Source organism: Geodermatophilus sp. SYSU D00965 (assembly GCF_054050075.1).
In genome coordinates this window covers 1-55372 of record NZ_JBJGYQ010000021.1, presented here as the reverse complement: position 1 = coordinate 55372, position 55372 = coordinate 1, and the positions used below count along the sequence as shown (strand labels likewise).

At 75.5% G+C, this 55372-nt stretch carries 59 protein-coding genes (1 of these 59 cut by a window edge); 25 read left to right on the top strand and 34 right to left on the bottom strand.

The genetic code is table 11. The features are described 5' to 3' along the window. Positions 1 to 732 carry the beginning of a putative bifunctional diguanylate cyclase/phosphodiesterase gene (locus ACI789_RS18890; RefSeq protein WP_457010910.1) on the bottom strand. The gene continues 1017 nt to the left of window position 1, outside the view, so the window shows 732 of its 1749 coding nt (coding positions 1-732); its start codon is at positions 730 to 732; its stop codon lies off the left edge, out of view. Positions 733 to 868: 136 nt separating this feature from the next. Further along, the gene (gene cutA / locus ACI789_RS18885; protein ID WP_456919761.1) at positions 869 to 1198 is read right to left on the bottom strand and encodes a divalent-cation tolerance protein CutA; all 330 of its coding nucleotides are present in this window, start codon (positions 1196 to 1198) and stop codon (positions 869 to 871) included. A gap of 61 nt (positions 1199 to 1259) precedes the next feature. Between cutA and ACI789_RS18880 the strand changes: the two genes are divergently transcribed. Beyond that, positions 1260 to 1496 (top strand): hypothetical protein, encoded by a 237-nt coding sequence (locus tag ACI789_RS18880; RefSeq protein ID WP_457010909.1) that lies wholly within the window; start codon positions 1260 to 1262, stop codon positions 1494 to 1496. 19 nt (positions 1497 to 1515) lie between these two features. On the opposite strand, the gene ACI789_RS18875 is transcribed toward ACI789_RS18880, so the two are convergent. From ACI789_RS18875 to ACI789_RS18865, 3 genes are read right to left on the bottom strand one after another with little or no spacing between them, the layout of a single operon-like run. Next, positions 1516 to 2322, bottom strand: a complete 807-nt coding sequence (locus ACI789_RS18875; RefSeq protein WP_457010908.1) for an MBL fold metallo-hydrolase — start codon at positions 2320 to 2322, stop codon at positions 1516 to 1518. After that, entirely contained in the window at positions 2319 to 3194 is an 876-nt protein-coding gene (locus ACI789_RS18870; RefSeq protein ID WP_457010907.1) for an alpha/beta hydrolase, read from the bottom strand. The genes ACI789_RS18875 and ACI789_RS18870 overlap by 4 nt, the downstream gene beginning before the upstream one ends. A gap of 12 nt (positions 3195 to 3206) precedes the next feature. Beyond that, a complete protein-coding gene (locus tag ACI789_RS18865) occupies positions 3207 to 4028 on the bottom strand; it encodes an alpha/beta fold hydrolase (RefSeq protein ID WP_457010906.1) in 822 nt (273 codons plus the stop codon). Between the two features lie 207 nt (positions 4029 to 4235). Here ACI789_RS18865 and ACI789_RS18860 point away from each other — a divergent pair, with 207 nt between their 5' ends. Beyond that, positions 4236 to 5186, top strand: coding sequence for a helix-turn-helix domain-containing protein (locus ACI789_RS18860; RefSeq protein WP_457010905.1), 951 nt, complete (start codon positions 4236 to 4238; stop codon positions 5184 to 5186). Positions 5187 to 5192: 6 nt separating this feature from the next. Here ACI789_RS18860 and ACI789_RS18855 read toward each other — a convergent pair whose 3' ends face one another. Next, positions 5193 to 7862 carry a putative bifunctional diguanylate cyclase/phosphodiesterase gene (locus tag ACI789_RS18855; RefSeq protein ID WP_457010904.1) on the bottom strand — a complete coding sequence of 890 codons (2670 nt, stop codon included), beginning with the start codon at positions 7860 to 7862 and terminating at the stop codon, positions 5193 to 5195. A gap of 320 nt (positions 7863 to 8182) precedes the next feature. Between ACI789_RS18855 and ACI789_RS18850 the strand changes: the two genes are divergently transcribed. Next, positions 8183 to 9685, top strand: a complete 1503-nt coding sequence (locus ACI789_RS18850) for a flavin-containing monooxygenase (RefSeq protein ID WP_457010903.1) — start codon at positions 8183 to 8185, stop codon at positions 9683 to 9685. A 270-nt stretch (positions 9686 to 9955) separates the two neighbouring features. On the opposite strand, the gene ACI789_RS18845 is transcribed toward ACI789_RS18850, so the two are convergent. The 7 genes from ACI789_RS18845 to ACI789_RS18815 all read right to left on the bottom strand — a co-directional run bounded on the left by ACI789_RS18845 (position 9956) and on the right by ACI789_RS18815 (position 15515). Continuing rightward, on the bottom strand, positions 9956 to 10447 hold the full coding sequence (locus ACI789_RS18845) for a hypothetical protein (protein ID WP_457010902.1): 492 nt from the start codon (positions 10445 to 10447) through the stop codon (positions 9956 to 9958). A gap of 841 nt (positions 10448 to 11288) precedes the next feature. Then, positions 11289 to 11756 carry a hypothetical protein gene (locus ACI789_RS18840; protein ID WP_457010901.1) on the bottom strand — a complete coding sequence of 156 codons (468 nt, stop codon included), beginning with the start codon at positions 11754 to 11756 and terminating at the stop codon, positions 11289 to 11291. After that, positions 11753 to 12208 (bottom strand): TadE/TadG family type IV pilus assembly protein, encoded by a 456-nt coding sequence (locus ACI789_RS18835; RefSeq protein WP_457010900.1) that lies wholly within the window; start codon positions 12206 to 12208, stop codon positions 11753 to 11755. Before ACI789_RS18835 ends, ACI789_RS18840 begins: the two co-directional genes overlap by 4 nt. Positions 12209 to 12233: 25 nt before the next feature. Beyond that, positions 12234 to 12440, bottom strand: a complete 207-nt coding sequence (locus tag ACI789_RS18830; RefSeq protein ID WP_456920615.1) for a hypothetical protein — start codon at positions 12438 to 12440, stop codon at positions 12234 to 12236. 29 nt (positions 12441 to 12469) lie between these two features. Then, the gene (locus ACI789_RS18825) at positions 12470 to 13411 is read right to left on the bottom strand and encodes a type II secretion system F family protein (protein ID WP_457010899.1); all 942 of its coding nucleotides are present in this window, start codon (positions 13409 to 13411) and stop codon (positions 12470 to 12472) included. Continuing rightward, the gene (locus tag ACI789_RS18820) at positions 13408 to 14280 is read right to left on the bottom strand and encodes a type II secretion system F family protein (protein ID WP_457010898.1); all 873 of its coding nucleotides are present in this window, start codon (positions 14278 to 14280) and stop codon (positions 13408 to 13410) included. The genes ACI789_RS18825 and ACI789_RS18820 overlap by 4 nt, the downstream gene beginning before the upstream one ends. Continuing rightward, on the bottom strand, positions 14268 to 15515 hold the full coding sequence (locus ACI789_RS18815; RefSeq protein ID WP_457010897.1) for a CpaF family protein: 1248 nt from the start codon (positions 15513 to 15515) through the stop codon (positions 14268 to 14270). Before ACI789_RS18815 ends, ACI789_RS18820 begins: the two co-directional genes overlap by 13 nt. 478 nt (positions 15516 to 15993) lie before the next feature. On the opposite strand from ACI789_RS18815, the gene ACI789_RS18810 reads away from it, so the two are divergent. Next, a complete protein-coding gene (locus tag ACI789_RS18810; RefSeq protein WP_457010896.1) occupies positions 15994 to 16446 on the top strand; it encodes a peptidase inhibitor family I36 protein in 453 nt (150 codons plus the stop codon). A gap of 378 nt (positions 16447 to 16824) precedes the next feature. Further along, positions 16825 to 17070, top strand: coding sequence for a hypothetical protein (locus ACI789_RS18805; protein ID WP_457010895.1), 246 nt, complete (start codon positions 16825 to 16827; stop codon positions 17068 to 17070). A 182-nt stretch (positions 17071 to 17252) separates the two neighbouring features. Here the strand turns inward: ACI789_RS18805 and ACI789_RS18800 are convergent, their stop codons facing one another. The 3 genes from ACI789_RS18800 to ACI789_RS18790 form a co-directional block, all read right to left on the bottom strand. Then, positions 17253 to 17912, bottom strand: a complete 660-nt coding sequence (locus ACI789_RS18800; protein ID WP_457010894.1) for a class F sortase — start codon at positions 17910 to 17912, stop codon at positions 17253 to 17255. Continuing rightward, positions 17909 to 18571 (bottom strand): DUF4142 domain-containing protein, encoded by a 663-nt coding sequence (locus ACI789_RS18795; RefSeq protein WP_457010893.1) that lies wholly within the window; start codon positions 18569 to 18571, stop codon positions 17909 to 17911. Before ACI789_RS18795 ends, ACI789_RS18800 begins: the two co-directional genes overlap by 4 nt. Positions 18572 to 18723: 152 nt before the next feature. Next, positions 18724 to 19674, bottom strand: coding sequence for a helix-turn-helix domain-containing protein (locus ACI789_RS18790; protein WP_457010892.1), 951 nt, complete (start codon positions 19672 to 19674; stop codon positions 18724 to 18726). A gap of 112 nt (positions 19675 to 19786) precedes the next feature. Between ACI789_RS18790 and ACI789_RS18785 the strand changes: the two genes are divergently transcribed. Then, positions 19787 to 20458, top strand: a complete 672-nt coding sequence (locus ACI789_RS18785; RefSeq protein WP_457010891.1) for a class I SAM-dependent methyltransferase — start codon at positions 19787 to 19789, stop codon at positions 20456 to 20458. A 7-nt stretch (positions 20459 to 20465) separates the two neighbouring features. On the opposite strand, the gene ACI789_RS18780 is transcribed toward ACI789_RS18785, so the two are convergent. The 5 genes from ACI789_RS18780 to ACI789_RS18760 form a co-directional block, all read right to left on the bottom strand. Next, positions 20466 to 21275 carry an alpha/beta hydrolase gene (locus ACI789_RS18780; protein ID WP_457010890.1) on the bottom strand — a complete coding sequence of 270 codons (810 nt, stop codon included), beginning with the start codon at positions 21273 to 21275 and terminating at the stop codon, positions 20466 to 20468. Positions 21276 to 21358: 83 nt separating this feature from the next. Continuing rightward, positions 21359 to 21922 (bottom strand): hypothetical protein, encoded by a 564-nt coding sequence (locus ACI789_RS18775; protein WP_457010889.1) that lies wholly within the window; start codon positions 21920 to 21922, stop codon positions 21359 to 21361. Between the two features lie 148 nt (positions 21923 to 22070). Continuing rightward, positions 22071 to 23621, bottom strand: coding sequence for an acetolactate synthase large subunit (locus tag ACI789_RS18770; RefSeq protein WP_457010888.1), 1551 nt, complete (start codon positions 23619 to 23621; stop codon positions 22071 to 22073). Positions 23622 to 23655: 34 nt separating this feature from the next. Further along, positions 23656 to 23988, bottom strand: coding sequence for an EthD family reductase (locus ACI789_RS18765; protein WP_457010887.1), 333 nt, complete (start codon positions 23986 to 23988; stop codon positions 23656 to 23658). An 83-nt stretch (positions 23989 to 24071) separates the two neighbouring features. Further along, complete coding sequence (locus ACI789_RS18760; RefSeq protein WP_457010886.1) at positions 24072 to 25010, bottom strand: NADP-dependent oxidoreductase; 939 nt, start codon at positions 25008 to 25010, stop codon at positions 24072 to 24074. A 106-nt stretch (positions 25011 to 25116) separates the two neighbouring features. Here ACI789_RS18760 and ACI789_RS18755 point away from each other — a divergent pair, with 106 nt between their 5' ends. The 3 genes from ACI789_RS18755 to ACI789_RS18745 all read left to right on the top strand — a co-directional run bounded on the left by ACI789_RS18755 (position 25117) and on the right by ACI789_RS18745 (position 29307). After that, the gene (locus ACI789_RS18755) at positions 25117 to 26391 is read left to right on the top strand and encodes a glycosyltransferase (protein WP_457010885.1); all 1275 of its coding nucleotides are present in this window, start codon (positions 25117 to 25119) and stop codon (positions 26389 to 26391) included. Further along, positions 26388 to 28472, top strand: a complete 2085-nt coding sequence (locus ACI789_RS18750) for an ArnT family glycosyltransferase (RefSeq protein WP_457010884.1) — start codon at positions 26388 to 26390, stop codon at positions 28470 to 28472. The genes ACI789_RS18755 and ACI789_RS18750 overlap by 4 nt, the downstream gene beginning before the upstream one ends. Positions 28473 to 28596: 124 nt before the next feature. After that, positions 28597 to 29307 (top strand): DUF4230 domain-containing protein, encoded by a 711-nt coding sequence (locus ACI789_RS18745; protein WP_457010883.1) that lies wholly within the window; start codon positions 28597 to 28599, stop codon positions 29305 to 29307. Between the two features lie 109 nt (positions 29308 to 29416). Here the strand turns inward: ACI789_RS18745 and ACI789_RS18740 are convergent, their stop codons facing one another. Continuing rightward, positions 29417 to 30613 carry an acyl-CoA dehydrogenase family protein gene (locus ACI789_RS18740; protein ID WP_457010882.1) on the bottom strand — a complete coding sequence of 399 codons (1197 nt, stop codon included), beginning with the start codon at positions 30611 to 30613 and terminating at the stop codon, positions 29417 to 29419. A 126-nt stretch (positions 30614 to 30739) separates the two neighbouring features. Here ACI789_RS18740 and ACI789_RS18735 point away from each other — a divergent pair, with 126 nt between their 5' ends. Then, on the top strand, positions 30740 to 31399 hold the full coding sequence (locus ACI789_RS18735; RefSeq protein ID WP_457010881.1) for a hypothetical protein: 660 nt from the start codon (positions 30740 to 30742) through the stop codon (positions 31397 to 31399). A 20-nt stretch (positions 31400 to 31419) separates the two neighbouring features. Beyond that, positions 31420 to 31812, top strand: a complete 393-nt coding sequence (locus tag ACI789_RS18730) for a DUF4190 domain-containing protein (protein WP_457010880.1) — start codon at positions 31420 to 31422, stop codon at positions 31810 to 31812. A gap of 50 nt (positions 31813 to 31862) precedes the next feature. On the opposite strand, the gene ACI789_RS18725 is transcribed toward ACI789_RS18730, so the two are convergent. From ACI789_RS18725 to ACI789_RS18715, 3 genes are all read right to left on the bottom strand, one after another. Continuing rightward, a complete protein-coding gene (locus tag ACI789_RS18725; protein WP_457010879.1) occupies positions 31863 to 32816 on the bottom strand; it encodes an HpcH/HpaI aldolase/citrate lyase family protein in 954 nt (317 codons plus the stop codon). A gap of 73 nt (positions 32817 to 32889) precedes the next feature. Then, entirely contained in the window at positions 32890 to 33750 is an 861-nt protein-coding gene (locus ACI789_RS18720; RefSeq protein WP_457010878.1) for a DMT family transporter, read from the bottom strand. Positions 33751 to 33866: 116 nt separating this feature from the next. Continuing rightward, a complete protein-coding gene (locus ACI789_RS18715) occupies positions 33867 to 34742 on the bottom strand; it encodes a PhzF family phenazine biosynthesis protein (RefSeq protein WP_457010877.1) in 876 nt (291 codons plus the stop codon). 100 nt (positions 34743 to 34842) lie between these two features. Here ACI789_RS18715 and ACI789_RS18710 point away from each other — a divergent pair, with 100 nt between their 5' ends. Together ACI789_RS18710 and ACI789_RS18705 are read left to right on the top strand one after the other, a co-directional pair. Continuing rightward, complete coding sequence (locus ACI789_RS18710; RefSeq protein WP_457010876.1) at positions 34843 to 36081, top strand: magnesium transporter MgtE N-terminal domain-containing protein; 1239 nt, start codon at positions 34843 to 34845, stop codon at positions 36079 to 36081. Next, complete coding sequence (locus tag ACI789_RS18705) at positions 36074 to 36604, top strand: DUF1003 domain-containing protein (RefSeq protein WP_457010875.1); 531 nt, start codon at positions 36074 to 36076, stop codon at positions 36602 to 36604. Before ACI789_RS18710 ends, ACI789_RS18705 begins: the two co-directional genes overlap by 8 nt. Here ACI789_RS18705 and ACI789_RS18700 read toward each other — a convergent pair whose 3' ends face one another. Next, the gene (locus tag ACI789_RS18700; RefSeq protein ID WP_457010874.1) at positions 36605 to 37249 is read right to left on the bottom strand and encodes a hypothetical protein; all 645 of its coding nucleotides are present in this window, start codon (positions 37247 to 37249) and stop codon (positions 36605 to 36607) included. A gap of 90 nt (positions 37250 to 37339) precedes the next feature. Between ACI789_RS18700 and ACI789_RS18695 the strand changes: the two genes are divergently transcribed. Continuing rightward, positions 37340 to 37816 carry a methylated-DNA--[protein]-cysteine S-methyltransferase gene (locus ACI789_RS18695; protein WP_457010873.1) on the top strand — a complete coding sequence of 159 codons (477 nt, stop codon included), beginning with the start codon at positions 37340 to 37342 and terminating at the stop codon, positions 37814 to 37816. Positions 37817 to 37824: 8 nt separating this feature from the next. On the opposite strand, the gene ACI789_RS18690 is transcribed toward ACI789_RS18695, so the two are convergent. Both ACI789_RS18690 and ACI789_RS18685 read right to left on the bottom strand, forming a co-directional pair. Further along, positions 37825 to 38142, bottom strand: a complete 318-nt coding sequence (locus ACI789_RS18690) for an AzlD domain-containing protein (protein ID WP_457010872.1) — start codon at positions 38140 to 38142, stop codon at positions 37825 to 37827. Then, positions 38139 to 38834, bottom strand: a complete 696-nt coding sequence (locus ACI789_RS18685; protein ID WP_457010871.1) for an AzlC family ABC transporter permease — start codon at positions 38832 to 38834, stop codon at positions 38139 to 38141. Before ACI789_RS18685 ends, ACI789_RS18690 begins: the two co-directional genes overlap by 4 nt. 183 nt (positions 38835 to 39017) lie before the next feature. Here ACI789_RS18685 and ACI789_RS18680 point away from each other — a divergent pair, with 183 nt between their 5' ends. Beyond that, entirely contained in the window at positions 39018 to 40169 is a 1152-nt protein-coding gene (locus ACI789_RS18680) for an Mrp/NBP35 family ATP-binding protein (RefSeq protein ID WP_457010870.1), read from the top strand. Positions 40170 to 40319: 150 nt separating this feature from the next. On the opposite strand, the gene ACI789_RS18675 is transcribed toward ACI789_RS18680, so the two are convergent. The 4 genes from ACI789_RS18675 to sigE all read right to left on the bottom strand — a co-directional run bounded on the left by ACI789_RS18675 (position 40320) and on the right by sigE (position 43623). Then, the gene (locus tag ACI789_RS18675) at positions 40320 to 40709 is read right to left on the bottom strand and encodes a twin-arginine translocase TatA/TatE family subunit (RefSeq protein WP_457010869.1); all 390 of its coding nucleotides are present in this window, start codon (positions 40707 to 40709) and stop codon (positions 40320 to 40322) included. A gap of 96 nt (positions 40710 to 40805) precedes the next feature. Further along, complete coding sequence (locus ACI789_RS18670) at positions 40806 to 42323, bottom strand: S1C family serine protease (RefSeq protein ID WP_457010868.1); 1518 nt, start codon at positions 42321 to 42323, stop codon at positions 40806 to 40808. Positions 42324 to 42430: 107 nt separating this feature from the next. Beyond that, positions 42431 to 43009 carry an anti-sigma factor family protein gene (locus ACI789_RS18665; protein ID WP_457010867.1) on the bottom strand — a complete coding sequence of 193 codons (579 nt, stop codon included), beginning with the start codon at positions 43007 to 43009 and terminating at the stop codon, positions 42431 to 42433. Next, positions 43006 to 43623 carry an RNA polymerase sigma factor SigE gene (gene sigE, locus ACI789_RS18660; protein WP_457010866.1) on the bottom strand — a complete coding sequence of 206 codons (618 nt, stop codon included), beginning with the start codon at positions 43621 to 43623 and terminating at the stop codon, positions 43006 to 43008. The genes ACI789_RS18665 and sigE overlap by 4 nt, the downstream gene beginning before the upstream one ends. A gap of 276 nt (positions 43624 to 43899) precedes the next feature. On the opposite strand from sigE, the gene ACI789_RS18655 reads away from it, so the two are divergent. Then, positions 43900 to 44550, top strand: a complete 651-nt coding sequence (locus ACI789_RS18655; RefSeq protein WP_457010864.1) for an O-methyltransferase — start codon at positions 43900 to 43902, stop codon at positions 44548 to 44550. Positions 44551 to 44555: 5 nt separating this feature from the next. Here the strand turns inward: ACI789_RS18655 and ACI789_RS18650 are convergent, their stop codons facing one another. Both ACI789_RS18650 and glgC read right to left on the bottom strand, forming a co-directional pair. Beyond that, on the bottom strand, positions 44556 to 45056 hold the full coding sequence (locus ACI789_RS18650) for a 2'-5' RNA ligase family protein (protein WP_457010863.1): 501 nt from the start codon (positions 45054 to 45056) through the stop codon (positions 44556 to 44558). Between the two features lie 75 nt (positions 45057 to 45131). Continuing rightward, positions 45132 to 46352: a glucose-1-phosphate adenylyltransferase gene (gene glgC, locus ACI789_RS18645; RefSeq protein WP_457010862.1), complete on the bottom strand. Its 1221-nt coding sequence runs from the start codon at positions 46350 to 46352 to the stop codon at positions 45132 to 45134. Positions 46353 to 46426: 74 nt separating this feature from the next. On the opposite strand from glgC, the gene glgA reads away from it, so the two are divergent. The 9 genes from glgA (at position 46427) to ACI789_RS18600 (ending at position 55171) form a co-directional block, all read left to right on the top strand. Then, positions 46427 to 47599, top strand: coding sequence for a glycogen synthase (gene glgA / locus ACI789_RS18640; protein ID WP_457010861.1), 1173 nt, complete (start codon positions 46427 to 46429; stop codon positions 47597 to 47599). 218 nt (positions 47600 to 47817) lie between these two features. Continuing rightward, positions 47818 to 48756 (top strand): ABC transporter substrate-binding protein, encoded by a 939-nt coding sequence (locus ACI789_RS18635; RefSeq protein WP_457010860.1) that lies wholly within the window; start codon positions 47818 to 47820, stop codon positions 48754 to 48756. 11 nt (positions 48757 to 48767) lie between these two features. Continuing rightward, the gene (locus ACI789_RS18630) at positions 48768 to 49847 is read left to right on the top strand and encodes a FecCD family ABC transporter permease (RefSeq protein ID WP_457010859.1); all 1080 of its coding nucleotides are present in this window, start codon (positions 48768 to 48770) and stop codon (positions 49845 to 49847) included. Between the two features lie 14 nt (positions 49848 to 49861). Next, positions 49862 to 50644 carry an ABC transporter ATP-binding protein gene (locus ACI789_RS18625; RefSeq protein WP_457010858.1) on the top strand — a complete coding sequence of 261 codons (783 nt, stop codon included), beginning with the start codon at positions 49862 to 49864 and terminating at the stop codon, positions 50642 to 50644. 76 nt (positions 50645 to 50720) lie between these two features. Then, on the top strand, positions 50721 to 51464 hold the full coding sequence (locus ACI789_RS18620; RefSeq protein ID WP_457010857.1) for a GAF domain-containing protein: 744 nt from the start codon (positions 50721 to 50723) through the stop codon (positions 51462 to 51464). A 208-nt stretch (positions 51465 to 51672) separates the two neighbouring features. After that, positions 51673 to 52086 carry a response regulator gene (locus tag ACI789_RS18615; protein ID WP_457010856.1) on the top strand — a complete coding sequence of 138 codons (414 nt, stop codon included), beginning with the start codon at positions 51673 to 51675 and terminating at the stop codon, positions 52084 to 52086. Between the two features lie 197 nt (positions 52087 to 52283). Continuing rightward, positions 52284 to 52970 carry a response regulator gene (locus ACI789_RS18610; RefSeq protein WP_456920658.1) on the top strand — a complete coding sequence of 229 codons (687 nt, stop codon included), beginning with the start codon at positions 52284 to 52286 and terminating at the stop codon, positions 52968 to 52970. Further along, the gene (locus tag ACI789_RS18605) at positions 52960 to 54324 is read left to right on the top strand and encodes a sensor histidine kinase (RefSeq protein ID WP_457010855.1); all 1365 of its coding nucleotides are present in this window, start codon (positions 52960 to 52962) and stop codon (positions 54322 to 54324) included. Before ACI789_RS18610 ends, ACI789_RS18605 begins: the two co-directional genes overlap by 11 nt. Before the next feature lie 193 nt (positions 54325 to 54517). Then, a complete protein-coding gene (locus tag ACI789_RS18600; protein WP_457010854.1) occupies positions 54518 to 55171 on the top strand; it encodes a hypothetical protein in 654 nt (217 codons plus the stop codon). Positions 55172 to 55372 lie beyond the last annotated feature (201 nt).

Below are 55372 nucleotides of genomic sequence, written 5' to 3'. Positions count from 1 at the left end.
CTCGGCGCCCGCGGTGTCGCACTCCCGGCACAGGACGACGAACTCGTCGCCGCCGAGCCGGCCCACGGTGTCGCCGGCGCGGGTGCTGCCGGTCAGCCGCCCGGCGATCTGGCGCAGGAGGTCGTCGCCGGCGTCGTGCCCGAGGGAGTCGTTGACGTCCTTGAACCCGTCGACGTCGAGGAAGAGCACCGACACCGGGCCGCGGTCGATCCGCTGCAGCTCGGCGTCGATCAGCTCGTGCAGGTGCGCGCGGTTGGGCAGCTCGGTGAGGGTGTCGTGGCGGGCCCGCCAGTCCGAGGCCCGCTCGGCCCGGACCCGCGAGGTGACGTCGGTGTGGGTGACGACGACCTGCCCGGCCTGGTCGACCCGGGACGCCTGCAGGTGGTACCAGCGGGTGCCGTCGGCGCGCTCCAGCGCGTAGTCGGCCTGCACCGAGGCGCACTCGCCGCGGGAGAGCGCCCGGAGCCGGTCGATGAGGGACTCCGAGCCCGAGCCGGCGCTCAGCCGCCGGGCCATGGCGTAGTAGTCGTCGTCGAGGCCCAGCCGGACCCGGTCGTCGTCGAGCAGTGGGGCGGCGGTCTGCCAGGCGGTGTTGGCCAGCAGCACCCGGCCCTCGGCGTCGATCAGCAGCGTCGGCGAGGGCAGCGCGTCGAGGACCGCCTCGACCGCGACGGCCGAGCTGCTGGACCCGCCGACGCGGCGACGCACGTCCACCGGCAGCTGGTGTGGCACCGCTGGTCCTGGCACGCGTTCTCCTGCCGTCTGCCGGTCACCGCCACCGGTGACCACTCCGTCGCTTCCCCTCGGCCGGCGCGACCGCCGGGACAGCTCCGTCATACCCAGTCCCCCCGACCGGCTGACGACCGGGTCAGCGCTCCGGTTCCCGCGTCTCGGCGACCACCCACCGCAGGTAGTCCGGCGACCCGTCGACCAGCGGCAGCGCGATGACGCAGGGGACGTCGTACGGGTGCAGCTCGGCGGTGCGGGCCACCACGGCCGGCACCAGCGACCGGCGGGTGTGCAGCGCGACCCGGGCCTCCGGCTCGTCGTGCACCTCGCCCTCCCACCGGTACACCGAGCGGATAGCGGCCAGCTGGTGCCCGCAGGCGGCCAGCCGCTCCTCCACCAGCGTCCGGGTGTAGCCGGCCAGCCAGTCGGCGTCGGCACCGGTGACGACGACCTCGCAGCAGTCCTCCACGCACCCATCCTCGCCCCCGGCGCGCGGGTGGACCGGTCGCCGCGCGGGGTAGTCCCCGGCCATGAGCGACGAGACGACCGTCCGGGTCGACAGCGAGGAGTACGTCCTGCGGTCCGAGGGCAGCAGGCTGCGGGTGGGCCGCCGGGTCGCCGGCGAGGTCAGCTGGCTCGACGACGTCGACCCTGCCGTCCTGCCCCAGGACGCGCGGGCGGCACTGGAGCGCGGCGAGACGGGGGACGAGGCGCTGCGCACGGCGCTGCGCGGGATCGTGCAGGCCGAGGTGCAGCGCGGCGGCTGACCGGCGCGGCCACCCCGGCTCAGGCCGGCAGGTCCACCGGCCGCCCGCGGGGCAGCCAGCGGAAGCGCTCGCGCAGCTCCGGCGGCGCCGCGGCGAGCTGCCGCTCGACCGCCGCCCGCCCCTGCCGGAAGTGCGTCCAGCCCTCGTAGTGCACCGGGACGGCGGCGCGCGGGCGCAGCAGCCGGCACAGCTCCACCGCGTCGCGGGCGGTCATCGACCAGCGGACCGGCCCGGTCACCGGGAAGCGGACGCCGCCGAGGTGCAGCAGGGCGATCCCGACCGGGAGGCGCTCGCCCACGCGGCGGACGCCGTCGAACAGGACCGTGTCCCCCGAGATCCACAGCACGCCGTCGGCCTGCCCCTCCCACCGCAGGGCGAAGCCGGTCACCTCCCCGCTGATCGGCCGGCTGCCCGGCGGGCCGTGGCGGGCGGGGGTCGCGGTGACCTCGATCGGCGGGCGGCCGGGCGCCGCCAGAGTCGTCGTCCCCCACGGGGCCAGCCCGCGCGCCGAGCCGCCCAGCCGCCGGGCGCCGGAGGGCGTGGTCACGACGACGCCGGCCGACGGCAGGAGCGCGCGGCCGGCGTCGTCGAGGTTGTCGCCGTGGGTGTCGTGGCTGAGCAGGACGGCGTCCACCGGCCCCAGGTCCACGGCGTCGATCGCCGGCCCGCCGACCTTCCGGGAGGAACTGCCCCAGCCGAAGGCGTACCGGCGGCCCGGCGGGTCGAACGTCGGGTCGGTGAGCAGCCGCCAGCCGCCCACCTCGACCAGCACCGTCGGGCCACCGACGTGGGTGAGCCGGACGGTCCCCGCCGGGCGGGTGCTCACGGGGTGCCGGCGACCTCGGGGCGACCCGGCCGCGCGTGCTCCACGGCCCACTCGAGCACGGAGTCGGCGATCTCCTCCCAGCCGGGCTGGGAAGGCAGCAGGTGCGCGTAGCCGGCGTACTCCCGGATCTCGGTGACGGTGTGCGGGGACCGGTAGTGCTTGGCGTTCGACCGCTGCACGCTCGGCGGCATGATGTGGTCCTCGCCGCCGGAGACGAACAGCAGCGGCGCCCGGGCGTCGTTGGCGTAGTCGACCGCGGCGTCCTGGGGGCCCGGCATGAAGTTGGCCAGCACCGAGCTCCACAGGATCCGGCCGGACGCCGGGATCGCGTACCGCTCGTAGAGCCGGCGCGACTCCTCCTCGCTGAACGTGTTGGTGAACGCGTAGTGCCACTGCTCGTGGGTCAGCGGCACCGCGCGGTGCCGGTTGGCCGGGTTCTTGAACGCGACGAACGTCGAGCGCAGCTGCGACAGCGGCAGCACCCGCACCCCCTCGGTCGGGGCGGAGTTGAGCACGACGCCGACCGCACCGTGGCCGCGGTCGAGCAGCAGCTGCACCAGCGTGCCCCCGGCGGAGTGGCCGATGAGGATCGGCGGCCGGTCCAGCTCGCCGATCACCGACTCCAGGTGGGCGACGATCTCCGGGAGGGTCAGCTCGGCGATCGGCGTGGGGTCGGCGTTGAGCGCCTCCACCTCGACCTCGAAGCCCGGGTAGGCCGGGGTGAGCACCCGGTACCCGCGGGCCTCGTAGCGCGCCTTCCACTCCTCCCAGCTGCGCGGGGTCACCCAGAACCCGTGCACCAGGACGATGGTGTCGGGGGCGCCCTCGGCCGGGCGGCGCTCGGGGCGCGGGGTGGGGATCGCGTCGGTCACGTCGTCCTCCTGTCAGGCCCGCGCGAAGGCGAGCAGATCCGCGGTGAACTCCTGCTCGTGGGCGCCGGTCAGGCCGTGCGGCTGGCCCGGGTAGACCTTGAGCTCGGCGCTCTTGAGCAGCTCCGCCGTCTTCGGCGCGGAGTCGTGGAACGGCACGATCTGGTCGTCGTCGCCGTGCGCGACCAGCACCGGGACGTCGATGCGGGCCAGGTCCTGGGTGAAGTCGGTCTCGCTGAACTCGTGGATGCAGTCGTGGGCGCCCTTGAGGCCGGCCATCATGCTCATCCGCCAGAAGTCGTCGAGCTGGCCCTGGCTGACCTGGCTGCCGGGGCGGTTGGCGCCGTAGAACGGGATGGCCAGCTGCCGGTAGTACTCCGAGCGCCCGCCGAGGACGCCGGCGCGGATCTCGTCGAAGGCCTCCAGCGGCGTGCCCTCGGGGTTGGCGTCGGTCTGGAGCATCAGCGGGGGGATCGCCCCGAGCAGCACGGCCTTCGCGACCCGGCCGGTGCCGTGGCGGCCCAGGTACCGGGTCACCTCGCCGCCACCGGTGGAGTGCCCGACCAGGATCACGTCGCGCAGGTCGAGCAGCTCGAGGAGCGCGGCGAGGTCGTCGGCGTAGGTGTCCATGTCGTTGCCGGTCCACGGCTGGCCCGACCGGCCGTGCCCGCGGCGGTCGTGCGCCACGGCGCGGAAGCCGTGGGAGGCCATCGCGAACAGCTGGCCGTCCCAGGCGTCGGCGCACAGGGGCCAGCCGTGGCTGAACACCACCGGCTGCCCCGATCCCCAGTCCTTGAAGAAGATGTCCGTGCCGTCGGAGGTCGTGAAGGTGCTCATCGCGCAGCTCCCGTCGGATGGTCTCGGGCTCCTCCGCGCGGAGCCTGGCAGGACGCCGTCCGGGCTGCTGGCCCCTGGCTGCACACCTCCGGCCCCTGCGTGCACGCGACGGACGTGGTCCGGCGGCCCTTCTCCGCAGGGGCCCGGGCCTGCCAGACTCGGCGGGCGCTTCGTCGGCTCCGCGCGCGTGCGCCCGAAGGGGACCCGATGCTCCTGCTCGACACCGCCCGGTTGCCGCCGGAGGACCGGCCCGCCGCCTTCCGCGCCGCCTTCGGCCAGGCCTCGGTCCCCTGCCGGATCGAGCACCTGGGCCCGAGCCGGGAGCTGCGCACCCGCATGCACCTGTGGCAGTACGGCACCACGAACCTGTTCACCACCGACTCGACCGGGTTCTCGCTGGTGCGCACCGAGCGGCACGTCCGCATGGCGAGCACCCCCGTGGTGGCGCTGGCCGTGCAGTCCAGCGGGGTGGGCCGGTTCAGCCAGTTCGGCACCGACCGGCTGGTGCGCGCCGGTGAGCTGATGGTCAACGACCTCGCCGAGCCCTACACGTTCTCCTGGTCGGGTTCGGGCGGCTCGCGGGCCTTCCAGGTGTCGACCGAGCAGCTGGGGCTGCCCGTCGCCGTCGTCCGTGCGGCGGCTCCCCGGCTGCGCGCCAGCCCGCTGCACGACCTGGTGCGCGACCACCTCGTGCACCTGACCCGGGACGCCGACCGCATCGCCGCGGACCCCGGCGCGGCCACCGTGGGGACGGCGACGACCGAGCTGGTGCGCGCGCTGCTGCTGTCGGCGGCGGCCCCCGACCGGCCGATGCCGGCGGCGCCCGCCGAGACCACGGTGACCCGGGTGCTGGCCGACGTCCGCCGGCGGTTGACCGACCCCGGGCTCACCCCGGAGCGGATCGCCGCGGCGCACAACGTGTCGGTGCGGCAGCTGTACAAGGAGTTCGCCGAGGCGGGGCTGAGCCTGGAGCAGACGGTGATCGCCGAGCGGCTGGAGCTGGCGCGCTCGATGCTGGCGTCGCCGTCGGGACGGCGGCGGTCGATCGCGGCAACGGCCCGATCCTGTGGCTTCGCCGACCCCAGCCACTTCACCCGGCGGTTCCGGGCCGCGTTCGGGACGACCCCCCGGGAGTGGCAGCGGGCCACTCCCGGCTGAGGCCGGTCAGGTCCGCGGCAGCTCCGCGGCGCCGGTGCCGGAGCGCTGGCCGAGCAGCAGCAGCTCGGCGTCGGTGGCCTCCAGCGGGTGGGCGAACAGGTACCCCTGGCCGCGGGCGCACCGGCCGTCGAGCAGCATGGCCCGCTGCGCCTCCGACTCGATGCCCTCGGCGACGACCTCCAGGTCCAGGGCGCGGCCGAGGTCGACCAGGCCGCGGACGATCGGCGGCATCTCGGCGTCGCCGGTGATCGTGGCGACGAAGGACCGGTCGATCTTGAGCACGTCGACGGCGAACTGCTGCAGGTGACCCAGGGACGAGTAACCGGTGCCGAAGTCGTCGAGGGCGACCCGCACGCCCAGGGCCCGCAGCGCGGCGAGGGACGCGGCGGCGCGCTCGGGGTCGCCGACGAGTGCGGTCTCGGTGACCTCCAGGACCAGCGCCGACGCCGGCAGGCCGCTGGCGGTGAGCGCGCCGCGCACCTGGTCGAGCAGGTCCGGCGCGGTGAGCTGCACGGCCGAGACGTTCACCGACATGGTGGTGTCCGCGGCGGCGCGGTGCTCGCGGCGCCAGGCGGCGGCGGTCCGGCAGGCCTCGCGCAGCACCCAGCCACCGATCTCCCCGATGAGGCCGAGGTCCTCGGCGACCGGCACGAAGCGGGCCGGCGGGACGGCGCCCAGGGTGGGCGACTGCCAGCGCAGCAGCGCCTCGAAGCCGAGCACCCGCTGGTCGGCCAGGTCGACGACGGGCTGGTAGACCAGCCGGAACTGCTCGGCGGCGAGCGCCCCGGACAGCTCCTGCTCCAGCCGGCGGCGCTCCACGGCGGCCGTCCGCATGCCCGGGTCGAAGACGACGGAGCGCCCGCGCCCGGACACCTTGGCCGCGTACATGGCGATGTCGGCGTCGCGGACCAGCGACTCCCCCGTCGCGTCCTCGGTCGCGACGGCGATGCCGACGCTGCCGCTGATGGTGACCCGCTGCCCGGCCAGCTCCATCGGCCGGGCCAGGGCGGCGAGCACCCGGTCGGCCGTGACGCCGACCGGCGCCACGCCGTCGCCGGCGGCCTCGACCAGGACGGCGAACTCGTCACCACCGAGCCGGGCGACGGTGTCCCCGGCGCGGACCGTCGACCGCAGCCGGTCGGCCACCTCCCGCAGCAGCGCGTCGCCGGCCTGGTGGCCGAGGGTGTCGTTGACCGCCTTGAAGCCGTCGAGGTCGATGAAGACGACCGCCGCGGCGCCGTCCCCCCGGGCGCGGCGGTGCAGTGCCTGGCCGACCCGGTCGGCGAACAGCGCGCGGTTGGCCAGGCCGGTGAGGGCGTCGTGGAAGGCCTGGTGGGTCAGCGCCTCCTCGGCGCGCTTGCGGTCGGTGATGTCGGTCATGTGGACGACGACGCCGCCGACGTCGGGGTCGGTGCTGAGGTCGACGAGCCGGACGCCCAGCCAGCGCTCCTCGCCGCCGCGGCGGCACCGCAGCTCGGCCTCGACGACGGCGCCGTCCGCGGCCACCGCCTGCGCGAACACGCGACGGGCCTCGTCGCGGTCGACGCCGGACAGCCGCACGATGTCGCCGGCGGTCGGCACGGCGGGCGCGTCCGCGCCCAGCACGCTGCGCAGGGCGGCGGGGTCGCCGAGCAGCCGGCCGTCGGCGGAGACGACCGCGACGGCGTCCGAGGAGTGCCGGGCCAGGGCCGCGCTGTACCGCTGCTGGGAGCCGACGAGGGCGCGGGCGGCGGCCTCGGCGCGCAGCAGCCGGGCCACCCGCACGAACACCAGGAGGGTCAGCACCGAGGTGCCGCCGAAGACGGTCACCGGCGCGTTCGTGGCGCCCGTGACGTCGCGGAACACCTCGAGGCCGGCGGGCACCAGCAGGGCGCCGAGGCTGACCGCGAGCCGAGTCAGCGACGGGACGGCCTCGACCGGCTCGGCGGCGCCCTCCGGGCGGCCGCGGACACCGGCGGCGGCGGCCAGCAGCAGCGCGCCGAGCAACCACCCGGTGTCGAACCACACGCTGGCGACCTCGGGGTCGGCCATCAGCAGGAACCCCAGGTCGGAGGCGAGCCAGCAGGCGGCGCCGGCCGCGACCGCCAGTGGTGCGCGCTCCCCGCGGGACCGGGTGGTGACCAGCCGGAACACCAGGCCGATGAAGGCGGCGTCCAGCGCCGGGTAGAGCGCCCAGATGACGCGGGTCAGCACCGGGAGGGAGCTGTCGGTCACCGTGCCGGCGACCGACAGCTGCCAGACGAGCATGAGCACCGCGATGAAGACGCCGGCCCCGTCGAGCCAGCCGTCGAGCTGCTGCCCCCGGGAGCGGCCGCGGGTGTTCGCCATCCGCCACAGGCCGAGGGCGAGCGCGAGGTAGCCGGCGAGGTAGGCGACGTCGGCGACGGAGATGTCGGGCACCGACCCGGTCCAGCTGTAGAGGAACCACACCACGTCCCCGGCGGTGGTGAGGGTGACGCCGAGGGCGACGAGCACGGCGGCCGACCGCAACCCCTGCCGCAGCGCACCCCACCAGGCCGCCCCGGAGGCCATGGCCATGACGGCGAGGTAGACCGCATCGGCCGCACCGGTCCCGTAGACCGCGGGGTAGACCGCCAGGACGGCGACGACCAGCAGCAGGCCACCGGCGGACGACGGCCGGCGCCGGCCGTCCCGCTGGAGCACTCGTGCACGCACTCGGCACCGCCTCTTCCTCGTCGGGTGCCGAGGGCATCGACGCGACTGACGGCGCGCTGTACGGGCGGGCCGGGGTTCTCACCCCCCGGGGTGACCCACCCCACCGGGTCCGGACGGGTCCTCGTCCGCGGTCAGCAGCTGCTCCAGCGCCACGTCGTCGCGGCCCGGCCCTCCGGCCGGGCCGCGACGACGCTGGTCGGCCGCCAGTGTGGGGACGGGCACCGTGCGTGCTCACCCGCCCGACGGTTGTGACGCGCACCACAACTGTCGGGGCCCCGGTGGTAGAACCGCGCCGCGGACCGACCGAGGGGAGCCAGGGCATGACCATGACCGAGGAGTCGCAGACGACGGCCGCGGAGCGCGTGGAGCACGTCGACGTGCTCATCGTGGGCGCGGGGATCTCCGGCATCGGCGCCGGCTACCACCTGCTGACCCAGCGCCCGGGGACGAGCTTCGTCATCCTCGACGCCCTCGACGGCTCGGGCGGGACGTGGTGGACCCACCGCTTCCCCGGCGTCCGCTCCGACAGCGACCTGTTCACCTTCGGCTACCGGTTCAAGCCCTGGCGCGGCCCGTCGATCGCGACGTCGGAGGAGATCCTCGCCTACCTCGACGAGGTCGTCGCCGAGAACGGCCTGGACCGGCACATCCGCCACCGCCACGAGGTGACCGCGGCGACCTGGTCGACCGACGACCGCCGCTGGACCGTCGAGGTCACCCGCGGCGACACCGGCGAGCAGCTGCGCTTCACCACCGGCTTCCTGTGGATGTGCCACGGCTACTACAAGCACGGCGAGCCGCACCGCCCGCAGTGGCCGGGCATGGACCGGTTCCAGGGGACCGTCGTCCACCCCCAGCAGTGGCCCGCGGACCTCGACCACGCCGGCAAGCGGGTCGTGGTGATCGGCTCGGGCGCGACCGCGGCGACGGTGGTGCCGGCGATGGCGGAGACCGCCGCGCACGTGACGATGCTCCAGCGGTCGCCGACGTACTTCCTCGCCCGGCCGAAGACGCACGAGCTGGCGACGACGCTGCGGGCGCTGGACGTCCCCGAGGAGTGGACCCACGAGATCCTCCGGCGGCAGCACATCGCCGAGGTCAGCGAGCTGGCCCGGATGTCCTACGAGGCGCCCGACGAGCTGCGGGCGTTCCTCATCGAGTCGATGCGGCCGCTGCTGCCCGAGGGCTACGACATCGAGAAGCACTTCACCCCGACCTACCGGCCGTGGCAGCAGCGGATCGGCGTCCTGCCCGACGGCGACCTGTTCACCGCGATCCGCGAGGGCCGGGTCTCGGTGGTCACCGACACCATCGAGACGTTCACCGAGACCGGCATCCGGGTCTCCTCCGGCGAGGTGCTCGAGGCCGACATCGTGGTGTCGGCCACCGGCTTCGACCTCAGTGTCTTCGGCGGCATCGCGTTCACCGTGGACGGCGAGCCGGTCGACTTCTCCGGCACGGTGACCTACCGCGGGCTGATGTTCACCGGCGTCCCGAACCTGGCCTACGTCTTCGGCTACTTCCGGCACAGCTGGACGCTGCGGGCCGACCTGATCGCCGACTTCGTCTGCCGGCTGATGGCGCACATGGACGAGCAGGGGTCGACGATGGTCGTCCCGACGCTGCGGGACGACGAGGTCGACATGCCGCGCCGGCCGTGGGTCGACCCGGAGAACTTCAACCCCGGCTACCTGGCCCGCTCGATGCACCTGATGCCCACGCAGGGCGACCGCGAGCCGTGGGTGCACCTGCACGAGTACTACGAGGAGCGCGACATCCTCCCCGCCGCCGACCTCGACGACGGCGCGCTCGTCTACAAGTAGGGCCCGGTTGCTCCGCAGCCGCGCCGGCCGAGCCCTCCGTGCCCTCCAGGGCCGTCGTGGGGCGTCGTGGGGCCCATTGCCGGTGTTCCTCGTGCACTGCCGGTCCTAGAGGACCGGCAGTGCACGAGGACGACCCGCAGTGCAGTGGTCCGCCGCGGCGCCTGGACTCCGCCCTCCCATCGACACGCGGCCAGCGGCGCCGGCCCAGGAAGCGGGGCGGCCCGAACCGCGATGACCGCCCGCTTCCCGGCCTCGTCGCACACGCCGCCGTCAGGACTTGGCGATGGACCAGGGACCGTCCGCTTCGACCACGAGCACCAGCGTGCCGGTAGGGAGCAGCGTCTCTCCGGTGTAGGCGCCGATCTCGTTGACGAGCAGGTCGCGGTCGTCGCCGTACGCGAAGACCGCGAAGTTGGACTCGCCCTCGTGGGTGAACGTCACCGGCGTCAGTCCCGACGCAGCGCCCTCGACCCAGACGACTGCGGCGCCCTCCGCGGAGTAGGGGGCAGTGCCGTCCCACGTGGGGGCGGATGACAGGGGAGCTGAGGTGACGTGCCATGGCCCGTCCGCCTCGATCTTGAGGGCTGCGGCCTCCTCGCCCTCCAGGAAGTTCAGGGGGTGCGCGCCGGAGTACGACCCGATCTCGTTGACGAGGAGGTCGATGTCCTGGCCCTGCGAGTCGACCGACCACACGGCGAAGTTGGACCCGCCGGAGTGGCTGATCGTGAGGACGCGCGGATCGGTGGCCGTGAGGGTCACCACGGAAGCCCCTGCCCCGTCGTACTCCTCCGGAGCCGCCGGCGCAGGAGCCGGCGGAGGCGTGGGGGAAGGCGTCGGCGAAGGCGTCCGGGACCGGGACGTCGGTGACGGTGGCTGCGTGCTCCGGGTCGTGCTCCCCGCGGCGCTCGAGTCCGACGGTTCGGCCGTCGCGGATGCCTCGGGGGACGTCCTGTCGCTGTTCCCCACGGCGATGGCGCCGACGACCAACAGGACGGCGACGGCAGCTCCTACGAAGACCCACCAGCGCTTGTACCAGGGCGTCTGCGGCGTGCCAGGGACGCCTCCGAGCGGGCCACCGAAGGCGGGACCCGGTGCACCCTCGGTGACCCACAGCGGCCACCCCTGGGGGGCCGGACCCCACGCAGGGTCGGGTGCCCATCCTGGCGGCGGTGTCCATCCCTGCGGGGGTCGCGGCCAGTTGGGCGGCGGATTGAAGCGGGCAACGCCCCCCTGCGGACCGTGTGGGGGCTGGCCAGGCACTGGCCCGTGCCCCGGCTGAGCCGGCGGTTCCATTCGAGAGCCTCACAAGACGTGTGTCGTGGTCGACCACCAATACGTGACCGTTCCGGTTATCGGCAGCCGGCCCTCACTTCTTCAGGCCTGGTGTCCGGAGCACCGCACCGCCGGCCGCACGCCGTCAGTCGCCGCGGCCGAGGAGTCGAGCGCTACCGCCACCCCCGCCGAGCCCTCCGGGCCGTCGAAGCGCCGGCTGCCGGCGACGGTTGCCGACCTGTTGCGGGTGTTCCTCGCGGAGTGCCGGTCCTGCAGGACCGGCACAGAGCGAGAACGACCCTCGATGCGGTCCGCCGCGTGGCGCCCGGACTCAGGCGTCGACGTAGCGGTCCCGCTCGACGAGGAACTGCCCCGTCGCGGTGTTGGCGTCGACGAACTCCGGCAGCAGCGGGATCCGCACGGTCACCGTGACGCACACGGAGAACTCCTCCCCCGGCGCGAGCGTCGGCGTCCACCGGCCCGCCGTCTCGCACCCGGCACCGGCCGGCGCGTAGGCCACCCGGACGTCGGTGGCGTCGATCGACTGGTCGGCCACCGCCAGCCGCGCGGCCGCCTCCGCCCGGGCCGCACCGCTGACCGGGTCGGGCGCGGTGCCGATCGCCCGGCCGGCCTCGCGCGCCGCCGCGGTGGAGGCGAACACCCCGCGCTGCACCGCCGAGAACCCCGCGACGATGTAGACCAGGGGCACGAAGACCACGATCGCGATGAACACGAACTCGACGAGCGCCGAGCCCCGCTCCCCGTCGAGCTGCCCCAGCCGGGCCCGCAGCCACCTCACGCCGCGATCTCCTTGACCGCCCGCCCGGTGACCTCGACCGGCAGCAGGTTCCCCAGCCCGGCCAGCAGCGTCGGCACCGCACCCGAGCACCGGACGACGACCAGCGTCAGCCCGCTCGGGTCGGCCTCCTCGCCCGAGCTGCAGACCAGCCCCTCGGCGGTCTGCTCCGACGTCGCCCGCGCCACGATCGCCACCGTCCGGTCCCCACCGGACGACGACGGCACGTCGGCGTTGGCCGCGAACCGGGCCCCCTCCTGCGCGCTGGCCGTCACCACGTTCCGGGTGTGCACGTAGACCGCGACCTGCAGCACCGCCAGGAGCAGCACCACGACCAGCACCGAGACGAAGACGAACTCGACGACCGCGCCTCCCCGCTCCCGGTCGTCCGGTGAGGTGAGGGAACGACCCCGCCCCGAGCGGAGTGAGGAACGGGGAGGACGGGGTCCATCCACGGTGGGGGGCAGGAGGGTCCTTACGTCAGCCACCGCTCGTGACGGAGTCCAGCGCGTTGGTCACCGCCGCGACGATCGCCTCGCGGAACGGGATGAGGATGGCCAGCACCAGGGCCGCCGTCATCACGGTGATCATCACCCAGCCCGGCACGTCGCCCCGCTCGGGATCGTCCCCTCGCAACCGGTCGGCCAGTGCGGCCAACGCCGCGAGGACCCCCGTGAGACCCGGCATCGTTCGTCCTTCCTGTCGTGTCCGCGGGCTCATCGCGCCAGCGAGACGATGCTGATCAGCCCTGGGAACAGGGCGAAGAGAACGGTGACCGGCAGCACCAGGAAGACGACCGGGACCATCATCGCGATCTCCTTCCGGCCGCCGGCCTCCAGCAGCCGGCGCTTGCCGGCCTCGCGGACGTCGGCCGCCTGCGCACGGAGCACCTCGGCCAGCGGCGTGCCGCGCTCGATCGCGACCAGCAGGCCGTCGATGAACCGCGCCAGGGCATCGAGCGACGTGCGGTCGGCCACCTGCTGCAGCGCGTCGACCAGGGGCACCCCGGCACGGGCCCGGCCGAGCGCCGAGCCCAGCTCGCGGGCCAGCTCACCACCGGAGAGCCGGGTGACCCGCGCGATCGCCGCCGTGGGGCTCTCCCCCGCCGTCACGGCCAGCGCCAGCAGCTCGGCGACGACCGGGAACTCGGCCAGCAGCAGCTCCTCCCGGCGGCGCACCTGCTGGGTGAGCCACCAGTCACGGCCGAGCACCCCGCCGACCCCGCCGGCCAGGCACAGCAACGCCACCGAGAGCACGTTGACGCTGCCGGCCAGCAGCGAGCCGACCGCCGCGAGCAGCGCCGACCCCAGCAGCCCGAGGCCGCCCCACACCACCTGCTCGATGCGGAAGTCCTCGACCGTGACGTCGCCGCCGAGGGCGTCCAGGCGCCGGCGCACCGCCGTCCGGCCGCCGACCACCCGGTCGACGAGCCGGGCGCCGTCGGCGACCACCGGCCCGAAGACCCGGCGCGCGGCGGTGAGCAGGCCGGCCTCGGTCGCCGTGCCCAGCAGCCGGGACGGCGGAGGGGTGTCGTGCACGTAGGGCGCCAGCCGGTCGACCAGCCGGACCGACCGGAACGGCGGCGCGAAGGTCACCGCGAGGAGCACGCCGGCCGCCGCGGCCAGCCCGAGCAGCATCCCGGCGAGCGGTCCGCTCACTGGAGCACCCGCAGGTCCTGGGGCAGCCGGCCGATCCGCAGCATGAGCCGGTACGCGGCCAGGCAGACCGCGGCGCCACCGAGCAGCAGCGCGCTGCCGACCGGGGAGTCGTAGGCGTCCAGCGTCGTCGACTGGGTGGCGAGGAGCAGCAGCACCACCCACGGCGCGGCGACCGCCAGCCGCGCCGCCTGCACCACCCAGCCCTGCCGGGTCTCCAGCTCGGCACGGGCGCGGGCGTCCTCGCGGAGGAACGTGGCAAGGGTCCGCAGCACCCGGCCGAGGTCGCTGCCGCCGACCTCGCGGGCCACCCGCAGCGTCTCCACGATCCGGTCGCCGACCGGGTCGGCGAGGTCGTCCTTGAGCCGGTCCAGGCAGGTGCCGAAGCGGCCGCTGGAGCGGTAGTCGGTGGCGAACCGGGCGAACGGCGGGCGGAGCACCTCCGGTCCGCGGGTCGCCAGCGCGGCCAGCGCCTCGGGCAGCGACAGCCCGGCGCGGACTGCGGAGGCCAGGTTGTCCACGACCTCGGGCCAGACCTCGCGCAGGTCCGCGCGCCGCTTGACCGCCAGCCGCCGCACCTGGACGGCGGGCAGCGCGCACCCGAACGCACCGAAGACCAGGCTGACCGTCACCGTGCCGGTGGTCAGCAGCACGACCACGAACGCCAGCAGTCCCAGCCCGACCTGCAGCGCGACGAGCTGGGCGGCGTTGATGCCGGTCAGCCCGGCCGCGGCCAGCCGCTGCTGCGTGCGGGAGACCCCTCGCGCCCGGGTGCTCCGCCGCGGTGCCCGCGCGCCGCTGCGCCACACGAGCAGCAGACCGACCCCGAGCAGCAGACCCAGCAGCGCGCCGGTCAGGGTCACGAGGCCCACCGGGCGCCGTCCAGCAGCGCCGGGAGGTCGATGCCGCGCGCGGCGAACCGCTCGGCGTGCGGCGGGTAGCCGTCGGCCCGCACCAGCCGCCCGTCGCGCGTGGTGAAGACGTCGGCCAGTTCGATGACGCCGTCCTCGGCGCGGCCGGGCACCGCCACGATCTCGCGCACCCGCCGTCGACCGTCGGGGTCGGTGCCCACGTGCACGACCAGGTCGACGCTGGCGGCCACGGTCGGGACGACGAAGGCGTGCCCGATGTTCTCGCCGGCCAGCAGCGGCAGCGTGCACATCTTCACGACGGCCTCGCGGGCGCTGTTGGCGTGGAGGGTGCACATGCCGGGCAGGCCCGAGTTGAGCGCGATGAGCAGGTCGAGGCACTCCTCCTGCCGGACCTCGCCGACGACGATCCGGGAGGGCCGCATCCGCAGCGCCTCCTTCACCAGCCGGCGCAGCGGGATCTCCCCTGCTCCCTCGAGGTTCGGCTGGCGGGTCTGCATCGCCACGACGTCGGGCAGCGGCAGGCGCAGCTCGAAGACCTCCTCGCAGGTGATCACCCGCTCCCGTGCGGGGATCGCCGCGCACAGGCAGTTGAGCAGCGTCGTCTTCCCGGCCTGCGTGCCCCCGGCGACGAGGACGTTCAGCCCGGCGGCGACCGCGGCCTCGAGGAACCGCGCCGCCTGCACGGTCAGCGTCCCCAGCCCGACCAGCTCGTCGAGCGAGTGCGCCTGGAGCACGAACTTGCGGATGTTGACCGCCATGTGCCGGCGGGTGATGTCCGGGATGACCACGTGCAGCCGCGACCCGTCGGGCATCGTCGCGTCGACGAACGGGGTGGACATGTCGATCCGCCGTCCCGAGGTGCGCAGCATCCGCTCCACCAGGTCGCCCAGCTCTCCGGCGCCCAGGATCGTCGTCGTCAGCTCGCTGCGGCCGCGCCGGGCCACGAACACCCGCCCGGGCTCGTTGACCCAGATCTCCTCGACCTCCGGGTCGTCGAGGTAGCGCTGCAGCGGACCGAAGCCGGCCACCCGGTCCAGCACGTCGCGGACCACCGACTCCGGGTCGACGATCGGCGGCAGCGCCGAGGTCAGCGACCGCTCGGAGTAGTCCGCGACGACGTCGCGCACCAGCACCCGCACCGGCGCCGGGTCGACGAACGGGTCGAGCCCGCGACGGCGGATCAGCTCCCGCACCTCGCCGTCGACGACCTCCAGCGCACTGGTCGCAGTCGGCACGCCCACCCCCGTCGGCCTGTTCAGTTCCGGATCTCAGGACGACGGACTGTAGGAGAACGCCCCCGTCCGCGGGGCGCGGAACGGACGGTCTGTGGACGACGCCGCGGCAGTCCCACCCGCTCGGGTGTCACCCCTGGCCGGCCGCCGTCACGCCGAGGAGGGACGGGCGTGACGGAGCGCACACCGGGGCCCGGCGGTGGTCCACCCGAGCCCCAGGGGTGGGGTCTGCTCCCGGGGCCAGCGTCCGATCAGGTCGGGGGAAGACCTCTCGCCGACGGGGGTCAGCTCCATTCAGCGGCGCCGCCGTGGACCCGATTCTGGTCTCGCACCACACGGAACGGCACTCCGATCCACCGCGGAAGGCCCTTCCACCGAGCGGTCCGAGAGAGAGCTGAGCCACCGGTCCGGGATCGCTCGACACCTCCCCCCACCCCCAGCACGGCTGCTCCCCGCTGCCCCGCACCCTCAGGAGAACCCCATGGCCCTCAAGCGCAACCTCGTCCTCGCCGCCGCCGCGACCACCCTCGGCATCGGCGGCGTGCTGCTGCCGGGCGCCACCGCGATGGCCGCCACGACCGATGCCAGCACCACCGCCACCTCGGTGGCCCCCACCATGTACGAGAAGGACGGCTGGTGTGACGCCGGCGAGTTCTGCCTGTACTACATGCAGAACTACGGCGGCGACATGTTCGACCTGTACCTGGACGACGCCGACTTCAGCGACGACGGGTTCTCCACCAACCCCGGCCGGGCCGCGGACAACAACACGCGCTCCTACTGGAACAACGACAGCTACACCTGGCGCGTGTACGACGGGTACGGCTACACCGGCGACGAGCTGCTGTGCATCTCCCCCGGCGACCGCGGCAACTTCAGCTCCTTCGACTGGGACCGCGCCTCCTCCGCCACGTACTCCACCACGCCCTGCTGACCCCACCTCCCGCTCGTAACTGCGGCCACCGGACGACCACGGTCGTCCGGTGGCCGCAGTGCGTCGTCGCCCGGGCGAGGACGGCGGCGAGGTCGCGGGTCGATCCGCCGGGGTGACCCCCCGGGGGACAGCAACCGCTCCGGTCGGGGGACCACCTCCCCGCGGACGGGGGTCAGCTCCATTCAGCCGCTCGGCCGTTCCCCCGATCCTTGAGGTGCAGGAACGGGAGCGGCACTCCCCACCATCGAGGCCCTCCCACCCGGACACCCCACGACCACCGGCCCACGGCCACCGGTCCACGGCGTCCGGGGTGCTGGACCCCATCCCCCACCACGAGCAGGGCCGATCGCGCCCTGCCCCGGCACACCTGGAGAACCCATGGCCCTCAAGCGTCCCCTGATCCTGGCCGCTGCCGCGACCACCCTCGGCATCGGCGGCGTGCTGCTGCCGGGCGCCACCGCGATGGCCGCCACGCCCGCCCAGAGCGCCGCCGTCGAGGCGCCGGCGTCCCAGGTCACGACGACCGAGACCCCCACCACGCAGCCGGACGACTACTACTGCGACTGGGTGTACGTCTGGGACGACTGGGGGAACTGGGTCTACTACGAGGAGTGCTACTACTGATGAGCCTCCCGGCCATGGGCACGCCGGCGGCGTAGTCCCTGGCTGACGAGTCCTCCCCGGGTGCTCGTGCTCTGCCTGCGACCAGCACGCAGAGCACGAGCACTCGCACGTCGAGGGCCTGCTCACGCTCCAGGCCACCGACTCACGCTCCAGGCCACCGGCTCACGCTCCAGGCCACCGGCTCACGCCACGGGGACGGCGACCACCACCACGTTGTCGGCGTAGCTCCCGGTCCGCTCGTCGAAGGCGCCCCCGCAGGTCACCAGCGCCAGTTGCGGCGGGCCGTCGGTGCGGAACAGCTCCGGCGGCAGCGCCGACTTCGCGATCGACGTCCGCGAGGCCACCGCGTACCGGTGCACGGCCCCGCCGGCGTCGGTCACCTCGACGACGTCCCCCTGGCGCAGGGACAGCAGGCCCTCCAGCGGGCCCGCGCCGTAGCGCACCGAGTCCACGTGCCCGGCGACGACCGCCGTCCCGGCGGGGTCACCGGGCACCGCTCCCCCGGCGTACCAGCCGAGCACCGTCGGCCGCTCCGGCAACTGCAGCGCGCCGGAGGCCAGCACCCCGACCGGCACCAGCGGCACCGGGTCCGGGGTCGTGGCCGGCGGGAGGGTGAGCGCCACCGGTGCCGGGGAGACCGGCGGCGGGGTGGTCGGTGCCGGGGTCGACGGCGGCGGGGTCGACGGCGACGGCGCGACCGACGCCGAGGCCGCCGCGGCCACCGGCGGCCCGATGTCGGGCGCGTCGGCCCGGGGCGGCACGCGGGTCAGCGCGAGCCCCGAGCCGACGAGCACCACGCCCGCGACGACCAGCACCAGGTGCCGGACGCGCGGGCCTCTCACGCGGCGGTCGCCCGCCGGCGCACCAGCCCCGCGGTCCCGGCCGCCAGCGCCAGCGCGCCCACGCCGGTCAGCACCCACCCGGTGGTGCCCAGCCCGTCGCCGGCCGCCTGTCCACCGGTGCCGCCGGGCACCGACGTCGGGACGCCGTACTTCTGCGCCGCGTCGCGCAGCTGCGACAGGTGCTGCTGGACCACCGGGGTGGCCGCCTGGGCCAGCTGCAGCACCGTCTGGTCCGACCCGTTCTGGATCTCGCGCTGCGTGGCGGCCAGCGTCGTCGAGTGCGAGCCGATCTGCTGGGCGATCCAGGCGGTGTCGAACTCCTGGCCGGAGTTCTGCTGCACCGCCGCCAGCTGTTGCTGCTGCTCGGCGGTCGGCTCGCCGGGCAGCTCGACGCCCAGCTGCTGCGCGGCCTGCGTGAGCTGCTGGTCGAGCTGGGTGTGCATCTGCACGAACATCGCGCCGAGGTCGCGGACCTCCGGGGTGGTGGCCGCCTGCTGCGCGGCGTTGCCGGCAGCGATCTCGGCGAGGTTGCTCTGGTGGGCGGCCTGCATCCAGGTGACGTCCTGGTCCGACGGCGCGGCCAGCGCCGGACCGGCGGCCAGGACGACGGTGCCGAGCACCGCCAGTGGGAGGAGGACGAGACGGGACGATCTGCGCATGTCGGGGACTCCGAAGCGTCGAACGGGTCACGGCCGGGGCGCCTCCTGCCCACCGCCGCGGAGGACATCGGCGACGTACCCCGCACAACTGTGTCCCACGCCACTCAACGGGAGGCGATCGTCTCGGGATCCACCGGTCGCACCCCGGCCCGTCAGCGCCCGCGGGCGGCCCGGCGCCACTCCTGCGGCGGGACGCCGTGCGCGGTGCGGAAGCGCCGGATCAGGTAGCCGGCGTCGGCGTACCCGACCCGGCCGGCCACCGCCTGCACGGTCAGGTCGGTCTCGGTGAGCAGCCGGCGGGCCTCGGCGAGCCGGCGCTCGGTGATCCACTGCTGCACGGTCCGGCCGGTGCGCCGGCCGACGACGGTGGTCAGGTGACCCGGCGACAACCCGACGGCGTCGGCGACCTCGCGCAGCGAGATCGGCTCGGCGTAACGCTGCTCCACCACGTCGAACACGGCGGCCAGCAGCGGCTCGTCCCGCAGCCGCAGGTGGCCGGGGACGTCGGCGGCCAGCCGGGCGAGGTCGACCAGCAGGAGGGTCAGGCAGGCCAGCGCCGCCTCGGCGTACCCCTCCCGCCGCTCGCGCAGCTCCCGCTCGAGGTCGGCCAGCCGGCGCGACCACGCCGCCCGCTCGGCCTCCGGCACCCCCAGCCGCTGCACGCCGCCGGCCCGCCCGCCGACGAAGGGGAACAGCAGCGGGTGCGCCCGCCAGGAGCCGAAGCTGCCGGGGCTGCGCCGCTCGACGGCGTCGGGCGGGAAGAAGACCGACCACAGCAGCACGTCGGCGAGGTCGCCGGTGAGGTCGGGCGCGACCACCTCACCGGGGGCCACCACCAGCAGGTCGCCCGCCGAGACCGGCCAGTCCCGGGCGTCCACCCGCAGCCGGCCCGCGCCCCGCTCGACGTAGCTGAGCACGAGGAAGTCGTGCGCGTGCGGGCGGCCGGGCGGGGCGCCGGCGTGCGCGTGGTCGCCGTCGAACCGGGAGACCGTCACCGGCGGGGCGCCCGCCTCGCGCGCGTAGGAGTAGACCGGCGCGCCGTCGACCCGCCGCCCGCGCAGCAGCCGCCCGACCGGCTCGCGATCGTCGGAAGAACGTCCCATACCGTCCGATCTCCCGCCCTTGTCGCCGCTTCCCAGGCGGCCGATCGTAGTGGGACAGACCCAAAAGATGGTCCCGCCGAGCGGCGGGCCGGACGCCTGAGGAGGCACCGACATGGGCGAGGTCACCACGCGGACGACGGTGACCGGCGAGGAGCGCGACTTCCTCCCCGGGATGGCCCGGGAGTGGCTGCTCCCCCTCTACGACCCGATGACCCGGCTCTTCGGCGTGGACCGGATCCACCGCCGGCTGGTCGACCAGGCCGGCCTGCGGCCCGGTCAGCGGGTGCTGGAGATCGGCTGCGGCACCGGCAACCTGCTGCTGGCGGCCAAGCAGGCCGAGCCCGCGGCGGTCGCCGTCGGCCTCGACCCCGACCTCGCCGCGCTGGCCCGCGCCCGCCGCAAGGCCCGCCGCCGCGGGGTCGCCGTCCAGCTGGACCGCGGCTACGCCGACGCGCTGCCCTACCCCGACGACAGCGTGGACGTCGTCCTCTCCTCGTTCATGCTCCACCACCTGCCCGACGACCAACGCGACCCCGCCCTGCGCGAGGCGGTCCGGGTGCTGCGGCCCGGCGGCGCGCTGCACCTGGTGGACGTCGGCGGCGGCGAGAACCCCGCCCACGGCCGGCTCCGCTCCCGCGGGCACCGGCACGAGCACTCGGGGCCGCACGCCGTCGAGGGCATCCCGGACCTGCTCCGGCGGGCCGGGTTCGTCGACGTCGTCGCGACCGGCTCGGGTGAGCACCGACGGATCGGCCGCTACACCAGCTACCGCGCCACGACCTGAGCGCGGGTCAGCCGGCCAGCTCGACGACGGCGTCGACCAGTGCGTCGCCGTCGAGCAGCACCGGGTCGTTGTGGTCGGCGCCGGGCACCTCCACCAGCCGGTGCAGCCCGGCGGCGGCCGCGGCGACCGCGCGGCTCTGCTCCGGCGGCACGATCGAGTCGGCGTCTCCCAGCACGACCGAGGTCGGCACCCGCACCGTGGCGATGCGCTCGGCCACCGGGTAGCGGTCCCGCAGCAACGCCCGTACGGGCAGGAACGGGTAGTGGACGCTGCCGACCGCGGCGAGGTCGACGAACGGCGAGCGCAGCACCAGGCCGGCCGGCGGGTGCTCGGTGGCCAGCTCGGTCACCACCGCGGCGCCCAGGCTCTCGCCGAGGTAGAGCAGCCGGCCCGGCGGCACCCCGGCCTCCTCGACGAGGTACGCCCGCGCAGCGCGGACGTCCCGGGCCAGGCCCTCCTCGCTGGGGCTGCCCGGGTTCCCGCCGTACCCGCGGTAGTCGAACAGCAGCACGGCCAGCCCGCGGTCGGACAGCGCCCGGGCCAGCGGGGCGCGCAGCCCGCGGTGCCCGCCGTTGCCGTTGGCGACCAGCACCGCGGGCGCGGCCGGACCGGCGCCGGGCACGAACCAGGCGTCCAGCTCCAGCCCGTCCGAGGTCCTCAGGACCACGTCGCGGGCGCCGGGCAGCACCGCCGTGGCGGGTGGGAGCGGGCCGTCCGACGGCAGGTAGACCAGCCGGCGCTGCAGCCCCCACAGCAGGCCGGTCAGCACGGCGAGCACCGCGACGACGACCACCGCGGCCCGCACCAGGGCACGCACACCGCTCCCTCCCGGTCAGGACGACGCCGGCGGGACCCCTTCGGGGAGGTCCCCGATCCGCCCCGCCGGCGTTCCCGCCGGGATCAGGCGACGAACCTGTCGCAGAGGTCGACGACGTCGGCGTCCAGCCGCAGGCCGTCCACGGCGGTGGACTCCCCGGTCGCGGGGTCGATCGTCAGGCGCAGCAGGACCGTGCCCTCCTGGACGTACATCAGGTGCGGCAGGCCTGCCTCGTCGGCCGCCGCCCGCTCGACGTCGTTGCCGGCGTAGAGCACCGTGGGTCCGTCGACCTCGAACACCACCTCGGTGCTGTCCGACGAGACGAGGTCCCAGCTGGGACCCGAGGTGTCCAGCTCGTCGACGGTGGCGCCGTCGGACTGCCGGGTGAGGTCGACCGTCCGCGCGCCGCGGAACTCGACGAACGTGCCGCCGTCGTCCAGGGCCTGCTGGCGCTGCTCCGCCTCCCGGACGTCGCCGCCGGCGATCGTGACCACCGATCCGCAGGCCTCCACGTCGACCGGGTCGTAGAACTCCTCCGGGACGGGGACCCACCCGTCGCCGTCGGGTGGCTGGGCGTTCGCCGCCGAGGTACCGCCCCCGGACAGCGCCAGCACCGTCACCGCCGTTCCCACCAGGACTCGTCGCACCGCGACCACCTCCTCGCCGAGTCGGCTCCTCCGCGGCGGAGCGTAGGGAGTGCCGCGGCGGCCCGCGCCGGTCCGAGGACCGTCCTGTGCGGTGCCGCCGCGTTCCGTTCCCGGGCGTGCGACGGGCGCTACGCGGCGACGCCGCGGCTCAGCGACGGCCCGGCAGGACCGCGTCGACCAGGTGCGGGCCGGGCTCGGCCAGCGCCTTCTGCAGCTGGTCGGCCAGCTCCTCCGCCGTCCCGGCCCGGGTGGCCGGCACGCCCATGCCGGAGGCCAGGGCGACGAAGTCCAGCCCGGGGCCGCCCAGGTGCAGCAGCTGCCCGGCGCGCTCGCCGTCGCCCCGCGCGCCGACCCGGGACAGCTCGTGCTCGAGGATCGCGTAGGAGCCGTTGTCGCACACGAGCACCGTGACGTCGAGCTGCTCGCGGGCCATGGTCCACAGCGACTGGATCGTGTACATGGCGCTGCCGTCGGCCTGCAGGGCGAGCACCGGCCGGTCGGGGCAGGCCACCGCCGCGCCGACCGCCATGGGCAGCCCGTCGCCGATGGCGCCGCCGGTGAGCGACAGCCAGTCGTGCCGCGGCACCCCGGAGGTGAGCTCGGCGAGGCCGACGCCGGAGGTCAGCGCCTCGTCGACGACGACCGCGCCCTCCGGCAGCAGCGCCCCGACCACCGCGGCCATCGACCGCGGGGTGAGCTCCCCGACGGGGATCTCCGGGCGGGCCGCCTCGAGGAGCACCGGCTGCGCCTCGGGCGCGGCGAGCTCGGCGAGGGCCTGCAGCGCGGCCGCGCCGTCCTCGCCGGGGGCGGACAGCACGTGCACCGCGCAGTCGTGCGGCACCGGATGGCCCGGGACGCCGGGGTAGCCGAAGAAGTGCACCGGGGCGGGGGCGCCGGCCAGCACCAGGTGCGCGGTGCCGGCCAGCGCGGCCATCGCCATCTCCGGCGGGTAGGGCAGCTTGGTCACGTCGGGCAGGCCCGCGCCGCGGACCATCCGGGTGGAGAAGGTCTCGCTCACCAGCCGCGCGCCGGTGGCGGCGGCGACCCGCCCCGCGGCCAGCAGCGCCTCCTCGCTGGCCACGACGTCCCCGCCGAGGAAGAGCACCGCCGGCCGTCCCGAGCCCAGCGCGGCGGCCACGTCCGCGACCACGGAGGGGGGCACCTGCGGGGCCGGCCGCACCGGCCGCGGGTCGGCCGGCCCGGCGCCGTCGGACCAGGAGACGTCCGCGGGCAGGACGAGCGTGGCGACCGTTCCGCGGGCCGCCGCGGCGACCGCCTCGGCGGCGTCGGCGCCCACGTCGGCCGGGGACAGCGAGCGGCGCACCCAGCCCGAGACCGCCCCGGCCAGCGCGTCGACGTCGGACTCCAGCGGCGCGTCCAGCCGCTTGTGCGAGCGGGCGTGGTCGCCGACGACGTTGACCACGGGGGCGCCGCCGCGCCGTGCGTTGTGCAGGTTGGCCAGGCCGTTGCCCAGGCCCGGGCCCAGGTGCAGCAGGGTCGCCGCGGGGCGGCCGGCCATCCGCGCGTAGCCGTCGGCCGCGCCGGTGGCCACCCCCTCGAACAGGGTCAGCACGCCGCGCATCTCGGGCACGTCGTCCAGCGCGGCGACGAAGTGCATCTCCGAGGTGCCGGGGTTGGCGAAGCAGACGTCGACGCCGGCCCCCACGAGCGTGCGGATGAGCGCCTGCGCGCCGTTCACCGGGTTCCCCCCGCGGCGCCCCGCTGCACCGCCGTCACGGCACGTAGGGCATGCCGGCCTTGACCTCGCGGACGTCGAAGTGGGCGAAGGTGACCCCGCCGGTGGCGAAGTTCCCGACGTCGGCCGCCGCCGCCTGACCCTCCGGCGAGGACAGCGCCCGGCCCATCGCCTCCTCGGAGTCGAACTCCAGCTCGGCGACGAAGTAGGCCGTCGGCTGCGAGCCGTCCATCGACTTGGGGTGACCGACGACGAACCGGTTCACGCCGGGCATCTCCATGGCCAGCGGGACGTGCGTGTCGCGGTAGTACTCGTCGAACGCCCCCGGGTCCTCGGGCTGTCCGTAGCTGACCACGAGCCTGTGCACCATGTGCGCACCCTCCGATCCGGCCCGGGCCCCGCTGCCCGGGAGTGGCCCCCACCCTGGCAGGTCGGGCGCCACTCCCGCGACCGCTAGAACGTGATGACCAGGCGGCCGCGGATGCCGCCGCCCTCGAGCAGCCGGTGTGCCTCGGCGCCCTGTTCGGCGGGGAGGGTGCGCGCCACGCGCAGCGACACCACGCCCTGCTCGGCCAGCTCGCGCAGCCCGTCGAGCTCCCCCGCCTCCTCGGCGTACTGGCGGACCATCACCGGGTGCACGCGCAGCCCGCGCTGCCCGTCGCCCCGGTAGCCGCGGACGGTGGCCACCGTGCCGCCGTCCCGCACCGCCGGCAGGACCAGCTCGTCCTGCACCGCGCCGTCGGCCAGGCCGTCGACGCCGTCGGGGTAGCGCTCGCGGATCCGCTCGGCGACGTCGTCCCCGCGCCGGACGACGACGTCGGCGCCGAGGTCGCGGACCAGCTGCTCGTCGGCCTCGGAGGCGTCGGCGACGACGGTCAGCCCCTCGTTCTTGGCCAGCTGGACCACGTACCCGCCGAACGCGCCCGCGGCCCCGGTGACGGCGAGCACCTGGCCGGGCTGCAGCGCCATGCGGTCCAGCGCCAGCCGCGCGGTGAGCCCGTTCATCGGCAGGGTCGCGGCCTCGGCGTCGGTGCTGTCCTTGGGCGAGCGGGCCACCGAGCCGACCGGGACGACGAGGTCCTCGCGGTAGCCGCCGTGCGCGCCGGAGGGCAGCACGACCGCCATCACCCGGTCGCCGACCTGCAGGTCGGTCTGCACGCCGGGGCCGATCTCGGCGAGCACGCCGGCGGCGTCCATCCCGGGCACCTTCGGCATCTCCTTCACCGGGTCCCGCTCGGCGTAGACGCCGTTGCGGACGTAGGTGTCCGTGGGGTTGACGGTCGCGGCGGTCACCCGCAGCCGCACCTGTCCCGGCCCCAGCGGCTCGGCCGGGACGTCGACGACGTGCAGGGCCTCCGGGCCTCCGTACTCGGTCACTCCGACAGCTCTCATGCCGCGACCCAACACCCCGTGCCCGGCCGTCTTCCCGGCGCTTCCGCACAGCAGAACCCCAGCCGGCTCCGGGGGACGTCCCAGTCCGCAGCGCGACGGTGACGGCATGCCACCGTTCCTGCACGAGGCGCACGACCGCGCCCGCAGCGGGCCGCCCGTGCTCGACGTCGTCGTCCCCGTGCACGACGAGGAGCACGACCTCGAGCCGTGCCTGCGCCGCCTGCACGCGCACCTCACCGAGGCGCTGCCCTACCCGTTCCGGATCACCGTCGCCGAGAACGCCAGCACCGACCGGACCCTGGAGGTGGCCACCCGCGTGGCCGCCGAGCTGCCGGGGATCGAGGTGCTGGCGCTGCCCGAGCCCGGCCGCGGCCGGGCGCTGCGCACCGCCTGGCTGCGCTCGGACGCGCCGGTCCTGGTCTACACGGACGTCGACCTGTCCACCGACCTCGCCGCGCTGCTGCCCCTGGTCGCGCCGCTGATCAGCGGCCACTCCGACCTGGCGATCGGCACCCGGCTGTCCCGGTCCTCCCGGGTGGTGCGCGGGCTCAAGAGGGAGGTCATCTCGCGCGGCTACAACCTGCTGCTGCGCCGCACCCTGGCCACGTCGCTGTCGGATGCGCAGTGCGGGTTCAAGGCGATCCGGGCCGACGTCGCCGCCCGGCTGCTGCCGCTGGTCGAGGACACCGGGTGGTTCTTCGACACCGAGCTGCTGGTGCTGGCCGAGCGCGCCGGGCTGCGCATCCACGAGGTCCCGGTCGACTGGGTCGACGACCCCGACAGCCGGGTGGACGTCGTCGCGACGGCGCGGGCCGACCTCGCCGGGATCGTGCGGATGATGCGGGCGTTCACCACCGGCCGGCTGCCGGTGGCCGACCTGCGCGCGCAGATCGGCCGCGCGCCGCTGCCCGACCCGGTGCCGGGGATGCCGGCCGGGCTGACCGCCCAGCTGGTCCGCTTCGCCGTCATCGGGGTCGCCTCGACGCTGGCCTACCTGGCGCTGTTCCTGCTGCTGCGCGGGGTGGTGCCCGCGCAGGCGGCCAACCTGGGCGCGCTGCTCACCACCGCGATCGCGAACACGGCGGCCAACCGGCGGATCACCTTCGGCATCCGCGGCGGCCCCGGCGCCGCCCGGGCGCAGCTGCAGGGCCTGGTCGTGTTCGCCCTCGGCCTGGCGCTGACCAGCGGCTCGCTGGCCGTGCTGCACGCCCTCACCGCCGCGCCCTCGACCGCGGTCGAGGCGACCGTCCTCGTCGGCGCCAACGCCGCGGCCACCCTGCTGCGCTTCCTGCTGCTGCGCGGCTGGGTGTTCCGTCCCCGGCCGGCCGCGGACCCGGCCGCCCCCACGTCCGCAGTGCCCGAGATGGAGACCGCCCGATGACCGCCACCGCCCCCGCGGCGACGCTGCCCGCCGACCTCGCGCCGGCCCCGGCCCGCCCCGGCCGGGTGCGCCGGCTGGTCCGCGGCCGCGCCGCCGACCCCGCCTGGGTGCGCCCCGCCCTGCTCGGGCTGCTCGCCGCCACCGGGCTGCTCCACCTCTGGGACCTCGCGGCCTCCGGCTGGGCCAACGCCTTCTACGCCGCCGCCGCCCAGGCCGGCTCGGCGGACTGGACTGCGTTCTTCTACGGCTCCTCCGACGCCGCCAACTCGATCACCGTCGACAAGCCCCCGGCCGCGCTGTGGGTCATGGCGCTGTCGGTCCGGCTGTTCGGGCTGTCGTCGTGGTCGATCCTGGTGCCGCAGGCGCTGATGGGCGTGGCCACGGTCGGCGTCCTGTACCTGGCGGTGCGCCGGGTGGCCGGGGCGGGCGCCGGCCTGCTCGCCGGGACGGCGATGGCGCTCACCCCGGTCGCGGTGCTGATGTTCCGGTTCGACAACCCCGACGCGCTGCTCGTGCTGCTGCTGACCGTGGCCGCGTACGCACTGACCCGGGCCGTCGAGGGAGCCGGCGGACGGTGGCTGGCGCTGGTGGGCATCCTGGTCGGGTTCGCCTTCCTCACCAAGATGCTGCAGGCGCTGCTCGTCGTCCCGGCGTTCGCGCTGGTGTACCTGGTCGCCGCCCCCACGGGGCTGGGCCGGCGGATCCGGCACCTGCTGGGCGCCGGGCTGGGCCTGGTCGTGGCCGGCGGCTGGTGGGTCGCGGTCGTGGAGCTGGTGCCGGCGTCGATGCGGCCCTACATCGGCGGCTCGCAGACCGACTCGGTGTGGGAGCTCATCTGGGGCTACAACGGCCTGGGCCGGATCACCGGCGACGAGACCGGCAGCGTCGGCGGCGGTGGGGGCTGGGGGCAGACCGGCCTGACCCGGCTGTTCGGCAGCGAGATCGGCGGCCAGGTCGCCTGGCTGCTGCCCGCCGCGCTGGTGCTGCTGGCCGCCGGGCTGGTCGCGGTCGGCCGGGCGCCGCGCACCGACCGCCGCCGGGCCGCGCTGCTCCTCTGGGGCGGCTGGCTGCTGGTGACCGGGCTGGTCTTCAGCCTGATGGCCGGCATCTTCCACGCCTACTACACGGTGGCGCTGGCCCCGGCGATCGCGGCACTCATCGGCCTCGGCGGCGCGCTGCTCTGGCAGCGCCGTGGGCGGGTGTGGGCGCGGCTGGTCCTCGCCGCGACGGTCGCGGGGACCGCGGGCTGGGCCTGGGTGCTGCTGGGCCGCTCGGCCGAGTTCCTGCCGTGGCTGCGCTGGGCGGTCGTCGGAGCCGGGGTCCTCGCCGCGGTCGGGCTGCTCGTCGTCGACCGGGCCGGCCGGGCGGTCGCCGCGGGCGTGCTGGCGCTCGCCGTCGTCGCCGGTCTCGCCGGGCCCGCGGCGTACGCGGCGCAGACCGCCGGTACCGCGCACACCGGCTCCATCCCCTCCGCCGGGCCCACGGTGACCTCCGCCGGCTTCGGCCCCGGTGGCGGCGGCGGGCCGGGCGGGTTCCGCGGCGGCACCGGGACGTTCACGCCGCCCACCGGCGGCACCGGGACGTTCTCGCCACCGACCGGCGGCACGGCCGGGCAGCCGCCGGCCGGGGGCGTGCCCGGGAGCACGGGGACGGGAGGCACGGCCACCGGGGGCACGGGCACCCGCGGCGCCGGCGGGTTCGGCGGTGGCATGGGCGGCCTGCTCGACGCCGCGGAGCCCAGCGAGGAGGTCGTGGCCCTGCTCTCGGCGGACGCGTCGTCCTACACCTGGGCCGCCGCCACGGTCGGGTCGAACAACGCGGCCGGCTACCAGCTGGCCACCGAGCTGCCCGTGATGCCGGTCGGCGGCTTCAACGGCAGCGACCCCTCCCCCACGCTGGAGGAGTTCCAGGCCCTCGTCGATTCCGGCGACGTCCACTGGTTCATCGGCGGCGGGATCGGGATGCGCAGCGACGGCGGCAGCGACGCCGCCGCGCAGATCGCCACCTGGGTCGCGGAGGACTTCGAGTCGACGACCGTGGACGGCGTGACGCTCTACGACCTCACCCAGCCCGCCGGCTGAGGTCCGCGGGTGCTCGTGCGCCGCCCGCTCCGGTGGGCGGCGCACGAGCACCCGGCGTGTCGGGAATGAGCCGCCGGCGGCCGTCGCTGAACGGGGCAATCCCCCCGATCGCGAGAGGCCGCGCATGCCCGCTCTGCTGCAGCACCGCCCCGCTCCCGCCCCCGCGACGGAGGGGGCGCCCCGCTCCCGCCGGTCGTTCCCGCGCCGGCTGGTCGCCGCGGGGATCGGCGTCGCCGTGCTGGTCCCGGTCGCCGCCCAGGTGCGCGACTGGCTCCCGGGCAGCCCGCTCGAGCAGCAGGTCGTCGACCGCAGCACGACGCCGCTGCTGCTCGCGCTCGACGACCTGCACGAGTACCACGCCGCGACCGGCACCTTCCAGGTCGTCGTGGACCGGGAGGTGGACACCCGGTACGTCCCGTCGGTGATCAGCGGCGAGCGGGTCAGCTTCCTGGCCACCGGCACCGCCGACGCCTACGTCGACTTCGAGGGCCTGGACGCCGGCCGCGTGGAGCTCTCCCCCGACGGGACCTCGGCCACCATCGAGCTGCCGGCCCCGCGCCTGGCCGAGGTGCGGGTCGACCCGGCACAGAGCCGGGTGCTGGACCGCGACCGCGGGCTGCTGGACCGGGTCGGCGACGCGCTGGGCGACGGATCCTCGGACGACTCCGCGCTCTACGCGCTGGCCGAGGAGAAGCTGGCCGGCGCGGCGGCCGCCAGCGACCTGCTCGACCGCGCGGAGGACAACACCCGCGACATGCTGACCACCCTGGCGCAGTCCCTGGGCGTCGAGCAGGTCGAGGTGACCTTCGCGGCGGCGCCCGGCGCCGCCGGCTGACTCGAAGGACCCTCCTGCCCCCCACCCCTCGCAGGCTCGCGGCGGGCCCCTGCAGGAGGGCCACCCCGGCCCGGTCCCCTCGCGACGGGGGGGCCGGGGCCGGGGTGCGTCAGCGCTTGAGCGCGTACTCCTTGAGCAGGCCGCGGCTGATGATCGTCTTCTGGATCTCGCTGGTGCCCTCGCCGATGAGCAGGAACGGCGCCTCGCGCATCAGCCGCTCGATCTCGTACTCCTTGGAGTAGCCGTAGCCGCCGTGGATGCGGAACGACTCACTCGTCACCTCCGCGGCGTACTCGCTGGCCAGCAGCTTGGCCATGCCGGCCTCGACGTCGTTGCGCGAGCCGGCGTCCTTCAGCCGCGCGGCGCGCACCATCATCGCGTGGGCGGCCTCGACCTTGGTCGCCATCTCGGCGAGCTTGAACGCGATCGCCTGGTGCTGGGCGATCGGCTTGCCGAACGTCTCCCGCTGCTGGGCGTACTCGATGGCCAGCTCGAAGGCCCGCAGGGCGATGCCGCAGCCGCGGGCGGCGACGTTGACCCGGCCCACCTCGACGCCGTCCATCATCTGGGCGAAGCCGCGGCCCGGCGTCCCGCCGAGGACGTGCTCGGCCCCGATGCGGAAACCGTCGAACACCAGCTCGGTGGTGTCCACGCCCTTGTAGCCCATCTTGTCGATCTTGCCGGGGATGGTGAGTCCCGGGAGCACCTCGCCGAAACCGGCGGGCTTCTCGACGAGGAGGGTCGTCAGGTTCTGGTGCGGCTTCTCCGCCCCCTCGTCGGTGCGCACCAGCGCGGCGACCAGCGTGGAGCTGGCGCCGTTGGTCAGCCACATCTTCTGGCCGTCGACGACGTAGGAGTCGCCGTCGCGCACCGCCTTGGTGCGGATGCCGGCGACGTCGGAGCCCAACCCCGGCTCGGACATGGAGAACGCCCCGCGGACCTCGCCGGCGGCCATGCGCGGCAGCAGGCTCTGCTTCTGCTCCTCGGTGCCGTGCTGGACCAGCATGTACGCCACGATGAAGTGGGTGTTGATGACGCCGGAGACGCTCATCCACCCGCGGGCGATCTCCTCGACGGCGAGCGCGTAGGTCAGCAGGGACTCGCCGAGGCCGCCGTACTCCTCGGGGATGGTCAGCCCGAAGACCCCCAGCTCCTTGAGGCCCTCGACGATCTCGGTCGGGTAGACGTCGCCGTGCTCGAGCTCCTGCGCGTTGGGGATGATCTCCTTGTCCACGAAGCTGCGGACCGTCGCCAGGATCTCCTGCTGGACGTCGGTCAGGTCGGCGGTCTGGGCCAGGCGGGTCATGGCGAAAGCTCCTCCGGGACTCCGGTGTCCGTGGTTACCGGTGAGTATGGAGCACTCGCGCCCGCCGTCCGGGGAGCCCCCGGTTCCACCGGCCGGCACCCAGGAACCGGGGTTAGCGTCGCCGGGGTGAGGTCCCCGGTCGCCGCGCTCGCCGCCGTCCTGCTGCTCGCCGGCTGCGGTGGCACGGGCGACGCCCCGCCGGAGGAGCCGGAGCCGGCGCAGGCCGAGCAGTCGGCGGCCGCGTCGGCCGACCCGGCGGCCGCGACCACCCCCGAGGAGGCGGCCCTGGCGGTCGCGCTGCGGGCAGCCGACCTGCCGGCGGGCTGGTCGGTGCAGGCCAACCCGGTCGCCGACGGCGACCTCTCCGACGACCCCAGCCTGTCGGGGATCTGCGGCGTCACCTTCACCTCCGAGGAGCACCGGACGGCGAAGCACCCGGTCGTCGGGCTCGACCCGCAGGGGGACGCGACGCTGGTCTCGGAGGCGATCGCCTACGACTCGGCCGCGTCCGGGGAGCTGGCCCTGACCGAGTTGCGGGACGCCTTCGAGTCCTGCCCGGCCGGCGACCGCGTCCTCGTCGAGCCCCCGGTCGTCGACGGCCTGGCCGGCACCGTGGTCGCGGCGCGCTACCGGCTCGAGGACGGCAGCACGCAGGACGTCCTGGCCCAAGGGCGTGGCGCGGTGGTGTCGGTGCTCATCGCGGAGGATCCTGCGGCGGGCGCGACGGCGGCACGGGCCGTCGCCGGCCGGATGGCCGCCCTGCCCCAGGCGGCGGTCGACCGGTGAGGCCGCGAGGAGAGGATCCGATGAGCACGCAGCACGACGGGCTGTACCGGGGCGATCCCCCACCGCCGGGGTTCCCGCCGCCCTACGGCCCGCCGCCGGGGTACGGTGCGCCGCCCGGACACGGGTTCCCGCCGGGCCACGGGTTCGCGCCCGGCTACCCGCCCGCCTTCTACCGCCGGCCGACCAACACCCTCGCCGTCCTGGCGCTGGTCATGGCCTTCGTGTTCGCCCCGGCCGGGCTGGCGCTCGGCATCGTGGCGCGCCGGCAGATCCGGCAGACCGGCGAGGAGGGCGAGGGCCTGGCCCTGGCCGGGATCATCGTCGGGGCCGTCTTCTGCGCGCTGGTCGTGCTCGGCGTCGTGCTGTGGTTCGTCGCGCTCGCCTCGCTGTCGAGCGTCTCCTTCGGGCCCTAGGACGCCGACGGCCCGCCCGGCGCACCGGGCGGGCCGTCGGGTCCGGTCGGTCAGCTGTCCGGCGGCGTGAAGGACGACGTCCGCTGCATCCCGGCGGCGCGGCCCTTGCCGGCGATGACCAGGGCCATCTTGCGGCTGGCCTCGTCGATCATCTCGTCGCCGAGCATCGCCGAGCCCTTCGCGCCGCCGGCCTCGGAGGTGTGCCACTCGTAGGCGTCGAGGATCAGCTCGGCGTGGTCGTAGTCCTCCTGGGACGGCGCGTAGATCTCGTTGGCCGCGTCGATCTGGCCGGGGTGCAGCACCCACTTGCCGTCGAAGCCGAGCACCGCCGAGCGCTTGGCGACCTCGCGGAAGGCGTCGACGTCGCGGATCTGCAGGAACGGGCCGTCGATGGCCTGCACGCCGCGGGCGCGGGCGGCCATGAGGATCTGCATCAGGATGTAGTGGAACGGGTCGCCGGCGTAGTCCGGGTGCAGGGCGCCGACCACGAGGGACTTCATGTTGATGCTGGCCATGAAGTCGGCCGGGCCGAAGATGATCGTCTCGATCCGCGGGCTGGCGAACGCGATGGCGTTGACGTTGATCAGCCCCTGCGCGTTCTCGATCTGCGCCTCGATGCCGATCCGGCCGACCTCCAGGCCGTTGGCCTTCTCGACCTGGGTGAGCAGCAGGTCCAGCGCCTGCACCTGGGCGGCGTCGACCACCTTGGGCAGCATGATGCAGTCGAGCTCGGCCCCGGCGCCCTCCACGACCTCGATCACGTCGCGGTAGGTCCACTCCGTCGTCCAGTCGTTGACCCGGACGGTGCGGATCTTGTCGCCCCAGCCGCCCTCGTTGAGCGCCGCGACGATGTTCTTCCGCGCGCCGGGCTTGGCCAGCGGCGCGCAGGCGTCCTCCAGGTCGAGGAACACCTGGTCGGCCGGCAGACCCTTCGCCTTCTCCAGGAACCGGGGGTTGCTGCCCGGGACGGCGAGGTTGGAACGGCGGGATCGGAGCTCGGCCACGGTGCCTCCGCTACTGGGGGTCGGTTCGCTCCCGGAGGGTAGCCAGAGGGGCAGAAATGGCCATTTCTGCCCCTCAGGTGCCGGGCTCGACCAGCGTCGAGGGACGGCTGGCGCGGACCACGAGCGCCACCCCGGCGACGACGAGGGCGACCCCGGGCAGGGCGAGCAGCGGCGGCACCTGGCCGAGCAGCACCAGGGCGAACAGCAGCGCCCCCGGCACCTCGAGGAGCACCACCAGGCTGACCATCGTCGGGCCGACCGAGGAGAGCACCAGGTTGAGCAGCGTGTGCCCGAGCAGCTGGGCGCAGAAGGTGATGGCGGCGATCAGCAGCCAGTCCCGCGCGGAGAACCCCACGAGCGGCACCCCGACGACGGCGGCCGAGACGGCGACCGCCGCCGCGCACACCGAGTAGCAGACGACCGCGTACGCCGAGGTCGACAGCCGCTGCCGCGCCCGGGCACCGGCCAGCACGTAGCCGCCGGCGCAGACGGCCCCGAGCAGGGCCAGCCCGTCGCCGGCCAGCGCCCGCAGGCTGACCGTGACGTCCACCCCCGCGATCAGTGCGACGCCGAGGACGGCGAGCACCAGGCCCCACCAGACGGCCGCAGCCAACCGCACACCGCTGACGCGGGCGGCCAGCGCCGTCCAGATCGGGGTCGTGGTGACCAGCGCCGTGGAGGCGGCGACCGTGGTCATCGACAGGCTCGGCAGCCAGGCGGCGAAGTGCGCGGCGAGGAACAGCCCGGCGACCACCGAGCTGCCCAGGTCCCGCGGCCGCAGCCCGGCCAGCACCGAGCGCTCGCGCAGGAGCAGCACCGGCAGCAGCACCCCGGCGCCGCCCACGTTCCGCCAGAACGCCAGCGCCAGCATCGGCGCGCTCAGCAGCGTGGTCAGCGGCGCGGACAGCGAGATGCCGACGACCGCGACCGCCATGATCCCGACGTCCCGGCCGCCGGGCCGGTGGACCGCCCAGGCCGCCGCGGCCCCACGGCCCCCCTGCAGGGTCCCGCCACGCGCTCGAGAGTGGCGGGGGGCAGGAGGGTCCTTCTTCAAGGCACGCGGATCCGGCCGCGCGCGACCGGGACGACCTCGCCCTGCACTGTCGCCGCCACGGCGCGGCCGCCGGAGGCGGTGACGGTGCACGACAGCACCGACGGCCGGCCCATCGCCTCGCCCTGGCGGACGACGTAGGACGACGTCCCGTCGGGCGCCACCAGGCCGGCGGCGACCAGCCACACCCCGGTGCCGAGGGCCGCCGACCCGGTCGCGGGGTCCTCGCCCCACGCGAGGTCGTTGGCGAACACCCGCGCGTAGGCGGTCGACGTGGCGGCGTCCCAGGCCAGCACCGACACCCCCTCCCCCACCCCGAGCTCGCCGAGCGGGGCAGGGACCGGCGCGGCGTCGTCGACGACCTCGCGGCGGACGGCGAGGAACGCGAACGGCAGGCCGCAGCCGGCGACGTGCGCGGGCACCCCGACCGTGTCGGCGGCCGACAGGCCCATGGCCTCGGCGAGCGCGCCGGGCTCCGGGCCGTCCTCCAGCGTGGGGCGGCCACCGGAGAGCGTCGCGCCGTCGCCGTCCACGACGACGTCGAGGATCCCCGCGCCGCACTCCTGCCGGAGCGTCCCGGCGGGCAGCCGCCCCGCCCGCACCAGCGTGTGCGCGGCGCCGACGCTCGGGTGCCCGGCGAAGGGCAGCTCGGCGTACGGCGTGAAGATCCGCACCCGGTAGTCGGCGTTCGAGCCCTGGCTCGGCGCGCACAGGAACGAGGTCTCCGAGAGGTGGAACTCGTCGGCCAGCGCCTGGCACTGCTCGGTGCTCAGCGCGTCCGCGTCGAACACCACGGCCAGCGGGTTGCCGGCGAAGGCCCGCGCGGCGAAGACGTCGACGACCTCGTACTCGAGTTCGGCTCCGGGGGACGACACGGCCCCGACGGTAGCCTCAGCCGTCGGGGCCCGGCGCGCGCGGTCCCGCCCGGACGACCGCACCCGGCGTGGAGCCGACGTGTGCCAGCGAGGAGGTTCGGTGACCACGGCGACCAGGGCGTACGTCTCCCGGCTCGCCGGGATGCCCGTCTTCGACCCCAACGGAGACCGCGTCGGCAAGGTGCGGGACGTCGTCGTGGCGCTGCGCGTCGGCACCGCGCCGCCGCGGGTCCTGGGCCTGGTCGTCGAGGTGGTCGCCCGCCGCCGCATCTTCGTGCCCATGGGCCGGGTGACCGCCCTCGACCCGGGTTCGGTGGTGCTCGGGTCCGGGACGCTGAACCTCAAGCGGTTCGAGCAGCGGCGCGGCGAGACCCTCGTCCTCGGCGAGCTGCTCGACCGGCGGGTGCAGATCTCCGAGTCCGGCCGCCCCGCGCACGTGGTCGACGCCGGCATGGAGCAGACCCGCATCGGGGACTGGGTGCTCTCCAAACTCGCCGTCCAGGAGCCGGGCCGGCTCGGCCGCCGCGGGCAGCTGCACCAGCTCAACTGGGACGAGGTGACCGGGCTGGCCCTCCCTGAGACCGGGCAGGGCGCCGAGACGCTGATCGCCACCTACCGGGAGCTCAACGCCGCCGACCTCGCCCACGCGCTGCAGGACCTGCCGATCAAGCGGCGGCACGAGGTCGCCGAGGCGCTGGACGACGAGCGGCTGGCCGACGTCCTCGGGGAGCTGCCCGAGGCCGACCAGATCACCATCCTGGGCACGCTCGAGGAGAGCCGGGCCGCCGACGTGCTCGAGGTGATGGACCCCGACGACGCCGCCGACCTGCTGGCCGAGCTGTCCAACGTCGACCGCAACCGGCTGCTGGAGCTCATGGAGCCCGACGAGGCCGAGCCGGTGCGCCAGCTGCTGCAGTACTCCGAGGACACCGCCGGCGGGATCATGACCAGCGAGCCGGTGATCCTGACCCCCGACGCCACGATCGCCGAGGCGCTGGCCCGAGTGCGCGACCCCGAGCTCACCCCCGCGCTGGCCAGCCAGGTCTACGTCTGCCGGCCGCCGTCGGCCACGCCCACCGGCCGCTACCTGGGCCTGGCGCACATCCAGCGGCTGCTGCGCGAGCCACCGTCCACCCTGGTCAGCGGCGTGCTCGACGACATGGAGCCGCTGCGGCCGGAGGCGCCGCTGGCCGAGGTGACCCGCTACTTCGCGACCTACAACCTGGTCGCGGCGCCGGTCGTCGACCCGCAGGGCCGGCTGGTGGGCGCGGTCAGCGTGGACGACGTCCTCGACCACCTGCTGCCCGACGACTGGCGCGAGCGGGCCCGCCGTGGCTGAGGGGCGCCGGCTCGACGTCCCGCGGGGCGCGCGCGGCTTCGGCGGCTTCCTGCGGCTGGACCCCGACGCCGTCGGCCGCTTCGCCGAGGCCATCGCCCGCTTCCTGGGCACCGGCCGGTTCCTCGCCGTCCAGACGGTGATCGTGACCGTCTGGATCCTGCTCAACGTCTTCGCCGTCCGGCTGCAGTGGGACCCGTACCCTTTCATCCTGCTGAACCTGGCCTTCTCCACCCAGGCCGCCTACGCCGCGCCGCTGATCCTGCTGGCGCAGAACCGGCAGGCCGACCGCGACCGGGTGCAGGCGGAGGAGGACCGCGCGCGGGCGGCCACCACCCGCGCCGACACCGAGTACCTCGCCCGGGAGCTGGCCGCGCTGCGGGTGGCCATCGGCGAGCTCGCCACCCGCGACTTCATCCGCAGCGAGCTCAACCGGCTGGCCGAGGACAGCGCCGAGGACGGCGAGAAGCGGGAGAAGAAGGCGAAGAAGAAGCGCGACGCCGTCACCCGCGACGCGATGGGCTGATCAGCCCAGCAGGTGCGCCAGCACCTCGAGGCCGCGGGCGGCCAGCCAGGTCGCGGGCGCCAGCAGCCCCGCCGCCCACAGCCGGGTGCGGCCCGACCGGGGCAGCACGGCGACCAGGACCACGGCGACGACGACGTCGGCCCAGCCCTGGACCGGGTGCGCGGTGCGGAAGCCGGGCCCGGCCCCGCCGGTGAGCGTCCAGAACAGGGCGGCCGCCTCGCCCCCGGCGAGGGTCACGCCGGCGGTGAGCGCGACGACCGCGCCCGGCAGCAGGCCGGCGCGGCGGGTGGCCCACCAGCAGCCGGCCGCGGCGGTCGCGACGGCGGTGGCCGACAGCACCAGCCACGCGGGCAGCAGCGGGCTCCAGCCGAAGCCGAGCACCCACGCCGCCCATGCGTAGTAGGCCAGCGTCATCGCGGCGAAGAAGACCGCCGCGCGGACCGCGGCCGCCCCGACCGTGGGGGCCGCCCGGCCGACCAGCGCCACCGCGAGCACCCACGCCGCCGGGTAGCTGCCGAGGTCGGCGGCCCAGGACAGCCCGGACTCGTCGGCGGCCTTCGCGACGACGCCGGCCAGCAGCCCGGACAGCAGGGCCCACGACACTGCCCGCGGGGTGACGGCGGGCTCACTGCGGGTGGCGGTCACCGCCGCATGATCGGTCGGTCGCCCGGCCCGTCGCCCGCGACCCGCCGGGGCCGACCGGTTCCGTCGTACCCCTGCGGCACGATCGGGTGCGTGACGCGCACGCACACCGTCACCGGGTCGCCGATCGGCCCGCTGACGCCGGTGGCCGAGGACGGCGCGCTGGTCGCGCTGTACCTGGACCCGCCCGACGCGGCCGCACTCGGGGCGCGGGACGACGCCGCCCTCACCGACGTCGTCCGCCAGCTCGGCGAGTACTTCGCCGGCGAGCGGACCGCGTTCGACCTCCGGCTGCGGCCCTCCGGCAACGCGCTGCAGCTGGCCGTCTGGCGGCTCATGACGGAGATCCCCTACGGCGAGACCCGCTCGTACGGCTCGCTCGCCCGCCGGCTCGGCGACCGGACCCTCGCCCAGGCGGTGGGCGCGGCGTGCGGGCGCAACCCGCTGCCGGTCGTCGTCCCGTGCCACCGGGTGATCGGCGCCGACGGGAGCCTCGTGGGCTTCGGCGGCGGGCTGCCCCGCAAGCGGTTCCTGCTCGACCTGGAGCAGCGCGGCCAGCGGCTGTTCTGACCCGCGGCTCAGCCGGTGAGGACGTGCACCAGCGCGCCCGCGCCCCCGGCCAGCACGAGGACGACGATGAACGGGGCGCGCAGGGCCAACGCCAGCGCGGCCACCGCGAGCCCGGCCAGCCGCCCGTCGACCACGATCCGGCCATCGGTGGTCAGCGCCTGGACGGCGACCAGCGCGGCCAGCAGCGCCGCGGGGACGAAGTCGACGACCCGGGCCACCCAGGGCTGCTCCACCCAGGCCGCCGGCACCGACAGCCCGGCCAGCTTGAGCACGTAGCAGCCCAGCGAGCCGGCGATGACGGTGATCCACAGCGCGGTCCCGCTCACGTCTCCTCCTCCGCCGCCACCCGCGGCCGCCCGGCGAGGGCGACCGCCACCACCGCGACGATCACCTGCACGCCCGCCGGGACGAACGGGGTGAGGGCCAGGGCCACCACCGCGCCCCCCGCGGCCACCCGCCGCTGCACGGCCGCCTCCGGGAAGGGACGCCGCAGCCGTGGCCACAGCAGCGCCAGGAAGGCGGCCGGGACGACGGCGTCCAGCGCGGCCAGCGCCGCACCGCTGAGCGCGGCCGCCCCCAGCGAGCCGACCACCGTGGTGAGGTTCCAGACCAGGAAGATCGTGCCGCCGCCCGCGAGGAAGGCCAGCCGGGCGAGCTTCCGATCAGGCGCGGCGATCGCCAGCGCCGTCGTCTCGTCGATGACCCAGTGCGCCGCGGCGACCCGCCGGAGCACCCCCCGGGGACGCAGCAGCGGCACCAGCCGGACGCCGTAGACCGTGTTGCGGGTCCCCAGCAGCAGCGCGCTCCCGACCGCGGCCGCCGCGCCGCCACCGGCACCCAGGACGCCGACCAGCGCGAACTGCGAGGCGCCGGTGAACATCACCAGCGACATGGTCATGGCCTGCCAGAGGCCGAGCCCGGCTGCGTCGGCGGCCGCCCCGAAGGCGACCCCGTAGAGGCCGACCGCCAGCCCCAGGCCGACCGCGTCGCGCAGGGTCGCGGAACGGTCGGCGGACACGCGAGGGAGGCTAACCACCGGGTCGGACGCTCCCTGACGGCTCCCCGGGTGCGTACCGGATCACCCCTGCGCGGGCCGGTGGTACGTCCGCGCCGCCGTACAGTGGCAGGAGACCCGTGTGCGCAGGTCGCCGCCCTCGGCGGGCCGGCCGGGTCCCCCCGTCGAAGGAGACAGACGAACACCATGTCCGACCAGCTGACCGGCGCGCCGGCCCTCGACGCCGTCACCGCCGCTCTGGCCACCGTCCAGGACCCGGAGATCAACCGTCCGCTCACCGACCTGGGCATGGTCAAGGACGTGCAGATCGACGCCGACGGCACCGTCCGCGTCGAGGTCTACCTGACCGTCTCGGGGTGCCCGATGCGGGAGACGATCACCAACCGCGTCACCGAGGCCGTGTCCGCCGTCCCCGGCGTCACCGCGGTCCAGGTCGGGCTCGACGTCATGGACGACGAGCAGCGCGCCGAGTTGCGCCGCACCGTCCGCGGGACCGACGCCGCCGACCCGGTCATCCCGTTCGCCCAGCCCGGCTCGCTCACCCGCGTGTACGCCGTCGCCTCCGGCAAGGGCGGCGTCGGCAAGTCCAGCGTCACGGTGAACCTGGCCGCGGCCCTGGCCAAGCGCGGGCTGTCGGTGGGCGTCGTGGACGCCGACATCTACGGCCACTCGGTGCCGCGGATGCTCGGGGTCGACGACAAGCCGACCCAGGTCGACAACATGATCATGCCGCCGCAGGCCTACGGCGTGAAGGTCATCTCGATCGGGATGTTCACCCCGGGCAACACGCCGGTGGTGTGGCGCGGGCCGATGCTGCACCGCGCGCTGCAGCAGTTCCTCGCCGACGTGTGGTGGGGCGACCTCGACGTCCTCCTGCTGGACCTGCCGCCCGGCACCGGCGACGTCGCGATCTCCATCGCCCAGCTGCTGCCCAACGCCGAGATCCTGGTGGTGACGACGCCGCAGCTGGCCGCCGCCGAGGTGGCCGAGCGGGCCGGCGCGATCGCCACCCAGACCCACCAGCAGGTCGTCGGCGTCATCGAGAACATGTCGTGGCTGGACCTGCCCGACGGCTCCCGCATGGAGGTCTTCGGCTCCGGCGGCGGCGAGACGGTGTCCGAGGCGCTGACCCGGACGCTGGGCGCCCGCGTCCCGCTGCTCGGTCAGATCCCGCTGGACACCCGGGTCCGCGAGGCCGGGGACGCCGGCGCCCCGGTGGTGCTCGCCGACCCGGAGTCCACCGCGGCGCGGGCGCTGTCCGCCATCGCCGACGGCCTGGCCACGCGCCAGCGCGGGCTGTCGGGCATGTCGCTGGGCCTCACCCCGGTCCGCCGCTGACCTGAACGCGACAGAGGCCGGTTCCCCGTCAGGGGAACCGGCCTCTCGCTTCTTCTGCCGACCGCGACAGTGCGGGCGTTCCTCGTGCAGTGCCGGTCCTGCAGCGCCCGCAGCGCACGAGGAACGCCGGCACTCACGCCGGCCGAGGGCTCAGGTGGCATCCGGGTCGAACGGCGGCGGGGTCGCCGCGTCCCGGGTGCGGACGGCGTTGCGCGCGGCCACCGCTCCCCCGGTCGCGGCCAGCCCGGCCGAGCCGGTGGCGCTGCCCCGGCGAGCGGTCGGACCGTCGTCGTCGGCGAGCAGCTGGTTCCGGATGAACGTCTTGGGGTGGTACTGGCGCAGGTCGAGGTCGCGCAGCTTGGCCAGGTCGTCGCCCAGCGACTCGTCGACCTGGGCGCGGACACCGGTGATCGCCTCGCGCACCTTCTTCAGCCCGGTGGCGGCGTCCTTGGCCAGGTGGGGCAGCCGCTCGGGCCCGAAGATGAACAGCGCGGCCAGCGCGAGGACGACGATCTCGCCCCAGCCGATCGAGTCGAACACGCACCGCTCCTGTCTCCCACGGCCCGCACCGCCGCGGCCTCCCAGGGTATGCGGGCCGGGCCGCCGGGTCAGCGCCCCGATCCGGGGGGATGCCGCTCAGGCGGTGCCGAGCGTCGCCTCGACCGTCGTCGACGACCCGTTGCGCACCAGCTCGACGGTGACGGTCTGGCCCGGGTCGTGGGCGTCGATCGCGACGACCAGCTCCTCGGAGCTGCCCACCGGCTGGTCCTCGACGGCGATGATCACGTCCTGCTCGCGGATGCCCGCGGTCGCGGCCGCGCTGCTGGGCTCCACGTTCACCACCAGGGCGCCGTCCCGGGTGCCGTCGGTGACCGAGCGCGCGTTCACGCCGAGCGAGGCGTGCACGGCCTCCCCGGTGCTGATCAGCTGCTGGGCGATGTCCCGGACGGTGTCGATCGGGATGGCGAAGCCCAGCCCGACGCTGCCGCCGCCGAGCGAGGCGATGGCGGTGTTGATCCCGATGACCTCACCGGCCCCGTTGACCAGCGCCCCGCCGGAGTTGCCGGGGTTGATCGGGGCGTCGGTCTGCACGGCGCTGATCACCGCGTTGGTGTCGCTGCCCTCCCCCGACAACCGCACCGGGCGGTCCAGGGCGCTGACGATCCCGCTGGTCACGGTGCTGGCCAGGCCCAGCGGCGAGCCGATCGCCACGACCGGGTCACCGACGACCACCGAGTCCGAGGTGCCCAGCGCCGCGGTGAGCAGGCCGGGCTTCTCGACCTTGAGGACGGCGATGTCGCTGGCCGGGTCGCGGCCGACGATGCGGGCCGCGGAGCCGCTGCCGTCGGAGAACACCGCACGGATCTCGGCGCCCTCGACGCCGTCTGCGCCGGAGATGACGTGGTTGTTGGTGACGATGTAGCCGTTCTCGCCGTCGACGACCACGCCGGACCCGGTGGCGCCGGCCTCCCCGAGGCGCACCTCCACCGACACGACCGTGGGGGTCACCCGCTCGGCGATGTCGGAGACCGAGCCCGGTTCGCGGGAGATGCCCTCGTCGGTCTCGTTGAGCCGGGTGCCCGGCGCGAGCAGCGGCGTCTCGTCGGCGGTGCGGGTCAGCAGGTAGCCGGCGGCACCGCCGACGGCCCCGACCAGCAGCACGGCGAGCAGGACGAGGACCGACAGCCGGATCGACAGGTCCCGCAGCCGCAGCTTCTTGCGGCCCCGGCCGTCGACGACGAGCGGACCCTCCTGCTCGGACTCCTCCTCGAAGACCGCCGGGCCGGTGAGGGCGGCCGGCGCGTGCGGGTCGCGCCAGGGGTCGGAGCGGGCGTCGGCCTTCCACCACGGGCCGGCGGAGGTCCGCCGGCGGCCGGGGCGACCGCCGGGCGGCTCCTCCAGCCCGCGGCGGCCGGGGCCGGGCGGCGCGAAGGCGCGCAGCACCGCCTCGGGCGGCGGCGGGAGCACCGGGCGCGGCGGCGGGGTGGGCCGGTCGCCGGCGAAGCTCCCGGGGACGGCGGAGGGGCGCCCGAAGGCGGCCTGCTGGGCGGGGTCGGGCGCCATGGGGCGGACCACCGCGGGGCGGGTGGGAGCGGGGGGCGGGTCGAAGGGGCCGACGCCCTCCCGCGGCCGGGCGAAGGCCTCGTCGGGCACCGGGGCGCCCTCCTCCGCGGAGCCGGCAGCCGGAGGCCGCGACTCGTCCGGGGTCTGCGGGTTCTCGGGCAGCGGGTCCTCCCCGGACGGTGGGTCGGTGCGGGTGTTCAGGGCGTCCCACCCGGGGTGCCGGTGGCGGCCCTGCTCACGGTGAAGGCCCGCACCACCGGCGGCACGATCTCGGTGCGCTCCTCGGCGGAGGGACCGGCCACCGACGCCGGCGGCCGGTCGTTGCCCGCGGGACCGCCCGTGGGCAGGTTCAGCGCGAGCGCGGTCACGCCGAGGCCGAGGCCGGCGAGGGCACCGGCGACACCGCGCCGCAGCCAGCGCGCCTGGCCGGGGCGCTCGGGCTCGGCCGGCGCGGGGTCCAGCGGGACGGCCCAGGACCCGCCCGCACCACGCACGGTCAGCTGACCCGGACCGGCGCTGACCGACCCCATGCCACCCCCGGGCACGTCGGCGGTGAACGGGATCGCCCGCAACCGCGACAGCAGGTCACCGGGGACGGCGACGTCGGAGGAGTCGTGCAGCGCCGCCTTGGCCTCCCGCTGGGCCTGCACGGCCATGCGGCACTGGGCGCAGCCGGCGAGATGACGAGCGGCGCGGGCGGCCGGGCCGCCACCGAGCTCGCCGTCCACCAGCGCGGTGATCGCCTCCTGCGCCAGGTGGCTCTCCGGGATGTTCACCCCGCGCTCCCCTCGACGACACCACCCGCGGGGACCGCCGGCCGGCGCGGAGCCAGGTGGGCGAGGGCCTCGCGCAACTGGACGCGGCCCCGGTGGATGCGGCTGCGGACCGTCCCCAGCTTGATGCCCAGGGTGGCCGCGATCTCCTCGTAGGTCAGCCCCTCGATGTCGCACAGCACCACGGCCACCCGGAACTCCGGCGACAGGGCGTCCAGCGCCGCCTGCACCTGCGGGTCCAGGTGGGTGTCGGCGTAGACCTGCTCGGGGCTGGGCGCGGTGCCCGGCAGCCGCTCGGTGTCCTCGGGCAGGGCGTCGAACCGGATCCGCTGCCGACGGCGCACCATGTCCAGGAACAGGTTCGTGGTGATGCGGTGCAGCCAGCCCTCGAAGGTGCCCGGCGAGAAGTCCGCCAGCGAGCGGAACACCCGGACGAAGGTCTCCTGGGTGAGGTCCTCGGCGTCCTGCGCGTTGCCCGAGAGCCGGTAGGCCAGCCGGTACACCCGCGCGGAGTGGTCGCGCACGACCTGCTCCCACGTCGGCGCCACCCAGGCCTCGACGCCGGCGGCGGGCACGTCCGGGCCCGGGGCCGGCGAGGCGGGGACGGCGTCGCTCACGGTCCCAGGATCGCAGACGGACTCCGATCCCGACCCCCGGACGTCGGTGGGTCGGTCGGGCACTGCTCGCTCGGAGGGCACGTCCTGTCCAACGGACCGGCGATTCCCCGGTGTTCCCGTTCACAGTGAGCTCACAGCTGCGCCGGTCGCGGGCGGGCACGGCGGGAGGGGCCACTACCCTCGGCCGGTGATGACCCGGAGTCGAGCAGTGAGCGCTCCGAGGACGACAGGTCGGCGAGCGGCCCGCGAGGAGCGGATCGACGCCGGAGCCCGGCCGTGACCGCCGAGGGGCCGCGGCCGGGCCGGGACGGCGCCGCGTACGCCGACCGCTTCGCCGCCGAGACCCCCGCCCTGGCCGCGGCGCGCGCCCGCGCGGACCGGCTCGCGGGTCCCGCGCCGGTGGAGCCCGCCGTCGGCGCCACGCTGGCGGTCCTGGCCGCGAGCGGCGGCGCCCGCGCGGTGGTCTCCATCGGCAGCGGTGGCGGGGTGGTCGGCCTCTGGCTGCTCGAGGGCATGCGCCCGGACGGGCTGCTCACCGCCCTCGACGGCGATCCCGAACAGCTGCGTGCCGCGCGCCGGGCCTTCGCTGAGGCCGGGCACCCGGCCGGCCGCACCCGGATGATCTTCGGCACCCCGGCGGAGGTGCTGCCGCGGCTGTCCCCGGGGGCCTACGACATGGTGGTCTGCGCCGGACCGCCGACCGAGTACGCCGCGCACCTCGGCGGCCTGCTGGACCTGGTGCGGGTGGGCGGCACGGTCGCCTGCCACGGCCTGCTGGAGGGCGGCCGCATCGCCGACCGCAGCGCCCGCGACGAGCAGACGGTCACCTGGCGGGAGCTGTCCCGCAGCATCCGCGAGCACGAGGACCTCACCTCCGCCGTCCTGCCGATCGGGGCGGGACTGCTGGTGGCCACCAAGCGCCGATAGCGCCGTCAGCCGAACGGGTACTCGGCCACCGGCTCCCACGGGCCGTCGCGGTAGCGCCACAGTCGCAGGCCGCGCGCCGGCACCCGCTCAGGCGTGAACTGCGCGGCCAGCCGGTCACGCAGTGCCCGGGCGACCGGGGGTTCGACCTTGTTCTGCACGGTGACGTGCGGGGCGAACCGCTGCCGGTCCTGCCGGGTCAGCCACGGCTCCCAGGCCGCGGCGAGCCGGTCGCGCAGTGCGGCCAGTTCCGGCGACTCGAGGGTGTAGGCCACACCGCGGCCGAGCAGCCGCAGGCCGGTGACCGCGACCGCGAACGGCGGCCGGGCGACCGCGGCGGCCAGGTCGGCGGCGACGGCGTCCACCTGGTCACCGGGCAGGGCGTGGAAGAGCGTGACGTGCGCGGCCAGGTGGTTGCGCTCCGGCGGGAAGTGCGCCGCACGCAGCCGGTCGAACCGCTCCTGGGCCTCAGAGCCCAGAAGCAGGGTGACGACGAGTGGGTCGGCCACGATCGGGTGAGCTCTCCGGCCCCGTCCCGGGTCCCGCCCTGAGCCTGCGAAGGGCGGGGAGGACGGGGTCCTTCCTCAGACGTGGGCGCGGGCGCCCTTCCCCAGCACGGTGACCCCACCGGCGCTGACGTGGTAGCGCTCGCGGTCGGCGGCCAGGTCCACCCCGATCCGCGCCCAGTCCGGGACGACGACGTTCTTGTCCAGGATGGCCCGCCGGACGTAGGCGCCCTCGCCGACGTACACGCCGTCCATGAGCACGCTGTCCTCGACCCGTGCCCCGCGCTCCACGCGGACCCCCGGCGAGACCACCGAACTGTGCACCGAGCCGCCGCCGATGATCGCGCCGGCGCTGACCATCGACTCCTCCGCGCGGCCGCCGAGCACGAACTTCGCCGGGGGCTGCTGCGGGGGCAGGGTGAGGATCGGCCAGCGGTCGTTGTAGAGGTTGAAGATCGGGGTGACCGACACCAGGTCCATGTGCGCGTCGAAGTAGGAGTCGAGGGTCCCGACGTCGCGCCAGTAGCCGTGGTCGCGCTCGGTCGCGCCCGGGACGATGTTGGTGGAGAAGTCGTAGACGTACGCGTCCCCGGCCTCGGCGAGCATCGGCATGATCGAGCCGCCCATGTCGTGCGCCGAGTTCTCGTCCTCGGCGTCCGCGCGCAGGGCCTCCAGCAGCGCGTCGGTGGTGAACACGTAGTTGCCCATGGAGGCGAAGCTCTCCTCGGGCGAGTCGGGCAGGCCGGGCGGGTCGGCCGGCTTCTCGAGGAAGCCGCGCACCTTGCCGGCGGCGTCGGCGTCGATGACGCCGAACCCGGTGGCCTCGTGCCGGGGCACCCGCAGGCCGGCGATGGTGACGCCGGCACCGGTCTGCAGGTGCTGGTCGATCATCTGCGCCGGGTCCATGCGGTAGACGTGGTCGGCGCCGAAGACGACGACGATGTCGGGCCGGGCGTCGTAGATGAGGTTGAGGCTCTGGAAGATCGCGTCGGCGCTGCCGGTGTACCAGCGCGGACCGAGCCGCTGCTGCGCCGGCACGGGGGTGATGTAGTTCCCCAGCATCTGCGACAGCCGCCACGTCGTCGTGATGTGCCGGTCGAGGCTGTGGCTCTTGTACTGGGTGAGGACGGCGATCTGCCGGACCTCGGCGTTCACCAGGTTGGAGAGCACGAAGTCGATGAGCCGGTAGTTGCCCCCGAAGGGCACTGCCGGCTTGGCCCTGTCCGCCGTCAGAGGGGCCAGTCGCTTCCCCTCACCGCCGGCCAGAACGATGCCGAGAACCCGAGGACCGCCGCGCATGTGACGCAACGTAGCCGTTGAGCGGGGCGTTCGCCGCCCCGCGCTGCACGACGCCGCCCCCTAGGGTGAGGCCCGTGCGGATCGGGATGGTGACGAGGGAGTGGCCGCCGGACGTGTACGGGGGCGCGGGGGTGCACGTCGAGCACCTCGCCGCGGCCCTCCGCTCGCTGCCGGCGGGTCCGCAGATCGACGTCCACTGCTTCGGCGGCCCGCGGCCGGACGCGACCGGCCACCCGGTCCCCGAGGGACTGCGGTCGGCCAACGGCGCGCTGCAGGCCCTCGGCGTCGACGTGGAGATCGCCGGGGCGCTGGCCGACGCCGACCTGGTGCACAGCCACACCTGGTACGCCAACGCCGCGGGCCTGTTCGCCGGCCTGGTGCACGGCACGCCGCACGTGGTGACCGCCCACTCCCTCGAGCCGCGCCGGCCGTGGAAGGCCGACCAGCTCGGCGGCGGCTACCGGCTGTCGTCCTGGGTGGAGCGCACCGCCTACCTGGCCGCGGACGCGGTGATCGCCGTCAGCGGGGGCATGAAGGCCGACGTGCTCACCGTCTACCCCGAGCTGGACCCGGCCCGGGTGCACGTCGTCGGCAACGGGGTGGACGCCGAGGCCTACCGGCCGGTGGACGCGCCGGACGTCGTCCGCGGGCTCGGGGTCGACCCCGACCGGCCCTACGCGCTGTTCGTCGGCCGGATCACCCGGCAGAAGGGGGTCATGCACCTGCTGCGGGCCGCCGAGCAGCTGCCCGCCGAGGCCGGCCTGGTGCTGTGCGCGGGTGCGGCCGACACCCCGGCCGAGCGCCAGCAGGTCGCCGACGCGGTCACCGAGCTGCAGTCCCGGCGCGACGGCGTGGTGTGGATCGAGGCGATGCTGCCCCGCGAGCAGCTGGTGCCGCTGATCACCGGCGCGACCGTCTTCGTCGTCCCCTCGGTCTACGAGCCGCTGGGCATCGTGAACCTCGAGGCGGCGGCCTGTGGCACCGCCGTCGTCGCCAGCGCGGTGGGGGGCATCCCCGAGGTGGTCGACGACGGCCGGACGGGCCTGCTCGTCGCCTACGACCCCGACGACACCGCGGCCTTCGAGGCGGGCCTGGCCGCGCGGATCGCCGAGCTGCTGGCCGATCCGGACCGGGCCGCCCGCATGGGCGCCGCGGGCCGCGAGCGGGTGCTGGCGGAGTTCGGCTGGCCGGCGATCGCCCAGCAGACGGTCGGGGTCTACTCCGCCGTCCTCGGCGACGGGGGCTGACCGGCCGCCGCTGGTACCGTTCCCCCGCCGGCGGCTCGCCGGCGGCGCTCGCGCAGCGAAGACCGGTGGGAACCCGGCGCTGTCCCGCAACTGTGATGGTCGCTGTCGACCTGAGCCAGATCGCCTGCCCCGCGTCGTGTACCGACCCTCGCGGCAGGGGTCGCGCACCGGGCGTCGGGTGCCCGTGGGCGGCGCCGGCCGCCGACGAGAGGCCTCCGTTGTCCTGCACCACCCGCCGGCGTGCCCCCGCAGCGCTGCTCCTCCCGCTCCTCCTGGTCCTCTCGGCGTGCGCCGGGGACGACACCGCCGCCGAGGGGGCGGGTCCCGCGCCCGCCCCCGGCGGCGCGTTCCCGGTCACCGTTGCCGGCGACGACGGCGACCTCACGCTCGAGCAGCGACCCGAGGCCATCGTCTCGATGTCGGCCTCGGCCACCGAGATGCTGTTCGCCATCGGCGCCGGCGAGCAGGTCGAGGCCGTCGACAGCACGTCGGACTTCCCCGCCGAGGCGCCGACCACCGACCTGTCGGCGTTCACCCCGAACGCCGAGGCCATCGCGGCGTACGGACCGGACCTCGTCGTCCTCAGCGACGACATGAACGGCATCGTCGACGCCCTCGACGCGCTGCAGGTGCCGACCCTGCTGCTGGGCGCGGTCGACGGCCTCGAGGACAGCTACGCCCAGATCGAGACGCTCGGCGCGGCGACCGGCCACACCGAGGAGGCCGCCGACGTGGTGGCCGACGTGCAGGACCGCATCGCCGCCGCGGTGGACTCCGTCGCCGACGAGGCCCGGGGCCAGCGGGTCTACCACGAGCTCGACCCGAGCTTCTACTCCGCGACCAGCGAGACGTTCATCGGCAGCGTCTACGCCCTCTTCGGCCTGGAGAACATCGCCGACGGGGCGGCCGATCCCGCCGGCGGCTACCCGCAGCTGTCCCCGGAGTACGTCGTCGGCCAGGCGCCGGACCTCGTCGTCCTCGCCGACACGGTGTGCTGCGCCCAGGACGCCGCCGCGCTGGCCGGGCGGCCGGCGTTCGACACGGTCCCCGCCGTCCAGCAGGGCCGGGTCCTCGCGGTCGACGACGCGGTGGCCTCCCGCTGGGGACCGCGCGTGGCCGACTTCGCCGAGTCCGTCGCCGCCGTCCTGCGGGGCTGAGCGCAGCTGCGATGACGGCCCCGGCGGACGCCTCCACCGCACCCCCCGCCGTCCGGCCCCGCCGCCGGACGGCGGGGGTGCTCGTGGCGTGCGCGGCCGTGCTCGTGCTGGCGCTGCTGGCCGGGGTGTGGGTCGGTGCACTTGCCCTGCCCCCCGGCGCGGTCGTCGCGACGCTGGCCGACCGCGCGCTCGCCCCGCTGGGCGTCGACGTGCCCGGCGGCCTGGAGGGCACCGGCGCCGCGGTGCTGCTGCAGCTGCGGCTGCCGCGCGTGGTCCTCGCCGCGCTGGTCGGCGCCGGGCTGGCCGTCTCCGGCGCCTCCTACCAGGCGGTGTTCCGCAACCCGCTGGCCGACCCGTACCTGCTCGGGGCGGCCGCCGGTGCGGGGCTGGGCGCCACGCTGGTGATCGCCTACGCGCCGGGGACGTCGCTCGGGCCGGTCGGCGTCGTCCCGCTCGCGGCGTTCGCCGGGGCCCTGGCCGGCGTCGGCGCGGCGCTGCTGCTCGGCACCGCCGCCGGCGGGTCGCACAGTGCCACCCTGCTGCTCGCCGGGGTCGCCGTCGCCTCCTTCCTGGCCGCCGCGCAGACCCTCGTGCAGCAGCAGAACACCGACGACCTGCGCGAGGTCTACGGCTGGCTGCTCGGCCAGCTGGGCCGGGCGCAGTGGTCCGACGTCGCGCTGGTGCTGCCCTACCTGGGCCTGGCCTGCGCGGTCCTGCTGCTGTGCGGGCGGGCGCTGGACGTGCTGGCGGTGGGCGACGACGAAGCCCGCTCCCTCGGCGTGCAGCCCGGCCGGGTGCGGCTGCTGGTGGTCCTCGCGGCGTCGCTGGCGACGGCCTCCGCCGTGGCGGTCAGCGGGCTCATCGGGTTCGTGGGCCTGGTCGTCCCGCACATCACCCGCCGGCTGGTCGGCGGGTCCAACGCCCGCGTCCTGCCGGCCGCCCTCCTCGTCGGGGGCGCGTTCCTGGTGCTGGCCGACCTGGTGGCCCGGGTCGTCCTGGCCCCGGCCGAGCTGCCGATCGGCGTGGTGACCGCGTTCGTCGGCGCCCCGTTCTTCGCCGGCCTGCTGTGGGCGGGGGCCCGGCGGCGGTGAACGGCGGTGCCCGGGTGGAGGTCGTCGGGTTGTCGGCCGCGTTCGGCCGCACGCGGGTCCTCGAGGACGTGCGGCTCGACGTGGTACCCGGCGGGTGGACGGCGGTCATCGGCCCCAACGGCGCGGGCAAGTCGACGCTGCTGCGGGCGGTGCTCGGCGCCCACCCGCACGAGGGCCAGGTCCGCGTCGACGGCGTCCCCACCACCGGCATGCCGCGCCGGGCGCGGGCCCGCCACCTCGCGTACGCCCCGCAGCGCCCGGTGGTGCCCGAGGGCGTGACCACCGCCGACTACGTGACCCTCGGGCGCACCCCGCACCGCTCGCTGCTGGCCGCTCCCCGCGCCGGGGACCGGCAGGTGGTGGCGGACGTGATGGCGCGGCTGGAGCTCACCGAGCTGGCCGGCCGACCGCTGTCGACGCTGTCCGGCGGGGAGCAGCAGCGGGCGGTGCTGGCCCGTGCCCTGGCCCAGCAGCCGCGCGTGCTGCTGCTGGACGAGCCGACCGCGGCCCTGGACCTGGGGCACGCCCAGCAGGTGCTCGACCTGGTCGACCGGCTGCGCCGCCAGGACGGGCTGACCGTGCTGAGCACGCTGCACGACCTCAGCCTCGCCGGCCAGTACGCCGACCGGCTGGCCCTGCTCTCCGCGGGCCGGGTGGTGGCCGAGGGGACGCCGGCCGAGGTGCTCACCGCCGAGGCGCTGGCCAACCACTACGGGGCGCGGGCCCGGGTCGTGCCCGGTCCGCACGGCCCCGCCGTCCTGCCGCTGCGCGCCGCCCCGGGCGGGGACGGGAACTGATGGGCGTCGGAGGGATACGGATCGAACCGATCCGCTTCCGGGGGTGCACGGGCCCCGGATGGCGCATGATCGGCCCGTGTCGATCGCCGAGCGCTTCCACGCCGCGGTGGACGACGTCTCCGACGCCGGCCTCGCCGGTCCGGAGCTGCTCCCGGTGCGGCTGTCCCGGGCGGCGGCCCGGATCCTGGGTGTCGACGGCGCCGGCCTGAGCGTCCTCGACGGCGCGGGGCGGCGGATCCCGCTCGGCGCCAGCTCGGAACAGGCCGCGCTCGCCGAGCGGCTGCAGTTCACCGCCGGCAGCGGGCCGTGCGAGACCGCGCAGCTGCACCGCGAACCGGTCTTCGCGGCCTCCACCGACCTGGAGCGCCGCTGGCCGACGTTCGCCGGGCTGCTGACCGAGCTGACCCCGTACCGGGCCGTCGTGGCCCTGCCGCTCGGCGAGACGCTGGCCGGCAAGGGGGCCATGGACCTGCTCTTCGCCGAGGAGGCGTCGGTCCCCGACCTCGACGTCTTCGAGGCCATGGCCGTCGGTGACCTGGTGTCCTCCGCCCTCGGCGAGGCCGCCGTCTGGTCGCCGTGGTCCCCGCGGGGCGGCCCCGCCTGGCTGCACGGGCCGGCCGCGCGGGCACGGGCGACGGTGTGGGAGGCGGTCGGCCGGTTGAGCATGTCGCTGGACACCGACACGCCCGCGGCGCTGGACCTGCTGCGGGCCGCGGCGTTCTCGGCCGGGCGGGCGGTGGACGACCTGGCGACGGACCTGGTGGCCGGCCTGCTCGACCCGGCGGAGCTGCGGCCCGGCGGGGGCACGCCGTCGGGCTGATCCCGGCCTGCTCACCGTCTGTCAGGAAGTGGTTGCATTTCCCCCCGTGATTGGGGGTAGTGGACCCCCGTCGTTGTGATCTGGCTCGCCGCGGGAGGCGTTGCGACACTGGGGCCCGCACCGGCACAGCAGCCCCTGGTCGGACCCCGGCAACGCCGCTGGGTACGGTGCCCCGCGCTCGTGCCGCGACCAGGGAGGGAGGTGGCTGGTGATCAGGGTCCTGCTCGCCGACGACCACGCGTTCGTCCGCGACTCGCTCACCGAGCTGCTCTCCGCCTCCGGCGACGTCACGGTGGTCGCCCAGTGCGAGGACGGGGAGCAGGTGCTCGACGCCGCCCGGCGCACCCGGCCCGACGTCGTCCTCCTCGACCTGGCGATGCCGCGGGTGACCGGGCTGCAGGCGGCGCGGGAACTGCTGGCCGAGCAGCCGGAGTCACGGGTCGTCGTCCTCACCGGGTCCCTCACGCCGGCCCTGGTCAAGGAGGCCCAGGAGATCGGGGTCGTCGGCTACCTGCTGAAGGACGACGACCCCGGCGCCCTCCCCGGGCACGTGCGGACGGTCGCCGCCGGCGGTACGGCCTGGAGCGACGCCGCGGCCTCGGCCACTGACTCCATCGGGTGAACCCCGGTGTGACGTCGGCAACGAAACAGCGCAGTCTCGGTCACGCTGTGTTCCGACTCGCTCGTCGGGCGTGGCGCAGGGTGAGGACCTAGGTCCCGCGTTGACCCAGGACCTCTGGCCAAACGGCGTACGACTCGGGTCCCATATCGGCGCCCTCCCACGCACGTGGTCAGGGCACTGACACGACGGGGGTTTCCATGGCGCTCGCCCAGATGGACCGGCATGCCCGGCTCGACCAGGCCCGGGTCCTGGTCGTCGACGACCACCGGACGTTCGCCGAACTGCTGTCCGGGGCGCTGTCCTCCGCCGGCATGACGGCGATCGGGACGGCGAACTCGGCCGCCCAGGCCGTCGCCATGGCACAGGACCTGCAGCCCGACATCGTGGTGATGGACATCGAGATGCCCCGCCAGGACGGGCTGGCCGCCACCCGGCGGGTCCGCGAGGTCGCCCCCCGGGCGGTCGTGGCCGTGGTGACCGCGCACCGGGACCCCGACTGGGTCGTCCGGGCGGCGCAGGCCGGCGCGTCGGCGTTCATCCCCAAGGACGGCTCGCTCGCCGAGATGATCGACGTCCTGTCGCGGGTGCAGGCCGGCCAGATGCTCGTCGCCCCGTCCACCTTCGCCGGGGGCCCCACCGCAGCGCCGCCGGCCTCCGCCGACCGCACCGCCCCGCCGCAGCTGACCCGCCGCGAGCAGGAGGTCCTCGACTGCCTCGGCCGCGGCATGCAGGTCAAGGCGATCGCCCGGGTCCTCGGCATCACCCTGGAGACCTGCCGCGGCTACGTGAAGTCCCTGCACGCCAAGCTCGGCGTCCGTTCCCAGCTCGAGGCGGTCGTCAAGGCCCAGCAGCTGGGCCTGCTCGGCTCGCTGAATGACCGCTGAGCTCTCCCACTCCTCCTCCGACAGCTCCACCCGCGCGACTCGGTCCCGCCGCCGCGCCCCTGCCCGGGGTGGTGCGGGTCCGCGCCGGGAGCTGGCGGCCTTCTGCGCGACCGCGCTGCTGGTCCTGCTCGCGGTGTCCGCCGGCACCATCTGGGTCAGTGAGCGCATCGCGCGGGCGAACGCGCTGGCGGAGGCCGAGCGGGGCGCTGAGCGGCTCGGCCGCCTGCTCGTCGCGCCGGTGCTCGCCGACGCGCTGGCCGGGGTCGACGGCCGGTGGGAAGAGCTCGACCGGGACGTGCAGAACCGGATGAGCGACGGCTCGGTGACCCGCATGGTGGTCTGGCGGGCCACCGGCGAGGTGCTCTACGCCAGCGAGCCGGGCCTGCAGGGCCGGGTCATCGGCCCCTCCGACGACCTGCTCGCCGCGATCGGCGGGGAGACCGTCTCCGACGTCGACGAGGAACCGGAGACCTCGCCGCAGGGTGGCGGGGTCATGCTCGAGGTGTACGCACCGCTGGACGTGCGCGGCGAGCGGCTGGCGTTCGAGGCCTACTTCGCCTACGAGGGGATCGACCGGCAGGCCGCCCTCCTGCGCGGCGAGATCATCCCCATGGCCATCGGGGCCCTGGTCGTGCTGCAGGTGGTGCAGATCCCCATCGCCACGTCCCTGGCCCGGCGGGTGCGCCGCCAGGAGGCCGAGCGCGCCACGCTCATGCAGCGCAACGTCGAGGCCTCCGAGCGCGAGCGCCGCGCGATCGCCGCCGACGTCCACGACGGGCCGGTGCAGGACCTCGCCGGCGTCAGCTACGCGCTGTCGGCCCTGCGCAGTAGCCTGCCCGAGGAGCGACAACCGACGGTCGACCGGCTGGTGGGCGCCGTCCGCCACGCCGTCCAGTCGCTGCGCCGGCTCATGGTCGACATCTACCCACCCGACCTCAGCGGTCCGGGGCTGGGGGCGGCGATCTCCGACGTCGCCGAGCCGTTGCGGACCCAGGGGGTCGACGTCCTCATGGACGCCGCTCCCCTGCCGGAGATGACGCCCGACGCCGCGGCCGCCCTCTACCGCACGGCCAAGGAGGCGCTGGCCAACGTGGCCAAGCACGCCAAGGCCCAGCACACCTGGATCACCCTCGAGGAGACCGAGCTGCGCGGCGCGCGGGCGGTGCGGCTGGAGATCGCCGACGACGGCGTGGGCTTCCCGGAGGACGGCACCGACCGCCGCGAGGAGGGACACCTGGGGCTGTCCCTGCTGCGCGACCGGATCGTCGACCTGAGGGGCACGGTCACCCTCACGGAGCGGCAGGGTGGCGGCGCGCTGCTCATCGCCGTCGTGCCGCTGACCCGCGACGAGTGACGCCACAGCTCCGTGCCACACCGGTGCGGACCCCCCATTTGCGGGAGGTGCACCACCCCTGGGAGCGGCTGTGACCGGGGCGTCGCGCAGGCGAGAGTTCCCCTACCCGATCGGTAGTGAGGAGCCGCCCGATGGACACGCCCAGCCGGCACCGCCGCTCCACCCTCCCGGTGTGGTCCGAGGGGAGTGCCCGGTGACCGTCGTCGACACCGCCCCGGCCACTCCCCCCGCCGCGCCCGCGCGCCGGCGGGCCCCCCGGTGGCAGCTGGTGGCCGCGCTGGCGATGGCGGCCGCAGGGGTCCTGCACGTGGCCGCAGCCGTCGACCACCTGGAGTCCGGTGAGCTCGCCGTCGGCTTCTTCCTGCTGACCGCGCTGGCACAGGTCGGACTGGCCGCCTGGCTGCTGCTCACCGCCTGGGCGGGCAGACGGCCCAGCCGCGAACTGGTCGCGTTCGGGCTGCTGGGCACGGTGGGCCTGCTGGGCCTGTACCTGCTGGCACACACCACCAACCTGCTCGACGCCTTCGCGGTGCACGACGTCGCAACCGGTCACGAGCACGACGTCGCCGGGCGGGACACCGTCGCCGTCGACCCGATCACCGGGGTGCGGTTCGCCGACGGGATGCCGATCGCCGCCGACGGACCCGTCGCGATGGACGGCCCCACGGTGCAGCCGGCCGGGCACGGACCCGAGGGTCTGGGGACGGCGACGGTCGCGGTCGAACTGCTGGCGATGACCGCGCTCACCGCGCTCCTCCCGTCGTCCTGGCGCGGTCGCGCCACCAACGCCCTCCTCGCCCTGGGCGCGCTCGCCTGGGTGCTCTGGCTCACCGGCGTCCTCGGGTGAGCCGTTCCCCCCGATCTGCCGCCGTGGTCACCGGTGACCCCCGCACTGGTGACCACGGCGGTGGCCCTCGGCACCGGAGTCCCCGGGGCCGGGGTGTCCCCCGGACAGCCGTCGTGGGGGGGGGGGGGGCCCCCCCCCGGGGCCCCCCCGCGGGGGGGGGGGCGCCGGGGGCGCGGCGGGGGGGGCGGGGCTGGAAGATCT

What these genes read in the sequence shown, in the direction of transcription:
- ACI789_RS18605 (WP_457010855.1), top strand. Translation starts at nt 52,960, where the DNA reads ATGACCGCTGAGCTCTCCCACTCCTCCTCCGACAGCTCCACCCGCGCG.
- ACI789_RS18805 (WP_457010895.1), top strand. Translation starts at nt 16,825, where the DNA reads ATGGCCCTCAAGCGTCCCCTGATCCTGGCCGCTGCCGCGACCACCCTC.
- ACI789_RS18755 (WP_457010885.1), top strand. Translation starts at nt 25,117, where the DNA reads ATGCCACCGTTCCTGCACGAGGCGCACGACCGCGCCCGCAGCGGGCCG.
- ACI789_RS18730 (WP_457010880.1), top strand. Translation starts at nt 31,420, where the DNA reads ATGAGCACGCAGCACGACGGGCTGTACCGGGGCGATCCCCCACCGCCG.
- ACI789_RS18760 (WP_457010886.1), bottom strand. Translation starts at nt 25,010, where the DNA reads ATGAGAGCTGTCGGAGTGACCGAGTACGGAGGCCCGGAGGCCCTGCAC.
- ACI789_RS18795 (WP_457010893.1), bottom strand. Translation starts at nt 18,571, where the DNA reads ATGCGCAGATCGTCCCGTCTCGTCCTCCTCCCACTGGCGGTGCTCGGC.
- ACI789_RS18785 (WP_457010891.1), top strand. Translation starts at nt 19,787, where the DNA reads ATGGGCGAGGTCACCACGCGGACGACGGTGACCGGCGAGGAGCGCGAC.
- ACI789_RS18810 (WP_457010896.1), top strand. Translation starts at nt 15,994, where the DNA reads ATGGCCCTCAAGCGCAACCTCGTCCTCGCCGCCGCCGCGACCACCCTC.
- ACI789_RS18680 (WP_457010870.1), top strand. Translation starts at nt 39,018, where the DNA reads ATGTCCGACCAGCTGACCGGCGCGCCGGCCCTCGACGCCGTCACCGCC.
- ACI789_RS18880 (WP_457010909.1), top strand. Translation starts at nt 1,260, where the DNA reads ATGAGCGACGAGACGACCGTCCGGGTCGACAGCGAGGAGTACGTCCTG.
- glgC (WP_457010862.1), bottom strand. Translation starts at nt 46,352, where the DNA reads ATGCGCGGCGGTCCTCGGGTTCTCGGCATCGTTCTGGCCGGCGGTGAG.
- ACI789_RS18720 (WP_457010878.1), bottom strand. Translation starts at nt 33,750, where the DNA reads ATGGCGGTCGCGGTCGTCGGCATCTCGCTGTCCGCGCCGCTGACCACG.
- ACI789_RS18765 (WP_457010887.1), bottom strand. Translation starts at nt 23,988, where the DNA reads ATGGTGCACAGGCTCGTGGTCAGCTACGGACAGCCCGAGGACCCGGGG.
- ACI789_RS18865 (WP_457010906.1), bottom strand. Translation starts at nt 4,028, where the DNA reads ATGAGCACCTTCACGACCTCCGACGGCACGGACATCTTCTTCAAGGAC.
- ACI789_RS18740 (WP_457010882.1), bottom strand. Translation starts at nt 30,613, where the DNA reads ATGACCCGCCTGGCCCAGACCGCCGACCTGACCGACGTCCAGCAGGAG.
- ACI789_RS18790 (WP_457010892.1), bottom strand. Translation starts at nt 19,674, where the DNA reads ATGGGACGTTCTTCCGACGATCGCGAGCCGGTCGGGCGGCTGCTGCGC.
- ACI789_RS18745 (WP_457010883.1), top strand. Translation starts at nt 28,597, where the DNA reads ATGCCCGCTCTGCTGCAGCACCGCCCCGCTCCCGCCCCCGCGACGGAG.
- ACI789_RS18830 (WP_456920615.1), bottom strand. Translation starts at nt 12,440, where the DNA reads ATGCCGGGTCTCACGGGGGTCCTCGCGGCGTTGGCCGCACTGGCCGAC.
- ACI789_RS18860 (WP_457010905.1), top strand. Translation starts at nt 4,236, where the DNA reads ATGCTCCTGCTCGACACCGCCCGGTTGCCGCCGGAGGACCGGCCCGCC.
- ACI789_RS18610 (WP_456920658.1), top strand. Translation starts at nt 52,284, where the DNA reads ATGGCGCTCGCCCAGATGGACCGGCATGCCCGGCTCGACCAGGCCCGG.
- ACI789_RS18750 (WP_457010884.1), top strand. Translation starts at nt 26,388, where the DNA reads ATGACCGCCACCGCCCCCGCGGCGACGCTGCCCGCCGACCTCGCGCCG.
- ACI789_RS18850 (WP_457010903.1), top strand. Translation starts at nt 8,183, where the DNA reads ATGACCATGACCGAGGAGTCGCAGACGACGGCCGCGGAGCGCGTGGAG.
- ACI789_RS18630 (WP_457010859.1), top strand. Translation starts at nt 48,768, where the DNA reads ATGACGGCCCCGGCGGACGCCTCCACCGCACCCCCCGCCGTCCGGCCC.